The organism is Amycolatopsis sp. NPDC057786 (assembly GCF_042797905.1).
GTDB lineage: Bacteria > Actinomycetota > Actinomycetes > Mycobacteriales > Pseudonocardiaceae > Amycolatopsis.
In genome coordinates this window covers 1-56,676 of the sequence record NZ_JBHVKW010000019.1, presented here as the reverse complement: position 1 = coordinate 56,676, position 56,676 = coordinate 1, and the positions used below count along the sequence as shown (strand labels likewise).

Here is a 56,676-nt window from a genome sequence, read left to right as displayed (position 1 = left end):
GGCCCAGCGCCGTCCTGGCCCACGAAAGCCGGGCGGCGCGCTGGCCTGCTTCGCGGGCGGCGCCGTGGCCGACAGCCTGTTCGAGCTCACCGACGAAGAGATCGTCACCCGGTTCACCGCGGATCTCCTCTCGCTCTATCCCGAACTCGAAGGGAAACTCGACGAGGGGATCGTCCGCCGCCACCCCAGGGTCGTGCCTTTCTGGGCGCCGGGCGGGCGTGCGTCGCTGCCGACCTTGCGACGGCACCTCGGCCCCGTGCACCTGGCGGGTGACTATCAGCTCGACATGCCTTCACTCGCCGACGCGGCCTCGTCGGGTGAGCGGGCCGCGAAGGAGGTTTTGGCGAGCCTGTCACCGCGACCTGCAGGACCGCCCTAGTCCTCACCCGCCATCCGGTAGGCGCCGTCCTCCAGGCGCCGGATCAGCCGGTCGGTCCATTCGACGCGGTGCCCGGCGGTGTGCAGCCACAGCCCGACGACCTCGCCGACCGGCCCCCAGCCGTCGAGGTCGGCATCGGGCGGCAGGTGCGCGGTGATACTCGCCTGCCACTGCCGCATCGCTTCGGCGCGTCGCCGGAGCAGGCCGATGGCCTCGGCACGGGTCAGGTCCTCGATGAGGCCCACCGCGGCGGCGAGCATGTCCAGCCGAGGATCGCGGCTGGCGAGTGCCTTGCGGAGCAAGGTGAAGTAGCTCTGTTCGCCCTTCGCGGTGATCTCGTATTCCATTCGCGGCGGACCGCCCGCCTCGCTGGGGACGGTCTCGTGGAGAACGAGCAGGTCCTGTCCGGTCATGGCCTTGAGCGCGTGATACACCGATCCCGAAGTCGCCGTCGCCCATTCGTGCGCGCCCCACGACTCCAGGTCGGAACGAACCTGATAGCCATGGGCGCGGCCACGCCGCCGGACCGCGCCCAAGACCAACAGGCGAACCGTCGACACGGGTTCAGCCCGGCGTGTTCGTGCTGAGCCACCACAACGTCCCGAACGGGTCGACGAAGCCGCCCATCCGGCTGCCGTCGTCCTGCGCGGTGATCGGCATGGCCGGCTTCGCGCCCGCCTCGACCGCCCGCGCGAAGACGTCTTCGGGGTCCGGCACGGTGGCCCACAGCTGGACGTGCACCGGGTCCGTCGGCGACTCCAGGCAGCGCATCCCGCCGGCGCCGGAGTCGGCGAAGAACACCACGCCGGTTCCGATCCGCGCTTCGGCGTGCACCATCCGCTCCGGATCCTCCGGTAGCGGGATCACGTTCGACACCTCGGCCTTGAACGCGCCTTCCAGGAACCGCCTGTAGGCCTTCGCGCTGTCCACCATCACATAGGGCGTAACCGACATCAGGAACTCCCCACTAGCCAAATTTAGCTACTTTAAGGAGGCTAACGCAGGTAGTCAAATTTGGCTAGCCGCCCCTGAGGCGACCGGCCGGATTCGCGGGGCGATTAGGCTGTACGGAAGAAGTAAGAGCCGAGGAGTACATGAATCCGCTGAACGAGGGCATCCGGTCGCGGTGAATCCGACCACGGCGGCCGCGGGCACCGACCCCTTCGTCCATCCCGCGTTGTTCTATCGCGGGCAGGACGACTACCTGGCGGGCACGCTTCCCTTCATCCGGCAAGGCCTGGACGACGGTGAACCGGTCGCGGTGTCCGTGCCGGGCCCCAACCTGGAACTGCTGCGTACGGCGCTGGGCCCGGACGCCGGGCGGGTACGGCTGCTGGACATGACCGAGGAAGGCCGCAACCCCGGCCGGATCATCCCCGGCGTCCTCCGGGCGTTCGCCGACGATCACCCTGCTGGACGCGTCCGCATCATCGGCGAACCCATCTGGGCAGGACGATCCGAACTCGAATATCCGGCATGCGCCCAACACGAGGCACTGATCAATCTGGCCTTCACCGGCCGTGAGGTCACCATCCTCTGCCCCTACGACGTCACCCGCCTCGACACCCGCGCGCTGACCGACGCCGAGGCCACCCATCCGCTCCTGATCGACTCCACCGGCGAGCGCGCCAGCGCCGGCTACGACCCCGACCGCATCATCACCGGCTACAACACGCCGCTACCCGAACCGGCCCCGGCCGAGCCCGCCGCGTACACCACTCTCGACGCCGTCACCGGCGACGCGGTCTCCCTGGCCGAAGCCCGGGCGATGGCCCGCGGTCAGGCACAGCGGGCCGGCCTCTCCGACGATCGGGTGGGAGACGTCGAACTCGTGGTCGCCGAACTCGTCGCCAACAGCGTGGACCACGGCGGCGGTCAAGGACGGCTCAGCATCTGGCCTGAGGACGGGCTACTGGTCTGCGAAGTCCACGACACCGGCCACGTGACCGATCCGCTGGCCGGACGACGGCCCGCCTCCCCCGGACAGCTGCGCGGCCGCGGGCTCCTGCTGATCAACTATCTGTCCGACCTCGTACGCCTCCACACCGGGCCGCAGGGCACCACCGTCCGCGCCTGCTTCGCCACTACACGGCGCTGACCGCCCGCTTCGCCCGCCCCACCCAGACAGCCCGGCCGACGTCGCGAAAGCCACTTTCGCAACGTCGGAGGTTGCGAAAGTGGCTTTCGCAACACGCCACAGTCGCCTGCCCTACCCCAAGCGGCATCCAGGTGTCCGAAGGGCGGACGATTGACTCGTCATACTCAACAAGTTATATATGAACAATGTCCTATCGACGCTCCGGCCGGGCAGCGGTGCTCGGCGCGGGGATCGCCGGTCTCGTGACCGCACGGGTTCTGTCCGAGCATTACGACGAGGTGGTCGTGGTCGAGCGTGACGAGCTCCCGGATCTTCCGGGGCATCGGCGCTTCGTGCCGCAGTCGCATCACGCGCACGGCCTGCTGGGCTCCGGCCGCCGGGTACTGGTCGGGCTGTTCCCCGGCCTGTCGGCGGAGCTGGCCGACGGCGGCGCGCTCACCCCTGGTTCCGGCGATCCCGCGCTGGGAGATCGTTCGCTCTTCCTGGTCCGCGGCGCGACGACCATCCGGATACCGGCCTGGTGGAGCGCGGGTTTCGGGGCGAGCCGGATCCTGCTCGAACACGCGATCCGCGCCCGCGTACGGGCACTGCCGAACGTCACGGTCCTGGACCGGACACCGGCCACCGGGCTGCTGACCGACCGGTCCCGCCGCCGGGTCACCGGTGTCCGGACGCCCGGCGAGGAGCTGGGCGCCGATCTGGTCGTCGACGCGTCGGGCCGGAACTCGCCGCTGCCGCAGTGGCTCGAGCGGATCGGGTACCGGCCACCGCCGCGTTCGGTCGTCCATTCCGACGTGCGCTACGTCAGCGTGGTCACCGAACCCGATCCGTCCTTCGATCCCGAGTGGCTGGCCATCCTCGGCGGCCAGGCCGAATCCGGCTCCTCCGTCGGCGGCGTCGTGCTTCGCGTCGAACACGGCCTCCTGCACATCTCGTTCGGCTCGATCGCCCGGCGCGGACCGGTTCCGGCGGACCTTGCCGAGTTGCGCGGTTTCGCCGACCGGCTGACGGCACCGGTGGTGGCCGAGGCACTTCGCCGCTCGACGCCGGCCGGCCCGATCCGCACCTTCCGTGTCCGCAGCAACACCCGGCGGCACTACGACCGCGCTCGCGAGATGCCCGAAGGCGTGCTCGCGCTCGGCGACGCCGCCAGCGCGGCCAATCCCATCTACGGCCAGGGAATGAGCGTGGCCGCCCTCTCCGCGGCCGCGCTCGGCCGGGTACTCGCCGACGGCGACGACGCGGGGTTCGGGCGCCGGGCGGCACGGGCCATCGCCGCCACGTCCGCCGAGGCGTGGCGCCTCGCGCTCGGCGAGGACCTTCGCTACGGATGCCGCACCGAAGGGGTTCGTGCACCGTGGACGGCCAGGTTCGGTGAGGGCTACCGCAACCGCCTGGAACGAGCGGCGGCGCTGGATCCCGAGGTGGCGTTGGCCTTCAACGACGTACTCAATCTCCACCGGCCGCTGTCGTCGCTCGGTTCCCCGCGGATCGCCCGCCGGGTGCTGCGGCCGTTGCGTGACCGCGATCCCGGCCCCCTGTCCGCGACCGTCGCCGCCGTACTCGGCGCCGCCTGAACCCGTCCGAGCGAGGAGCCCCATGTTCCGGCCACAGTTCGTCGACGTCGACGACGTCCTGCTCCACGTCGAGACCGACGGCCCCGAAGACGGTCCGGCCGCCCTGTTCCTCCACGGCTGGCCCGATCTCTGGTTCACCTTCGAGCCGCAGATGATCGCGCTCGCCGAACAGGGGTACCGGACGCTGGCGCCGGATCAGCGCGGCTACGGCCTTTCGTCCAAACCCGCCACCGTCGCGGACTACGAGATGCCGCGGCTGGTCGACGACATCGTGCTCCTCATCGAGCGGCAGGACGCGGCGCCGGTCCATCTGGTCGGGCACGACTGGGGCGGGGCGGTGGCCTGGGCGGTGGCGATCGACCGGCCCGATCTGGTCCGGTCGCTGACCATCGTCAACTGCCCGCATCCGCAGGTGTTCGCCGAGTCGTTGAGACGTATGCCTTCCCAGCTGCTGCGGAGCTGGTACATGGTGGCGTTCCAGATCCCCGGTCTCGCCGAGGCCGTCCTCGGCGCGCGCGGCGGCGCGGTCCTCGCGGCGATGCTCGGACACGGCGCCCGGCTGAGCGAGGCCGACCTCGACCGGCACCGCGCCGTCTGGCGTCATCCCGGCACGATCCAACGGCCGCTTTTCTGGTACCGCGCGATGTTCCGGACGATGTGGCGCTCGCGGCGCGCCGAATCCGACCCGACGGTACGCGTACCGACCCAGATCATCTGGGGACGCCACGACGGTGCGCTCGGACGGCATCTCGCCGAACCCAGTGCCGCCCTGTGCGAGCGCTCCGAACTGCACTGGCTCGACACGAGACATTGGCCGCACCGCGAACAACCCCGGCACGTCACCGAACTCCTCGCCGCCTGGTTCGCACGGCACGCGGACCGGAGCTGATCGATTGCTATTCTCCGGGTCTCCCGCCGGAAGGAGCCCGATGCTCAGATTCGCCCTGCTGGGTTTCCTGCTCCGGCAGCCGATGACCGGCTACGATCTGGCGACCGCGATCCGCGCCAGCATCCACTTCGTCTGGCCCGCCCAGCTCAGCCAGATCTACCGCACGTTGAGCCAGCTCGAGGACAACGGGCTGGTCGTGTCCGAAGTGGAGCCACAGCAGAGCAGGCCGGACCGCCGCGTGTACACGATCACCGACGCCGGGCGGACGGCGTTCGATTCCTGGCTGAGCGAACTGGTCACCGAACTCGACCCGGTCCGCGTGCCCTTCATGGTCCGCTTCTTCTTCGCCGGTTCCCGTCCGCTGGAAGACACCGTGACCCAGCTCCGCGTGATGCGCGACCTCCACGTCAAGGACCGCGAGCGGCTCGCCGTCGAACTGCCGGACCAGATCGCGGCGGCCTCGGCCCTCACCGGCGGCGGCGAACTCGATCCCCTCGTCTGGGACTCGGTCCGCCGGGCAGGCGAGATGATGGCCCAGACCTGGGTCGACTGGATCGACGAAACCATCGAACGGCTCCAGCGGGCCGCACGCGAAGCCTAGGCGCTGTCCTGCGAGTCCTGCTCGCGGATGGGGCCGGCGGTGGGCTGAAGGCTCCCTTCGCCGCGTCTGACGCGGTGAAAGGAGCCTTCGCCTCCGGCCTCCGGGTCGCGAGTGGCAAGGGCGGTTAGAACCGTCGCTACCCGAGCAGCGTCCCTTGTGGACGGTCAAGAGCACGCCAGGCTCCTTGGCGACCCACTCCACCACTGACTCGATCACGCCACTTTTGACTAATGACTGCCCGTGAGTTCGCCGGAGAGCTTCCCGTGCATGCGCGCGCTGTGCTTGTTCAGCCCGACGATCTCGACGGTCTTGCCACGTGATGCGTACTTGGTGGTGATCGCGTCGAGTGCGGCGACGGTGGAAGCGTCCCAGATATGGGCGTCGGTGAGGTCGACGACGACCTTCTCCGGGTCGTTCGCGTAGTCGAACTGGTAGACCAAGTCGTTGCTGGAGGCGAAGAACAGCTCTCCGGTGACGGCGTAGACGACCTGGGTGCCGTCGGGGTCGACCACGGCGGTCACGTCGACCAGATGCGCGACGCGGCGCGCGAAGATCACCATGGCGGTGATCGAGCCGACGACCACACCGATGGCGAGGTTGTCGGTGGCCACCACGACGGCCACGGTGACCACCATGACGAGGGTCTCGCCCCACGGCATCCGCTTGAGCGTGGCCGGGGCGACGCTGTGCCAGTCGAAGGTCCCGAAAGCCACCAGCACCATCACCGCCACCAGGGCCGCCATCGGGATCTGCGAGACCAGTGGGCCGAAGACGATGCACAGGATCATCAGGAAGGATCCGGCCAGGAACGTCGACAGCCGGGTCCTGGCGCCGGCGGTCTTCACGTTGATCATCGTCTGCCCGATCATCGCGCAGCCGCCCATCCCGCCGAAGAAACCCGTGACGACGTTCGCGACGCCCTGCCCGATGGCCTCGCGGGTCTTGTTGGAATGCGTGTCGGTGATGTCGTCGACCAGCTTCGCCGTCATCAGCGACTCCATCAAGCCCACCAGGGCGAACGCCAGCGCGTAGGGCGCGAGCATGCCGAGCGTGCCCAAGGTGAACGGCACATCGGGAACGCCGGGCGCCGGGAGCGAGGAGGGCAGGACACCCTTGTCCCCCACGGTCGGGACCGCGATCCCCGCGGCGATCGTCAGCGCGGTCAAAGCCACAATGGACACCAACGGCGCGGGAATCACCTTGGTGAGCTTCGGGAACAGCACCATCAGCACGAGCCCGCCCGCGAACAGCGGGTACACCGGCCACGGCACGTCGATCAGTTCGGGCACCTGCGCCAGGAAGATCAGGATCGCCAGTGCGTTGACGAAGCCGACCATGACACTGCGCGGCACGAACCGCATCAGCCTGGCCACGCCCAGCGAGCCGAGCACGATCTGGAACAGGCCGCCCAGGATCACCGTGGCGATCAGGTAGTCCAGCCCGTGCTCACGCGCCAGGGGCGCGACCACGAGCGCGATCGCCCCGGTCGCGGCGGAGATCATCGCCGAACGGCCGCCCACGATCGAGATCACCACCGCCATGGTGAACGACGCGAACAGCCCGACGCTCGGGTCCACGCCCGCGATGATCGAGAAGGAGATCGCCTCCGGGATCAGCGCGAGCGCGACCACCAGACCGGCGAGGATTTCGGTGCGGGCGACCTTGGGCGACGACCACGACGGGCGTGTGCGGCGCAGCCGCGTGGACACCTGGGTCACAAGACTCGACACAGACGGACGACCTGACTTTCTCGGCGCTGAAGAGACGTGGGCGCGAGCTGACCCGGATCAGTCACGGTGCCGCCGGCAACTCTCACCTTACGTTAGAGTATGGATCCGCGATTCGCGAAGGTGCCCGGCCCGATTGAGGGCGGGATCACGTCCGGCGACTACGAACGTGTGCGGCTGGGATCGTGCGAGCGCAGGAGAGCGGCGAATTCCTCGGCGATCACCAGCTTCGCGCGCAGCTCCGCGCACGCCTTTTCAGCGGTCGCCCCGAATTCCGCCAGGCGAGCCGCCGGGTCCTCGATCTCGGGGCTTCCCGGCGTCGGGTCGAGAATGGCCAGCAGATCGCGCATCTCCTCCAACTGGAACCCCAGCGGCTTCATCCGCTTGATCAGTTCCAGCCGGTCCACGTCCGGGTCGGTGTAGAGCCGGAAACCGCCTTGGCTGCGCGCGCTGGGAACCACCAGGCCGACTTCCTCGTAATAACGGATCGTCCGCAACGACAGCCCGGTGCGTTCGGCCACCTCGCCGATCTGCATCCGCTCGCCCACACCGGTTCCTTCCTCAGCGCTCCACACCACCCTCTCACGTACCAGTATTGTCGCCGCACCCGCCGGTTCAGCCGCTCAGGTCCCGGCGGTGATGGCCGAGGACGCCGAGTGCCGCCAACGCCCCGGCGACGAGCAGGAGAAGAACGGTCGCGAACCGGTCGGGTGGTACTTCGGGCACGGCGGCCAGATGGGAGTACGGGGAGAAGTACGTGAGCCACTCGGGCGCGTCAGTACTGCGCAGGATCACGGTGAACAGAAACCCTCCGGCTACGGGGAGCGCCCCCACCGCCGCGACCGCGCGCGGTGCCCAGCCGAGCGCTAGAGCCGCGGCCCCGAGCGAGAGCAAGGCGACCGGCGCGACGTTCGCCGCTCCGGCGAAGGCCGCCGTGATGGACAGCGGAGCACTCACGATGGCCGCACCACACCAGATCATCGATCCCGCGGCGGCCAGCAGGCCCAGCACACCCAGCCCCGTGACCAGGAGTTCGGTGAGCACGATGCGGTGCCGGGAAAGGGGCAGTGCCAGCAGCGGGGTCAGCCGCCGATCGGTCTCGGCCGCGGCGAAGGCGGCGATCCGCGTCGCGGCGTAGAGACCGACAGGGATCGTGAGCAGGCTGAACATCGCCGCCGCGAATCCCTCGGCGGTGCCGAGGCCACCGAATCCCGCGGCCGACGCCAGTTCCGCGAAGCGCGGGTTCTCTCGCAGGAAACGCAGAATCGACCCGATGAGGACTCCGACGAGCAGGAAGTAGGCCCCGATCGCCAGCGACCAGGCCGCGGTGGGGCGCATCGCGCGCCGGACGGCGAAGCCGGTGACCGATCCCAGCAGCCGTATCCTCGGCCGCCGCCTGCCGCTCGAAGGGTTCAGCACTCCCCGGCCGACGTCCCGGCGCGAGCAGGCGAGCGTCGCCGCCGCGCTGAGCAGCACCGGGAACACGGCGAGGACGAGCAACGGAGCGATCCTGTCGTCCGCGTAGGGCGCGGTCAGTGCGGTCAAGCCGAACGGAGTACCCCACGAGGCCCAGGACAGCGCGCCGACCCCGTCGGCGATCATGCGCAGCGCCAGACCGCCGCCGAGCGCCGCGACAGCGAGCCCCGTGGCGGTGGAGCGGGCGGGCACGAGCTGCGCGGCGAGGACGCCCGCCGCGGCGAAGGTCATCGTCACGCCGAAAAGACCCGCGGCGTGGATGAGCGCTCCCTCGGGCCGGGTCCCGGTGACCAGGAGCGCCAAGGCCACCGCCGCGGCGATCGCGGCCGCCGCGGCACCCAGTACGACCAGGACCCGCCTCAGCTGATCGACCGCGCGCAGACGGCCCGCGAGCAGCAGGTCGGCGCGGCCGGCGTCCTCCTCGCCGCGGGTGAGCCGGGTGGCGGTCAGCAACGCCCACACCCCGGCCAGGATCTGGACGGGGGTGCCCGTGCGCCAGACGGTGAACCCGCCCGGATCGTCCAGCGCGACCGGCGGCCCGAACAGGATCCGGATGGCGGGGTTCTCCGCCAGCGCCCGCAGCGCCGCGCCGTTGAGCTCTCCGGCGAAGGTGGCTTGATACTGGCCCGCCACGACGGCCGACATCCCCGCGGCCGCGAGGCCGACGAGCAGTGCCCCTCGCCGGACCCGCCGCGCGAAGTGCCGCGTGACGGCTCCGCCCGCACTCCCTCGTGCCGCGATCTCCCGTTCCGACCTCGGCCTCACCGTTTCCGCCGGTGTCGTGGTCATCGCGCGGTCTCACCGTAGTAGTCGAGGAAGATCTCCTCGAGTGTCGGTTCACGCATCGCGAGCATGGTGACCTCGGCGGCGGCGAGCGCTCGCAACGCCGGGCCCGGTGGCCCGGACAAGGTGAACCGCAGGCGTCCCTCGTCCAGCCGCTCGATGTCCATCACCCCTGGAACGTCCACAAGAGACGGTTCCGGGCCCCGATGGCCGATCTCCACCGAAGTTCGGCGCAGACGCCGCAACTCGGTGATTCCCGAGATCTCCACCAGCCGTCCCGCCCGGAGTATCCCGACCCGGTCACAGACGGCTTCGACCTCGGCGAGCTGGTGGGAGGAAAGGAACACCGTCTGCCCGCGCTCCCGTGCCTCGGCCACGCATCGCCGGAAAACCTGTTCCATCAACGGATCGAGTCCACTGGTCGGCTCGTCCAGCACGAGCAACGGCGCCCGGCTGGCGAACGCGGCGACCAGCGCGACCTTCTGGCGGTTGCCGGTCGAATAGGTCTTGGCGGGCTTTCCGGGATCCAGCTCGAAGCGGCGTACGAGTTCGGCGCGATAGCCCGGATCGACGCCCGGGCCGACCTTGGCCAGCAATGCGAGGATCTCACCGCCGGTCAGGTCCGGCCACAACGCGACGTCACCCGGCACGTAGCCCAGCAGGCGATGTGCCCGCCGGACATCGGCGGCGGGAACGCCGAACACCGTCGCCGTCCCCGCGGCCGGGCGGATCAGGCCGAGCAGCAGCCGGATGGTGGTGGACTTGCCCGCACCGTTCGGGCCGAGGAAGCCGAACACCTCGCCGGGAGACACGGTCAACGAGAGATCGTCTACAGCGAGCGTGTGGCCGAACCGTTTGGTCAAGCCATCGACGCGGACCGCCGGAGGACGTGACGGTGCGACAGAGGACATGGGAGCCTTTCGTGGTCGGCGAATTCCGTTGCCGACCAGACTTCCCGGCGCACCTGCGGGAAATGTACTCCCACCGGTGCGCGGGCACCAGGGGAATCGTCAGGCAGTCGTCAGGTTCACTCCCGCGCGAAACCGGAAGAATGACCGGAGGTCGAAGGCACGCGAGGAGAGCGATGAGCGTAGAGACCCCGAGTGCCAAGGACGTGACTGTCCGGTCGTTCGGCGCCGTCGTCCAGGTGCGCTGATGCGCTACGAACAGCACTGCCCGATCGCGCTGGCGGCCGAGGTGGTCGGCGAACCGTGGACACTGCTGATCATCCGTGAACTGCTGCACGGCAGCACCACGTTCCCCGACATCGCGAGGGGAGTGCCGGGTATGTCCGGCGGATTGCTGACCAGACGGCTCCGGAAGATGGAGACCGCGGGTCTCGTCACCCTGCTGCCACCGGATCGGCCACGCGGCGCGGAGTTGACCGAGGCCGGCCGCGAGCTGTCGGCGGTCATCGAACCCCTTGGCAACTGGGGAGCGCGCTGGTTGCCGCCGCCCCGGCACGGAGACCTCGACCCCGGCCTTCTCCTGCGTGACATCGCCCGCGGGATCGACCTTTCCGCCTTGCCCGCCAACGCGGTGACGGTCCATTTCCGGTTCGCCGAATCGCCAGGGCCGCGCTGGTGGTGGCTCGTGCTCTCCCAAACCGTCGCGGCACCGACCGTCCACGATCCGAGGCTGCCCCAAGCGATGCGGATCGACTGCACCCTCGGCGCGCTGGCCAGGGTCTGGCTCGGTCACACGGACTGGCTGGAAGCGCTGCGGGAGAAGGCCATCGTGATCACCGGGCCTCGTGGATCCGTGCGCGAGGCCATCGCCTGGCTCGGCACGAGCCGCTTCTCCGGCGGACGACCTACCGAGGTCGGCGCACCGGCGCCGTCCTCATAGGCCGATCCGGGACATGCCGTCGCAGGGGCGGGGCCGGGTCCGGCCGGTTCGCCCAGGAATCGAACAGCAGGACGAGCCCGGCGAAGGCCACGCATCCGAGCCCGAGCGGCCACAATCCCTGAGTCGCCATCAGGGCGCCGACCAGCACGGCAGGAACGGCGGCGAGCAGGCAGAACGGATCCAGCCTGCCGAAAACGGGACGCCGCCCGTCGCTCGATCTCATGGCACTTCTCCTCTCCTCCCGGCCTGGGCCTCCAGCAGCTCGGCCGCCCGTAGCTCCGCGACTCGCGCCTTTTCCTCGGCCTCCTCCGCGAGCTTTCGATGGCGGGCTTCCGCGAACGCGTCGCCTCTCCGCCGGACGGCTTCTCCGCGTTCCCGCTGTCCCTCGGCACGTCTGATGGCCGCGTAAGCGCGCTGCACCTCGACCTCGTGCGCATGTGACCCGCGCGCGAACCGTCCGGCCCTGCCCCGGTACTCCACGGCGATCGCGAGCTCGTCGTAGGCCATGTAGTGACAGGACGACATTTCGGCGAGATCCCGTAGCCGCCGAGCCGGCATAGGCTCGCCCTCGGCGACCAGTTCGGCCGCCCGGTCCAGGTACTCCCCCGCGACCCGGCGCAGGCGGGCCGCTTCACTTCGCAGCCGCTTCGCACGCGCCGCCCCGTTGTCGCCGGTGCGCCCGGTGTCCGGCTGTCCGATCGTGGTGGTCGCCGGCTTCACGGCGTCGCCATGGAGCAACTCGGTGAGTGCCCTGCTCCGCAGCCTGACGGTGGGCGGCATCGTGTCTCCTCGTTCATGACCCGGTGTGCGGCGCACACCGAGCCTGTCACGGAGACGCCGGGCCAGACCTGACGAAAACCTTACGATCGGCGCCGGGGCCCGTGGTCAAACCGTGCGCGCCTCCGCGGCACGGCTGTCCGCCTCCCGCGCGGCCGCCTCGTGCCTCCGGGCGGCCGTTTCGTTTCCGGCCGTCCTCGCCGTGCACGCCGCGGCGCGTTCACGATGTGCTTCGGCACGCCGGATCGCGGAGAACGACCTGTCCAGCAGCAACGTCCTTTGTGGAGATTCGCGGGGCAGGGCCTCGGCCCTGACTCGGGCTTCCGTCGCGTTGGCGAGTTCGTGATACGCGAATCCGTGATGTGCGGCCACTTCGCCGAGAAGACGTCGCGTTTTCGCCCGCTGAAAGGAATCCGGCGCCTCTCCCGCTTCGAGTTCCGCGGCCGAAGCACGATGCCCGGCGGCGACGGCCCACAGCCGGTCCGCGTCGTCACGCCGCCGTCGCACTTCCGGGCGGATCTCCTGTGCGGTGACAACCTCGCTCTCCGCCGTGAACACATCGGTCGTCGTCACGTCGTGGTCCCTCCCTCGGGTTCGGCGACTGTGATTCACCCTGACACGACGACGACCCATCGCAACTGACGAGTGCCTTACGATCGAGGTCGGCGTTCAAGCCGGGGTTCCGGCGCGGCCCTGCTATCGTCGGCCGCGGTGTGCCGGGAAGTCTGGTCGGCGGAAGGGAGATGCCGGCTGTGTCCACTCGTGTACTTCTCGTCGAAGACGACGCGATGATCAGTGAGGCCCTGAGCCTGGCGCTCGCCGATGAAGGTTTCGACATCGAGTGCGCGGCGACCGGCGAAGACGGTCTCGAACTCCTCGAACGGATCCAGGTCGACGTCGTCCTGCTCGACCTCATGCTGCCGGGCATCGACGGCCTCACGGTCTGCCGGTCGGTGCGCGGCCGAGGCGCGCTGCCGATCATCGTGATCACCGCCCGCGCCGATACCCAGGACGTCATCGCGGGCCTCGAAGCAGGCGCGGACGACTACGTCACCAAACCACTGGTCGCCGGGGAGCTCGCGGCGCGGATCCGGGCCCTGCTCCGCCGCGCCGCACCGCCTCCCCCGTCCCGGTTCACCTTGGGCGGGCTCGAGATCCGGCCCGACGAGGAGAGTGTGCTGCGGAACGGGTCACCGGTGCACCTGACCCGCACCGAATTCCGTCTGCTGACAGAGCTCACGTCGGCCGAGGGGAAGGTCGTCACCCGCGAGCAGTTGCTGCAACGCGTGTGGGACCACGACTATTTCGGGGACACGAGGCTGCTCGATGTCCACATCAGACGGTTGCGCCGCAAGATCGAACCGGACCCCGACAATCCGACGCTGGTGCTGACCGTGCGCGGACGCGGTTACCAAATCGCCTCCGGCTCATGACCCGCGCGGTCCGCGCCACGGTGCGCCGGCTTTCCCTGCGCTGGCGGGTCGCGGCCGCGTTCGGTCTCGGACTCGCGCTGGTGATGACGGTGCTCGGCATCGCGACCTGGAACCTGACCACCGGCTACATGCTCGACCAGCGCGAGCAGAGCACCGCCCGGCAATCCGAGGTCAACGTCGGCCTGGTCGACAAGGCGCTGGCGGAACACTCGGACAACCTCGACGAACTGCTGACCGGGCTGGCCAGCGGTCCAGACTCGTCGATCCTGCTGTCGCGGCCGGACGGCTGGCTCACCAGCGGACGGCAGATCCGGCCCGAGGCCGTGCCCGCGAGTCTCCTGGAGAGCGCCCGCGACGGCGTCGCGGCAAGACAACGCTTCACCGCCGACGGCATCCCCGTCCTCGCCATCGCGACCCCGGTCGGCAGCGGCGACAGCATCTACGTCGAGCTGTATCCCTTGCTGGAGCTCGATCGCACGTTCCGGTACCTCAGCTTCCTGCTGATCACCGGCACGGTCGTCGCCGCGCTGTTCGGAGTCGCTCTCGGCGCTTGGGCGACCAAAAGGGCCCTTCGCCCGCTCGCCGCGCTCCGGGGGGCCGCTTCCCGCGTCGCACGGGGAGATCTCACGACACGGCTCCCCCACCAGAACGACCCCGACCTCGCCCCGCTGGCCACCAGCTTCAACACCACGACCGAGCAACTGGAACAACGGGTCCGCCGCGACAAACGCTTCGCCGCCGACGTCAGTCACGAGCTCCGCTCACCGCTCACCACGATGATCAACGTCACCGAAGTGATGGTCCGCAGGCAGGACGCCATGCCGGAAACGGCCCGCAAGGCCTTGGGGTTGCTCAGCACGGAACTGCACCGCTTCCAGCGGATGGTCGTCGACCTGCTGGAAATATCCCGGGCCGATCAGGACGACACCGAAGACTCCGTCGAGCTGGTGGATCTCGACGCCCTGGTGCGCAACGTCGTCGACAGCAGGAACGCCGCCGGGGTGCGCATCGACACCGAGCCCGGCACCCCACTCGTCTCCGCCGACCGCCGTCGTATCGACCGGGTCGTCACCAACCTGCTCGACAACGCCGACCGGTACGGCGAAGGCGCCGTCGCCGTGACCGTGCGCAGGAACGGTGATCGGGCGAGGATCGAAGTGGACGACGCCGGCAGCGGTGTCCCGCCCGCGCTGCGCGAACGCATTTTCGAACGCTTCGCGCGCGGTCTGCACGCCGGACGCCGCGACCGCGAAACCGGCAGCGGCCTCGGGCTGGCCATCGTCGCCGACCACGTCCACCGCCACGGCGGCACGGTCTGGGTCGAGGACCGGCCCGGCGGTGGTGCCCGCTTCGTCGTCGAACTCCCGGAAGCCACGACATGAACCTTCGCTCGCTCCTGCTCGGTTCGGCCGTGGTGGCGTGTCTCGGCGGCTGCGGGGTGACCACCCAAGACGAACCCGAGCCGATCGCCACCCTCGTCCCGACCATGACCCCGACCGTCTCCAGCCGATCGGTGGCGCCGACGCCGTGCACTCCTCCGCCGCAAACGTCAGGCACTCGTCAGGTGCACTCCCCTCCACCGCCGACACAATGAAGGCAGTCGTCGTGAGGAGGAGGGACATGACCGTCCACGATCACCGGACCGACGACATCACCGAAGAAGTGCGCGAATGGCTTTCCCGCGAGTTCGCGGCCTCGCTGTCGGCGGCGGCCGTCGACGACATCGTGCGGTCGGCCCATGCGGATCTCGACGGTCAGATCCGGCCCGACGCGATGGGCGAGATGCTGCACCGGCTGGCACGATTCCGCGTGCTCCGGGTGCTGGGCGACCGATGAGCTGCGGCACAGCCCGCTCTCCGGCATGGGATCAACGGCCGAGGCCGCGCAAAGCGGTTTCGATCTCCGTGCCGGTGAGGCGCCGGGGGCTGACGTAGTAGAGCACCGAGCCTGCCGGGAGTTCTCCGTCCCACGACGGATTGACCACCAGATCGTCGCCGGTCCGCGCGGCCAGCACCGTGGCACCGAAAGACCGGCCCAGCGCCATCCGGCATTTCTCGGTGCTCAGCCGCCCCAGCGATTCGGGCAAGGCGACCGAGTACGTCCCCGCTCCGCCCGCCGTCATCAGCTCGGAGTAGACCTCGGTGATTCCGGGGGAGGTCAGCTCTTCCGTGACCATCCGCGGCGTGTGCCACTGCACGCATTTGATCCGCGGATCCACGTAACGGACCAGCTCGGACTTCTCCATGTCCCGCAACGTCACCACGACATGTGCCGACCGGTTGGCGTGGTCCACCGTCACCGCGACGGCCAAGGCCTCGTTGTCGTCGCTCATGTCGACCAGGATGGTGCCCGCTTCCGCGACGGCGGCACGGGCGAGCACGTCGGCCGCCGTCGGGTCGCCACGGACGAAGTCCACCGGCCGCGACGGCATGGGATGCACCTGTACTTCGTCGCTCGCGCACAGGACGAGTCCGGTCACGCCGTCGGCGACAAGCTGGGCGACGATCCGCTCCGTACGGCCAGGCGTATAGCCGATCAGCAGCGTGTGCCCGCTCGCCCGTACGGCTTCCATCCCCTGCATCCGCCGTCCCTTCGCCTGTTCGAGCCTGGAAGCGAGCTTGGTGAACACCGTGGTGAGCGTCGCGATCCCGCCGATGATGACATAGGCACCGACGAAATGCCCCGCGGTGGTCTCCGGCGAGAAGTCGCCGTAGCCGACCGTCGCGGCCGTGACCACGAAGTACCACCAGTAATTCCCCGGCTGGACGAGCGCGCTGCCCGCGGGTTCGGCGAGCACCATCAGCGGCCAGCTGGTCGCGAAGACGAAAATGACCACGACGACAGGAAGCATCCAGCCCTGCTGCAAAACCCAGCGGGCCAGCAGCCGCGCCAAGACGAACGACACCCCCGCCTCCTCACCCGCCGCGACCGCGAGCTCACTCGAACCCGTTCCACCCGATCGCGGATCCCGCTACCAGACCACACCGTTCCCACCGGCGCAACGGACGTTACCCGACCGCTACGGCGGATATCACCGGAAGGCAGTATGTGTCTGAAAAGGACTGTCCACTGGCGACCGGCGGTGGTCGACCGCGCCGCCAACGGCCGAATTGTCACCGACGGGAGTTCGAGGCGTGGTCAGGCCCTCCCTGCCAGGTGGTCATGACCTGGCGCGGTCATGCTCGGCCGGGTTGTCGCCGACTCGACCGGCGCCGCGTCGATCCAGGCAGGCGACAGCGGGTGGATAGACCACGCGAAGCAACGCCCCCGTCATCGCGGTGGTCACCAAGGCCATGACGACCATGAGGGAATAGAGGTCCGCGTCCAGCACGCCGATCTGCACCCCGACGTTCAGCAGGATCAGTTCGGTGAGACCGCGAGTGTTGAGCAGAATGGACAGCACGGCCGAATGACGTCGCCGGACACCGCAGATCCGCGCCCCGACATAGCCGCCGATCCCCTTGCCACCGACGGCGGCGAGCAGGATCAGCCCGAACTCACCCAGCCCGACCAAGTCTACAGTGGACAGATCGACGCCGATCCCCGCGCTGGCGAAGAAGACCGGGATGAGCAAGGTCTCGGTGCCCCGCTCCACCTTTGGCAGGACGCGCTCGCGCAGGAACGCGGCGCCACCCTCAGGCATGGCGACGCCGAACATGAACGCGCCGAAGATCAGGTGCAATCCCATCCAGTCGGTGGCCAGTGAACACGCCGTCGCACCGGCCGCCAGGAACACGAACAGGAGACATCCGGGCAGGATTCCGTCCATGGGGTGCCGTCGCAGCCATCGCTTCGTCAGCGGGCGCACCACCGTGAGAAGTACGACGACCATGGGCACCACCAGCAGGACCCGCGCAGGATCGGTGCCCGCTCCGGCGATCGCCGCCACCACCGCCAGCAGCGACCAGATCAGGACGTCGTCGAGCGCCGCGCAGGCCAGGGCGAGCCCACCGATGGGCGTGTCGAGGAGGTCACGATCGCGGAGGATCCTGGCCAGCACCGGAAACGCGGTGCAGGCGAGCGCGGCCCCCATGAACAGGGTGAACACCAGGCCGCCACCGTCGGCGTGGCGGTCGGCGAGCACCGACGCCAGCAGTACTCCGGCAAGGAACGGCACCACGACGGCGCTGATCGAGATGGTCGACATGATGCGGCCGTGCCCGCGCAACAGCCCGCGATCGACGTGCAGGCCGACGAAGACCATGAACACACAGATGCCCACGTCGGCCAGTACCGTCATCGCCGGGCGCACTTCGAGCGGGAACAGGGCCCTGGTCACCGCTCCGTCGGCCAGAGTGGGACCGAGCAGGATGCCGCCCAAGATCTCCCCGATCACAGGTGGCTGGCCGAGCCGCCGGGCCAGGACGCCGAGCAGCCGCGCCGTCGTCAAGATCGTCACGAGCGCGACCGCCAGCGCCACGAAACCCTCGGCGGTCACCGTTCCCCGCGGGCACCACGAGTGCCGTCCCGTACCTCACGCACGACGCCCCACTGGCCGGTCAACGCGAGAATCCGGTCCACCAGCTCGGCGGGCGTCGACCGGTGTGGAAAAAGGGTGAGCTCTGGGTCGGCGGGCGCCTCGTAAGGAGCGTCGATACCGGTGAATCCGACGATCTCGCGTGCCCGTGCACGGGCATAGAGCCCCTTCGGGTCACGCTGTTCGCACACCCACAGCGGGGTGTCCAGGAAGACTTCGGCGAAGGGCAGCCCATCGTCCTCGTGCAGCCGCCGGGCGCGATCCCGGTCGGCCTGGTATGGGCTGATCAGGGAGACGATGGCGACCAGGCCGGCGTCCGCGAACAGCCGTGCGACCTCGGCGACCCGGCGCACGTTCTCGGCGCGGTCGGCGGCGCCGAACCCGAGGTCCGCGGTGAGGCCGTGCCGCAGGTTGTCTCCGTCGAGGCGATAGGCGGCCCGGCCCTGGGTGACGAGCCGTCGTTCCAGCTCGGCGGCGACGGTGGACTTCCCGGAGGCGGACAGGCCGGTCAGCCACACCGTTCCCCCGGTGCCCGCCCTGTCCTCCCGGCTCACCGTCGAGGGATGCCATCGGATGTCCGACGTGCTGCCGACGCCCTCCTGGATCATCCCGGCGGCGACGGTGTTGCCGGTGCTCTCGTCGACGAGGATGAAGCTGCCCGTGTCGCGATTGCTCCGGTAGGCGTCGAAGTCCAACGGCTTCTGTGTCCGGATGGCGACCCGGCCTATGTCGTTGAGCCCGAGGCCGGTCGCGGTGGTGTCGTGGTCCAGCGTGTCGATGTCCAGCCGGTGGTCCACCTCCCGCACCTCGGCGCGGACCGAGCGGGTCGTATGCAGCAGCCGATAGCGCGACCCTGGGGTCAGCTCGCCGTCGTCGGTCAGCCAGCAGACCAGTGCGTCGAGATCGTGCCCGGTCGCGGGCCGGCCGCGCGGACCGCACAGCAGATCACCGCGGCCGACGTCCAGTTCGTCGGACAGGCGCACGGCGACGGCATGCGGCGGGAAGGCGGTGGCCAGCTCGGTCCCGCCCGGACCGTGAAGGCTCTCGACGGTGGTACTCAAGCCGGAGGACTGGACGACGACCTCGTCACCGGGGCGCAGGACTCCCCCGGCCATGGTCCCGGTGTAGCTGCGACGGCCGTCGGCGTCCCGGATCACGTACTGCACGGGAAGACGCACCTCGGCCAGGTCGCGGTCGGCCGCGATGTGGACTTCCTCCAGGTGCTGGAGCAGCGGCACGCCCTCGTACCACGGCATCTCCGTACCGCGGTGGACGACGTTGTCCCCGCGCAGGGCGGAGACGGGGATGACGGTCAGGTCTGGGATCTCGAGCCGCTCGGCCACGCGCAGAAACTCGTCGCGGACCTCCTCGAAGCGATTCCGGGACCAATCGACGAGGTCCATCTTGTTCACGCACAGCACCAGGTGACCGACACCGAGCAGACCGGCGATCAGCGCGTGCCGCCGGGATTGCGCGAGGACACCGTGCCGCGCGTCGACCAGGGTCAGCGCCAGATCCGCCGTCGAGGTACCGGTCACCATGTTGCGGGTGTACTGCACGTGTCCCGGCGTATCCGCGATGATGAACTTGCGCTTGTCCGTGACGAAGTACCGGTATGCGACGTCGATCGTGATCCCCTGTTCGCGTTCCGCGCGCAGGCCGTCGGTGAGCGCGGCGAGGTCCGGTCCGGTGTCCGTCTCGATCGCGGCGAGCTGGTCCTCCAAGACCGCCTTCGAGTCCAGGAGAAGCCTTCCGATCAAGGTGGACTTCCCGTCGTCGACGCTGCCCGCGGTGGCGATTCTCAACAAGGGAGCCATCAGAAATACCCCTCCCGTTTGCGGTCCTCCATGCCTGCGGCCGATATCCGGTCGTCCGCGCGGGTGGCACCGCGTTCGGTCACGGTGCTGGCCGCCACTTCGGCGACGACTTCCGCGGACGTCGCGGCCACCGACTCGACGCATCCGGTGCAGGTCGCGTCGCCGATGGTGCGGAACCGGACGGACGCCTCGAACGGCTCCTCTCCCGGTAGGGGACGTACGAATTCGTTGTGTGCCATCAGCATCCCGTCACGTTCGAGCACGCTGCGCCGGTGTGCGTAGTACAGGCCGGGCAGGGCGATCCGCTGCTGGTCGATGTACTGCCAGATGTCGAGTTCGGTCCAGTTGGACAACGGGAATACCCGAACGTGCTCCCCCGGACCGTGCTGCCCGTTGTACTGGCGCCACAGTTCCGGACGCTGCGCACGCGGATCCCATTGTCCGTAGCGGTCCCGGACGCTGAACACCCGTTCCTTCGCGCGGGACTTCTCCTCGTCCCTGCGCGCACCCCCGAACACCGCGTCGAAGCGGTGCTCGGTGATCGAGCGAAGCAGCGTGACCGTCTGCAAACGATTCCTGCTCGCTCGCGGCCCGGTCTCCTCCACGGCCCGGCCGGCGTCGATGTCATCCTGCACTCGCGCGACGACAAGGCGCACTCCGAACCGTTCGACCGCACGGTCGCGGAAAGCGAGGACCTCGGCGAAGTTGTGGCCGGTGTCCACGTGCAGTACGGGGAACGGGACCGGCCCCGGCCAGAAGGCGCGTGCGGCGAGGTGCAGCAGCACCACCGAGTCTTTGCCGCCGGAGAACAACAGCACCGGCCGTTCGAGTGTCGCCACCACCTCCCGGAGGATGTGCACGGACTCGGCTTCGAGGTGCTGCAAGTAAGTCAGCTCATGGGTTTCGGACGTCACGGATACCCCTCCGGTGCTCGCTCGATGGCGTCGGTGCCGTCAGGTACGGGGCAGCAGCGCACCACCGTTGACGTGCACGACCTGTCCGGTGATGAAGCCCGCTTCGGGAGCAGCGAGGTGGCAGACCGTCGCGGCGACCTCGCCGGGGCTCGCCCCGCGGTTCATCGGTGACAGCCGCGCACGGCCGTCGTGGAATTCCTGGGACATGCGCTCGCCGTAGAATTCCGTGTCCGTCACGTACCCCGGGGCGACGACGTTGACGGTGACCTGGTCGCGCGCCAGCCGGACGGCGAGCTCGGTCGACCACGGGTACAGCGCGGCCTTCGCCCCGCCGTAGGTGGCCGGACCCCGCTCCGCCGCGACAGACCCCACCGTGACGATCCTGCCGCCGGGCCTGCGCAGCAAAGGAAGCAGCGCCTGGGTGAGCAGGACGGCGGGAAGCACGTTGGCGCGCACGTTCGAGTGCCAGGCTTCGGGCAACGCGTCCAGTTCCTGCACCCGTTGTGGATCGACATTGCCGCCGGCGTTGTTCACCAGGACATCGACGACGCGTCCGCCGATCGCCGCCAGCACCGCGCGCGCTCCCCCTGGCTCGCTCAGGTCTGCCGCCACCGGGACGACGTGCGGGCCCAGCTGCTCCGCGACGGCGGCGAGCCTGTCCGCGCGACGCCCGACGATGACGACCTCGCCGATACCGCGGTGCTCGCCGATCCGCGCGGCGATGGCACGGCCGATCCCGGTAGCGGCGCCGGAGACGACCGCGACGCCGTCCTTCGCCGCGGCCGTCACGAGATGACGGCCCGCGCGCGTTCCACGACCCGCATCGTCAGCTCGGGTGACTCACCGAGGTAACTCGCCGGCTCGAAGAGACGCTCCTGTTCGGCATCGGTGAACCGCTCGGTGATCGCCGGATCCTCGGCCGCGAGCTTCCGGACCGGGATGCCGTCGGTCTGGGCCCGCTGGGTGAGCTTGTAGACGTATTCGTGCGCCTGCTGTTTGCCGATGTGGTCACCGAGGGCGAACATGAGCCGTTCCGACATCACCTGGCCGGTCACCGTCTCCACGTTGGCGCCGAGCCGGTCGGGGTGCACGATCAGCCCGGTGACGACCTCGGTCGCGATTTCCACCGCGGCGAGGCAGTAATGCGACACGTCCGGGACGCACGCCCACTCCAGTCGCAGCGAGCGCGCGTCGCGCTCGTGGTCGCCGACCATCGCGGTCAGCGCGAGCCCCGACTGCGCCGCGGCGAGCCTCGCCAGTACCACGATCTGTTCACATCGCTCCGGATTGCGCTTGTGCGGCATGGTGCTGCTGCCCACCTTGCCGTCGCGCCATGATTCCTCGACTTCACCGAACTCCGGACGGGACAACGTGCGGATCTCGTCGGCGATCCGGGCCAGCGTGCCGGTGATCATCGCGAGCGTGCTGACGAATTCGGTCACGCGGTCGCGGGCGACGTGCCACCCGAGTTCGGGGACGACGAGCCCCAGCCGCTCGGCGAACCGTTCCAGCGTCGCCCGGCCGTGTCCGCCGAAGCTCGCCATCGTCCCGGCACCACCGAACAGTTGCGCGGTCGGGGTGTGCGCGCGGAGGTGGACGAGCCGGTCACGCTGGCGGAGCAGTTCGTCGAGCCAGCCTGCCACCTTGAGCCCGAAGGACATCGGCAGTGCGGGCTGCGCGTGCGTGCGTGCGAGCCCGATCGTCCTGGCGTGCAGTTCGGCCGTATGAGTCAGACTGGCGATGATCCGGTCGAGCGCGGGCGCCAGGGTGTCGAGTACGTCGCGGACTTCCAACGACTGACCGGTGTCCTGGATGTCCTGGGTCGTAGCGCCGTAATGGATGAACTGTCCAGCGGTGTCCCCGCAGGCTGTCTCCAGTGCGCGGAGCAGGCCGATCAGCGAGTGCCCTGATCGTGCGGTCTCGACCCGGACCTGGTCGAGGTCGATGTGGTCGAGGTCGGCGACGGCGGCGATCCGCTCGGCGACGTCCGCCGGAATCACCCCGAGCTCTGCCTGGCTCAACGCCAGCGCCGCCTCGATGTCGAGCCAGCGTTGCTTGCGGCAGACATCGCAGAAGATCCTCCTGCTGGCCGCGGTGGCGTATCGGTCACCGTAGAACTGCGAGTCCGTGATGTGACCGCGTTCGTGACGACAGTCGTCAGACATGGCAAACCTCCGATTCAGCGAGCGGTGGGCACGAAGTCCCGCAGATAAGGACAGCCGCCGTACGGCAGCGCGTCCGGGTCGGCGGTGCCCGGTGAGGCCAGCCGCAACGCGGCTTCGCGGGTACCGACCTTCTCGCGGCGCGATTCCTCGGTCAGGTCCGCGAGGAGATCGCGCATCAGGCGGGCGAGCGCGTCGAGTACCTGCCTCGGAGCCGGACACTCGCGCGGACCGAACAGTGCTTCCATCGACGCGGACCCGCCGATCCCGCCGATGAAGTCCGGGATGACCACCACACCCCGCCGCTCCAGGTTCCGCTCGACGCGTTCGGTGAGCCCGCAGTTCGCGCCGACCGCCACCGCCGGGACGGCGACACGCGCGGCCTGCGCGGGACTCATGGCGTTCGCCGGACCGGCGAGGATGAGCAGGTCGGCGGGAACGGTGAACAACTCGGCGGGGCGGCCGCCGGACGGCAGCGCGGGAACGGGGGTCCCGGCCGGACGGCCGAGCATGGCGGGCACGTCGAGACCGGCGGGCGTGGCGACGGTGCCGTGTTCGTCGCCGATCGCCACCACGCGGGCGCCGTACTCGTACAGGGCACAGGCGGCGCCGCGGGCCAGATTCCCGAAGCCCTGCAACGCCACGGTGAGCGGGCCGGTGCACCGGGCGGCCTTGGCCGCGCCGATACCGGCGTAGGCAAGGGCGTGTCCCGCCCGGCGCGCGGAGACCGGGAGCCCGTCGACAGGCGCTTCGAGCACCGCCATCCGATGGGCGAACTGGTCGGCATCGAGCCGCTGGGCGGTCTTGATCGCGTACTTGATCGACGACAGGCCGACCGCCGCCGCGTGCCGGTTGAGTTCCGCCCAGGCGGTCCCCATGTCCGGTCCCATGCTGTAGCGAGTGGCCAGCTCGTCACGGAGGAACGCGAAGAACCGCCTGAGTATCGCGTCCTTGTCCGGCGAGGACGGGTCGAGGTCGAGCCCGCTTTTGGCTCCCGCGACATTGAGGCCGAGCACTCGCTGTTTGACTGCCATCCGGTCGGCGAGCGTGCTCAGCGTCCGCGCGTCGATACCGGACCGTACCCGGCATCCGCCCGCCGCGAGTCTCCGCACGGCCCCGCGGTACGCGAGGTAACCCTTGGTGCCGTGGACGGGGTCCACGAACTCGATCACGTTCTTCGTCACAGTGCGCTCCCTGTCCGCGGGTGATCCGGTGCGAGTGCGCTCGCGACGTCGGCGGCGGTGAGGATCGCCGCCGGGATTCCGTCTCTCAGCACCACGCACGCGCCGTGTTCGGCGATGAAGGCCGCCGCGGTGTCGAGTTCCTGCCCCCAGCCGACCCGGGGCAGTGAGGTGGCGACGACGTGGTCGGCGACCGGGGCGTCCCATCGGGCGCGCCCTGACGCGATGCGCACCGCGATGTCGTGTTCGGCGACGAACCCCACGATCTCCGGGAGCCGCACCGGCGCGGCGGCGGAACTGACCGCCAGGTAACCGATGCGGGTGTCCCGCAGGCGTTGCCATGCGGACGCGAGGCTCTCCTCCGGAGCGATCACGGGCAGACCGGGGCCGAGGACCGCGGCGGCCACCGGCACTCCCTCGGCGGGGGCGGTGAACCCGTGCACGGCCAGCCAGTCCTCGTCGAAGATCGTGTTCAGATACCCGCGGCCCGAATCGGGGATCAGGACGACGACGACCGCGTCGGGACCCGAACGCTCGGCGACCCGTAAGGCCGCGGCGACGGCCATTCCGCCCGAGCCGCCGGTGAGGATCCCCTCTTCCCTGGCGAGGCGCCGGGTGAGCGCGATGGCCTCCGCGTCGCCGACGGTGACGATCTCGTCCGGGACGGCCGGGTCGAAGGCCGCCGGGAGACTCGGCTGGCCGACGCCTTCCAGGTAGTACGGGCGCAACTCGTCGCCGTTGTACACCGAACCGTCCGGGTCGACGCCGACAACACGGACCGTGCCACCGGACACCTCGTGCAGATAGCGGCCGGTCCCGGAGACCGTGCCGCCGGTCCCGAGCCCGGCCACGAAATGTGTGACCCGCCCCGCCGTCTGCTCCCAGATCTCCGGTCCGGTCACGGTGTAGTGGGCCTCGGGGTTGGCAGGGTTGTTGTACTGATCGACGCAGTAGGCGCCCGGGGTCTCCGCGGCCAGCCGGGCGGCCACGTTCCGGTAGAACCCGGGGTCGGTCATGGACACGGTCGCCGGACAGACCACCACCTCGGCCCCGTAGGCCCGCAGCGCGGCGATCTTGTTGTGCGAGACCTTGTCCGGGCAGGTGAACACGCACCGGTAACCGCGCTGCGCGGCGACCATGGCCAGCCCGATCCCGGTGTTGCCGGACGTGGGCTCGACGATGGTCCCACCGGGACGCAGCAGGCCGTCTCGTTCGGCCGCCGTGATCATGCCGACCGCGATCCGGTCCTTGGCCGAGCCGCCGGGATTGAACTGCTCCAGCTTGGCCAGCACCAGCGCGCCGGAACGGGCGGCGACCGCTCTCAGCCGTACCAGGGGCGTCGATCCGATCAGGTCGAGCATCGAGTCGTGGAATCGCATGGCTGCCTTCTCCGAGGGTTCGGGTTGACGTCGGCTCGGGGAATCGGTCATCGCGGGACGGCCGCCGGGGTGAGGTACTCGCGACTGGTGCGCACCGCGACGAGTGACGGCCCTGGATGTTCGAGCGCCTTGGCCAGGCAGGTGCGTACGTCGGCGGGGGTATCGGCGGAAAGCCCGAGCGCGCCGTGTGCCTTGGCGAGCAACCGGAAGTCGGGGTTGGCCAGGTCCGTGGCGATCTCCCGGTCCGGGTAGCGCCGCCGCTGGTGCAGCCGGATGGTGCCGAGCGACGCGTTGTCCGACACGACGAACACCACCGGGAGAAGACGTTCGCAGATGGTGGCGAGCTCTCCGCCGTTCATCCCGAACCCGCCGTCGCCGATGATCACGACGGTGGGCACCGCAGGGTCCCGCGCGGCCACCGCCAGTGCCGCGCCGGGTCCGAAACCCATGGCGCTGGAATCGATGCCCACCAGCCTGCCGTTCCCGGCGAACCGCAGGTATCGGTACGTCCAGCCGGTGAAGGTGCCGGAGTCGACGACGACCGTGACGGCGCCCCCGGTCAGCTCGTCGAGCGCCGCGGCGATGTCCCCGGCCGTGACCACCTCCGGGTCCGACGGCGGGATCCAGCGGGCTCTCTCCTCCTCGATCCGGTGCAGCCGCAGGCACCATTCGTCGCGGCGCGGGCGGGGGACATCGGTGTCGGTCAGCTGCGCGAGGAAGTCCGCCGGATCCATCGCGAACCCGGTGGTGACCTGGTGATATCTGCCGATCCGGGCGGCGTCCGGATGGACATGGACCAGTGGCTGGCCGGGCTCGGGGCCGCGGGGGAACCGCAGCTGCCTCGTCGTCGTCTGACCGAGCCTGGTCCCGATCGCGAGGACGAGGTCGGAGCGGTCGAACTCGGCGAGTTGCCCGGGTCCGGTGGCGTTGTGCAGATGACCGGCGTAGCAGGCATGCCGGTTGTCCAGCAGATGCTGGTTCTTGTTGCTGGTGAGCACCGCGACCTCGTGCCGCTCGGCGAACTCGCGGAGCCGGGTGCGCCCCTGCGGGGTGTCCAATGCGGACCCGGCCAGGAGCAGCGGACGCCGCGCCGAGCCGAGCAACCCGCGTACCGTGTCGAGCTCACGACCGTCGGCCACCACACGGCCGAGCTCGACCCGTGTCGCGGGGCCGTCCGCGCCGTCCCTGTCGAACACGTCCTCCGGTACGAATAACACGACCGGCCCCGGCGTCCCCGATTCCGCTACCCGGAACGCCCGCCGTACGGTCTCCCCGGTCGACGAGGGATCGTGCAGCGTCCACACCGCTTTCGCGCGGTCGCCGAGAGGACGACCGGACTGGAACGTCTCGCGATCGAGATCCGGCAGGGGAACGTCCCCGACGAAGAGTACGAGCGGGGTGGCGTCCTCGGCGGCGGCATGTACCGCGATCGCCGCGTTGGCGGCACCAGGGGCGCGACTGACCAGGCATACCCCGGCACGGCGGGTGAGCTTGGCGTCCGCCAGCGCCGCGAATCCGGCCGAGCCCTCGTGCCGGCAGCCCACCACGTCGACCTCGGCGCAGTCGTACAGCGCGTCCAGCAACGGGAGGTAGCTCTCCCCGGCCACGCAGAAGACACGGTCCACGCCGTGGGCGCGGAGGCTTCGCAGCATGGTGTCGGCGACGGTCGTGACAGCGGGCATCAGACCGTGTCCATGGCGGCAGGCGGCAGGTACTCCGCCGTCACCTTGTCCGGCGGATAGATGATCGCCGACTCGTCGAACCCCTGATCGCGCTTCTGATACTGCAGCAACACCAGTTCCGGACAGCAGTGGTGCCAATGGGCGGGTCCGCGCTCGTAGCGGATCGGGCCACGCCAAGTCGCGAACTCCATCGCCTCCAGCGCGTCGATGAGGTCTTCCCGCTCGGCGGACCGTGCCGCGCGACTCGCGGCCGCGACGATGGTGACGTCGGTGAAATGGGTCAGTGCGGTGTCGGGCGGGAAGTCCCCGTACCGCTCCCGGTATCGTTCGGTGAACCAACGTCCGATGTCGGTCATCCCCGGCCACGACGGGCGGTACTGCATCGCCGGCCACATCGTGCCGACCCCACTGTCCCCTGTGGAGCGCCAGAAGTCGTTGGACCGCAAGGGGTAACTAAAAGGGACCATCAGCGGCGTACCGGGCAGAAGGCCCGCTTCCGCCGCGGCGCCGAAGATCTGGTAATTGGTCCGGATGACACCGCCGTTGATCAGCAGGTCCGGTCCGTAGTCCCGGATTCCACCGAGCAGGGCGGCGAAGTCCGTCTTGCCGTCCTGCTCGAAGTCGAACCGGCAGAACTCCATGTCGTGTTCGGTGCTGCCGTAGCTTTCCAGACTGTTACCCGTGTGCAGCCCGAACGCCGTGTCGGCACACACCATCCCCACCTTGCGGATGCCCAGCTCAGCCGCGAAGTCCAGCATCAGCGGCACCCGGTCCTCCACACTGAAGTAGGACCGGAAGACATTGCGCCGCTTCTGCGCCGTGATCTCGCTGTACCCGTTCTCGACGAAGATCGGCACGTCGTACTTCGTGGCGATGTCGACCACCCATGGCGTGGTCCGCAGGTGCCATTGCCCCATCGCGGCGACCACCTCGTCCACCAGTGCGAGCTTGGCCATCTGACCGGCCGCGGAACGGAACATGCCTTCCGTCCGAGCGGTCGCCTGATCGTCGTAGAGGACCAGTTCGATCTGCCGGTTGTCACGCGCGCCACCGTGCTCGCGCACGTACTCCACACCGAGACAGGCTCCGCGAGTGACCAGTTCCCCGGCCGTCGCGTCTCCCGGCTCGCTCAGTGGTGTGATGATGCCGATCCGCAGCGGATCCGTACCCGCGTCCTTGTTCACGTCACGCACGAGCGCTTGTGCGCGTTCCAGGTGAGTAGGCTCCGACACCCTGTTGCTCCCCTTCTGTCAGGCTTCCTTCGGGACGGCGAATTCCTCGATGTAGCCAGAGAATCGTCCGGCCAAGGCACCGGCCGACAATCCGAACCGTTCCGCACGGTAGGAGTGCCCGCCGGTGGTGCGGTTCGCGGCCAGATAGCGGTCCATGCGCGCACGCACGTCCTTGGTGAGCGGAAGATCCGCGGCCGCGCAGATATGGGCGACGACCTTCATCGGATCGCCGATCAGATCCGCGTAGCGCACATCCAGCAGCGGCTGCCGGAACGGCCCGTCCTCCCGGCGGAGACCGTCCAGGACGGAGGCGACCCGGTTCAACCAGTAGTCCCCGATCTCATGGTCGTCCACGTCCGCGGAGCTGGCCCCGCGCACGACGGACGTCAGGCTGCAGACACTCGCCACCGCCACCGCCGGGGACCGGTGCAGGCGAATGACCAGCGCGTCCGGGTACACCTTGGCGAGGTCGTCCAGATACCACAGGTGGGACGGCCCTTTCAGGAGAATCCGGTCGCCGGGCACGCGATCCAGCAGGACAGACAGCTGGGTGCGGTGATACCGGTACACCGGGACCATCGACCGGCCGTCCAGCCATTCCGCGTAGCGGGGAACGTGGTATCTCAGCGCGAAAATCGGATCGTGGAAGGTGTTGGCCGTCAACCGATGACACTCTTCGGGAAACCCGGCACGCAACGGATGGATGCGCTCGAACTCCGGCGCCAGCCGGTAGTACTCCGCGACGTAGGCCTCGCACTGCGCGATCAGGTCCTCCGGCGGATCACGCCGGGCGGGCGCCATCATTTCCCACAGTGCCGGCGCACGAAGCAGCGGGTGTCGCGCGAGCAAGTGCTGCAGGAAGGTGGTTCCCGTACGCAGGAGCCCGGTGATGACGACCGGCCGGATCCGTCTTCGTTCCAGCTCTGGTTTCTCCGCGAGCCGACGAGTCGTCTCGATACGCTCGACGAGCGAGCGCACAAGTGACCTCCTCGCTCTACTGTGTCCCACAGGACTCAGTCGTCCTTCTTCCTCGAGCGAACGCACGAGCCGTTGCAGCGCCGTCGAATGCGGAAGTTCGGCTTCGTCATCACCGGATACACGCCGTGCGGAATTCCCCAGCTCCACCGGATCCAATGATTCCTGCTTGACCGAGACGTCCTGGTTCGACTTCACGCGACCTCCCCGCTCACGGTACGAAGAAATGACGACAGCGCTCACCGGTGCGACTGTGACAATTCAGTCGACTATGCTGTTTCGGCCGACCGATGAGGATTCATCCTGGAACGGCCAGGCACTCGATCCACAATGGAAGGCGTGGACGAAATCACGCCTTCCATTGCCGCGCCATCCGGAACCCCCAGAAGATCCATTGCCTGCGAGTGTAGCAGACAACGGTGCTATTTCGTGAAATTCTGACACCATCACACCTTGAGCCGAACGAACAAGATCAATATGATGATTTCGTAGTCGCGGCATCCGATCACCATTGATTCTATTGCACTCAACCAAGGGCCACCATTCCGGATGACATCATGATCGCAATGAGTCATAATCACATCCTGGACGTATTGGCAAAAAGGTGAACACGGCAAGCGGGAGCCAGCGACAAGCACACTCGGCAATCGGATCTATTTCAGCCGCTCGCAAACGCGATGCCGATGACGGGAGTCCACCTTGACAAGGCACTCGCCACATTAAGAGCAAGCGACAGAAAGATGTCGGAGTCCAAGCCGTTGCCGCAACGGCGAGTACATCACAGCGACAGCTCTGAACTCATCGCCCGCGCAACTCGAGCGCGACCGCGCCGAGCACCAAGGCACCGCCGACGAAAGCACCTATCCACAGCGGTTCATCAAGCACGGTCGCGCCGATCGCGGCGCCGACAAGCGGCGTGATGTAGGCATAGGTACTGACCAGCGGCGCCGGCGCGCTTTCCAGCAGGCGTGTGTAAAGCATGAAACCGACAAGCGAATCGAAAACGAGGAGAAAGACCGCCGCGCAGGCCGACGTCCAGCTGATATCCGCCCAGCGACCCGGATCGAGCTGACCGAGCGCCAGCGCGACCAGCAACAACACCGTTCCACCGGCCAGCAATTGAACCGCGCTCGCGACGACTCGATCGAGCGGACGCTCGACATTGGCCGTCAGAAGACTGCCCGCCGCCCACAGGATCGGTGCGACACAGAACGCCGCCACCGCCAAGGGAGCGCCGCCGATGGCGCTGCCCGGCGCCGTCAGCACGACGATCACGATCCCGCCGAAGCCTGCCACGAGGCGGATCCAGGACGCGATCGTCGACCGGACCCCGGTCAAACCGCTGAGAAGCACCACCCACAGCGGGATCGCCGCGGCGAGGATCGCGCCGAGGCTGGCGGTCACCGCGGTGAGCGCCACGGTGGCGAGCCCCTGCCCGCCCACCAGCAACAGCACGCCGGCGATCGTCAGCGTCCGCACTTGCCGGCGCGTGGGCCGCGGACGCTTGCGTGCCACCCCGGCGAGCACGATCCCGGCCAGCAGGAAGACCAGCGCCGCTCCCCCGACCGGCGGGATCGTGTCGACCATCAGCTTCATCGCCGGAATCGCCGAACCCCAGCACGCGTAGAGCGCGAGCAGCAGAAGCACGGTGCGATCGGAAGGCACTACCGCCCTCCGATCGCCACCCGGACGCCGTGTCGTTCTGCCGGTGATCATCGTGGGATCCTCGCACTCTCTCGATCCACGTCGCTCGCCCGAGCGAGCGACGTCAGGTCATCTCCACCAGCAGGAGGGCATATTTCACGGACGGCTCTTCGTAGGATTCCATGATACGCATTCCCACGGCATCCAGCAGTTCGTCGAGTTCGTCTTCCTTGAACTTGTGCGAAGTGTCGACGGTGACCCGCTCGTCCGCCTTGATCACACCTCGCAGATTCAACTCGGGAAGAGTGAACGTGACGTCCACTTTCGGCCATATCTGCGCTTCCATACGGCAGGCCTCCGTGTTGTAGTTCAGCCTGCTCTGGAAGACGGACGGATCGAAGTCGCCACCGAAAAGCCGGTTCAGGCAGGCCAACCTGTTGGTCAGGAAGTGGTGCCACAGGTCGTGTCCTGGAGGATCGTTGTACGCGGTTTCGAGAGCCGACTGCGACTTGTCGAAATCGACGCCGACCATCAGGACGTCTCCACGGCTGCCTGCCGACCTTATTCCGGTCAGCAGTTCATGCCGCTTCTGTTCACTCATATTGCCGAGCGAACTGCCCATGAACATGAACAGCCGAGATGCTTCAGGCCGCTGCTCCACGACCTTCAAACCACTGTGGTAGTCGCCGGCCACCGGCCAGACCTCAAGGCCGTCGATGGAACCGGCGAGCCGGGCGGACGTCCTCATCAGCATTTCTTCCGAAACGTCGATCGGCACGTACCTCAGCGACTCGGGCGACAGGGAAGACATCCGGCGCAGCAGTAATTCGGATTTCGTGGCGGTACCACAACCCAGTTCGACTATCTCGTCTCGTTTCACGAGACCACAGATCGAGTCGATGTTGCCCGCCAACAACTCCCACTCGGTACGATACGGGTAATAGGTTTCCAGATCACAGATCCGCGCGTACAGGTCGGAACCCCGCTCGTCATACCCGTACACGGTGGGGATCACGCGGGGAGCTTCCGAAAGGCCCACTATAAGCTCTTGAATCTCGCTCGTGGCATCGTCGACGCGCACGTCGATCAGATCGTTCACCGCACCCATTCCGCCATCCAATACGTAGATTTTCAAGAACGGACAAGCTTTGTCGATCTCACCGGAGAGCAGTACGTGCCGGGCGGCATCGGGCACGACCAGCCCCACGTCAGCGGGGCGAGGCCAAGCCCGCGGCGGCGATATGCGCGTTTTCGACCGCTTGCCGTCCCGCCGCCGAGGCGGCTCGCGCCTGTTCGACCCAAAGCCGCATCGTGGCCAGGGCTTGTGCGGGCTCTCCCGCAAAGGGACCGTCGGTCACTTCGAGCGCGTCCGCCTCGGCTCGTCGCTCCAGTTCCCGGACAAGCACTTCGAGCATTCCGTCGATGGCGCCGAGCGTGTGCCCCAGAAGCCCCATTTCCTCGACGAGCATCACCGTGGCGACCCCGTTCGCCGGCAAAGCCGCGGCCCGGCGTGTCGCGGTGCGGGCCACCCTGAGCAGATCCCCGTGGTTGCACTGATCCAGAGACTCGGTGCGAAACGGCATAGTCACGGCTCGACCTGTCGCTTCACGGAGCATGAGCCCTGAAATCGGCAGGTACCCGACCTGTTCACCTCCCCACGACAGTATACTGTCATCGGTGACAACATGCTGTCAACGCGAAGACAGGTGACGTGACGGTGAGCGGAGCAGTGGAGGCGTACCGGCTGCTGATCGCCGACGTGTACGAACTGGCCGGGCTGAGCCGCAGGATCGGCGAGCGTGAGGCCGTCGGCGAAGGAACCACCGTGGCGCGCTGGCACGTCCTGAGCGTGGTGTCGGAGACTCCGTCCGCCGTGCCGGAGATCGCACGCCGGCTCGGACAGGTACGCCAGGGAGTGCAGCGCGTGGTCGACGACCTCGTCGAGTCGGGGCACCTGACTCGGCATCCGAACCCGGATAACCCCCGGTCGCCCAAGGTCGGCGTCACGCCGGCAGGTCACGCCCTGCTCGAGAAGCTCTGGGATGTCAGCGAACGCTCACGTCGACAGGTCACCTCGACCGCCGACCTCGACGAGTACACGCTCCAGGAGACGCGCAGCGTCCTGCGCCGGTTGACGCTTTCCCTGAAAGAACTCGAAAGCCGCCAGAACGATGGGCGGACCACCGGACAGCTGTGAGTCATGCCCATACGTCCCGGATGACAGCGTGTAGGCGACGAACCATTGAAGGCGGGCCAGGCATGCGCCTGGCCCGTTGAGTCGTGTCAATCCTTCAGCGCGAGAGCGATCGAGTCGGCGATCGGCGTGGTGGGCCTGCCGATCAGACGGCCGAGTTCGCCGTCCGTGCCCGCCAGTTCACCCATTTCGATGGCCAACTCCACCTCGGTCAAACTCGCGGCGAGCGGTGCGGGGAGCCCGGCGTTGCCGGTCAGGATCTCGGAGAAAGCCTCGGCCGGGACGGACTTGTAGGCGATTTCGCGGCCGGTCTGCCTGCTCAGCTCGGCCGCGAACTCGGCAAAACCCCATGCGGTGTCGCCACTGAGCTCGTAGGTCTTGTTCTCGTGGCCCTCTCCGATGAGCACGGCGACGGCGGCGGCCGCGTAGTCGGCCCGTGCGGCGGAGGCGACGCGTCCCTCACCGGCGGCCTGGGTGACGGTGAAGGTCTGGAGCACCGGGGCGAGCCGCTCGGTGTAGTTCTCGTTGTACCAGCCGTTACGCAGGAACACGTACGGCAGACCGGATTCGAGGATCGCGGCCTCGGTACCCCGGTGGTCGTCCGCGAGCGCGGCGGTCAGAGCTCCGGGCGCGCTGGTGTACGCGAACAGCGCCACGCCGGCCGCCCTCGCGGCGTCGAGGACGATCTTGTGCTGTTCGACGCGCCCCTTGTCGAACTCGTTGCCGGAAATGAGGAGCACCTTGTCCCCCACCGTGAACAGACCGTCGAAGGTCTCCGGCTCGTTGTAGTCGGCGATCACGATCCGTACCCCGCGGGCCGCGAGATCGGTGGCCTTCCCGTGGCTACGGGCGACGGCGGTGATCCGCTCGGCCGGGACCTTCTCCAGCAAGCCCTCGATGACGAAACGGCCGAGGCTTCCGGTTGCGCCGGTGACGACGATGCTCATGCTCGTACTTCTCCTTCTGGGTGGATGCGCCCAACCTTGAAGCCATGCTCACCATTTGGGAAGTACCCACCTTGGAGTAAGGTACTGGCATGGAGGTAACCGCGATGACGCTGGTGGACCGCGTCCGGCTCGCCGGCGGCGACACGATGTGCCCGCAGCGCCTGGTACTCGAACACGTCACCAGCCGCTGGGGCACACTCGTCCTGATAGCACTGCTGGATCGCCCGTACCGCTTCAACGAACTGCGACGGCAGATCGGCAAAGTCAGCGAAAAGATGCTCGCCCAGACACTCCAAACGCTGGAACGCGACGGACTGGTTCACCGCGACGCCAAACCGGTGATCCCGCCAAGGGTGGACTACTCCCTCACCGAACTCGGCAAGGAAGCCGCGGACCGGGTGAACGGCCTCGCTCACTGGACGGAACAACGGATGTCGGCCGTGCAGAAGGCGCGAGCGGAGTACGACGCCGCAAGACAGGAACTCGGCTGAGCGCGTCGCGGTGATTCGTCGAAGCCGCTCGGGCCTGCCGTCGCTATGGTGCGTGCATGACGGAGTTACCGGCCGGCTCGCTCTGGGATTCTCTGGTCCACGAACTACGGACGCCCGGCGATGAGGGATTCCGGGCGAGTGTCGCCGTGGTGAACGACCCGGCTTTCGCGGACTTGAGCGCCGAAGCGTTGAAAGCGAAGCAAACGACTGGTGCGATCGTTTCCTTCCTCGCGGACGAAATGACCATCAACCGTTCCGGGTGGTGTCCGCCGAGCTGCCGAATGTGGAGAACGACATCAACCTGGGGAACATGGCCTGGGAAGACTTCACGAGGTCGGTGAGCGCCGACGGCGTGTTCCGTGGATTCTGACGCGGTGGTGGCGATCCGGGCTCACGGACTTGACTGGTCGATCCGAGGACAGATCAGGCAGGCGTCCGGTTGATCGCGATCAAATGACTGCTCAGTCCGAGCAGCGTGGGTTCACTTTCGACGGCTCGGATCGCGTGGAGGATCACCTCGCGGTTCGCGGGTCGGTCCCACCGGTCGGCGAGCTCCGGCAGCCAGCCCGCGAGCCCCTCGACACCCACGACGTCGAGCACGTCCAGCCCCGCGTCGAGGCATTCTCGACGCAGTTCGCCGGGATGGTGGAAGTAGCTGGTGGTGAACCAATGGGGGTGCTCACCATCATTGCGATGCTGGCCGGAGGCCAAGTCGGTGTTCACAATCCGCTGGAACTCCGGATCGAAAAGGAAACCGCGGGCCAGGCCATCGAATAACGAGGCGAAGCGTGAGATCGCCGCGACGAAGATCCAGCCGCCTGCGCGAACCGCACGACGGGCTTCGCGCAAAGCCTTGAGACGATCGTCTCGTTCGGTGAGGTGATAGAGAGGGCCCAGCAGGAGCGCGGCGTCAAAACTTCCGTCCGGCACCGGCAGGCTGCGGGCATCCCCCTCGGACGCGGTCATCCCCGGTGTCCCGTCGGCCAGTTGCCGAGCAGCGGCGACATGTTCGGGGACGATGTCGAACAACGCCACCTGGTGGCCGTCCGCGGCGAGCCAGGCGGCGTGCACTCCGGTGGCTCCGCCGATATCGAGCACACGCTGGGGGCCGGCGGGCAGATGCCGGCGAATGATTTCCTGGGTCCGCACGAACTCCAGACGGCCGGAGGCCCCGGTGAGTCGCGCTCCCTCGTCGGTCGACCGATAATGCTCGACGATCTCGTGCGGTAGCTGCGTCACCGCACGAATACTACGGTCGCCCACCGATCGATGCACCGCAATTTCAGGCAGGTGCGGACCGATGATGGCATGCGGCGGATTACCGGCGTGCGGCCCAGACGGCGCGTTCGGTGCGCACCATCAAATCATCGCGTCGCAAGATGCCGTCCGTGTCGAGTAGCCGGTCGAGCGCCGCGAGATCCTCTGGGGAAAGCGTTTCGGCGACGACGCCGCGGACGCGCCGCAGGACTCCGAGCGCGTAACGGCCGATCGCGTCACTGCGGGAGCCTTCGACGTTCACCGTGATGGTGCGCTCGCCCTCGACCGTGAATCCGGCGGCGGTCAGCATCGGGCCCCAGTCGGCGCCGCGGTGGGGCATGTGCCCTGAGTGGAGGCGGTCGACCGCGGCGTGGACGCGCTCCTCCAGGCCTGGCGCGTCCTCGGGAGCGTCTTCGGGCAGGAACCGGGGTTGGCCCGCCAGTTCGACGACAGCGAACAGGCCGTCGGGGGCGAGCGCGTCATGGACGGCTCGCAGCGCGCGGCCGGGGTTGGCCATGTGGTGCATGGAGGCCGAAGCCCACACCAGGTCCGGTGTGCCGAGCTCGGGCCAGGTGGCGTCGTCGAGATCCGCCTGCACGGTGCGCACGCGCTCTTCGATGCCCCGTGCGCACGCCTTCGTGAGGACACGCTGGAGGTACTCGACGGAAGCGTCGACGGCGGTGACGTGCGCGTCGGGGAAGCGATCGATGAGGGCGAAGGTGCCCGCGCCCGTGCCGCAGCCCAGATCCACGATCTGCCGCGGCGGCGTCTTCAGCGGCAGCCACGCGGTGATGGCGGCCGTGTGCTCGGCGAGCACCTCGGCATCCAGGTCGAGGATCTCCGCCAGCCCCTCGGCGTCGTTCTGGTGATGGCCTGCGTGATGGACTCGGTTCATGACCTCACGGTAGTGCGACTATGCGCCTGCGGCACTGTTTATCCCGGTTTACGCAAGACGAAGGCCTCTGGAGCTGCCCGAGGCGCAAGACATCGTCATCCGTGGTCGCCGCCCGAGCCGTTCTCCTGCTGATGACCGCGGCGCGCGTCGCGGTCGTAGATGCCCAGGACGTCGCAGGGACCGCCCTCGGCGCCGATCGCGTGCGGCATCATCGTGGGGAACTCGGCGGCCTGGTTGGTCTCGACGCGGATCCGGCGGTGGCCGAGCATGAGAACCGCGGTGCCGGACAGGACGACGAGCCATTCGCGTCCCGGATGCGCGCGCATGCGCGCCGGATTGTCGGGCGGCGGCTCGGTCATGCGGTGGCGCACCACGGTCATACCGGGGTCGGCCTTGATGGTCCAGCGCATCCGGCCGTGGGGACCGTCGATCGACGGACTGGTGACCACGTCGTCGGTCGCGGTCTCCACGAGCTGGTCCAGCGTGGTGTCCAGGGCGCGGGCGAGCGTCACCAGCTGGTCCAGCGCGAGCCGCCGCTGCCCGTTCTCGATACGGCTCAGTGACGACTGACTGAGGTGTGCGCGAGCGGCCAATTCCTCCAGGGACCAGCCCTGCGCTACTCGCAGAGCGCGGATGCGTTTGCGCACGAGGCTGTCCAGATCGCCATCTTCTTGCGTCATGAGCAAGATTGTATGCCCTGGCCGCAAGGGGCGGTTAGCTTCGGTTTCGACTCGACCTGCCGTCCGAAGGGAATCCATGAGTACGAACCAGCTCGCCCCCGCCGCACAAGCCGACGGCGGGGCGGCACCGGACGCGCGCCGGCTCCGCGCGATCCTGATCGCCGTCTCGATCGCGCTGATGGCGGTCATCGCCTCGGTGTCCGGACTGAACGTCGCGCAAACCCACCTTGCCGTGGAGTTCGGCGCCTCGCAGAACACGATCCTCTGGATCATCAACAGCTACACGCTCGCGCTCGCCGCGCTGCTGCTTCCGCTCGGCGCCGTCAGCGACCGGCTCGGCCGCAAGCCCATGCTGATCACCGGACTCGGCGTCTTCGGCGCGGCCACCGTGATCGCGGGCCTTGCTCCGTCGGCGGAGGTCATGCTCGCCGCGCGGGTGACCAGCGGCGTCGGCGCCGCGATGATCATGCCCATCACACTGGCCGTCATCACCTCCACCTTCCCCGACGACCAGCGGGGCAAGGCGATCGGTGTCTGGACCGGTGTCGCCGGAGGTGGCGGAATCCTGGGCATGTTCCTGTCCGCGCTTCTGGTCGACATCGCCGACTGGCGCTGGCTGTTCGTCCTGCCCGCCGTCCTGACGGTCGCGGCACTGGCCACGACACTGACCTCGGTCCCCAACTCCCGCGAGATCTCGGCTCATCGCTTCGACACCGTCGGCGCGCTCGTCTCCGCCGTCGCCGTGGCCGGTCTCATCTTCGTGCTGCAGGAAGGTCCGGAACGTGGCTGGGCCTCCCCCGCGACCTTGATCAGCCTCGCCGTGGGGGTCGTCGCCGCGATCGGCTTCGTGGCCTGGGAACTGCACCGCCGCGACGCTTCACTCCTGGACGTGCGCCTGTTCCGTGAGCGCGGCCTGGCAGGCGGCTCGATCACGCTCCTGGTGGTGTTCGGTGTCCAAGCGGGGATCGCCGTGGTGCTGTTCCCGTTCTTCCAGGCGGTACTCGGCTGGTCGGGCCTGCTGTCCACGGCGGCACTGATGCCGATGGCCGTCGCGATGATGATGACCTCCGGGCTGGCTCCCAAGCTCGTCGCGCGGACCGGCACCCGTACGACCATGGCCGCGGGGATCGCGCTGGCGGGCGCCGGACTGGTGTCGATGGCCCTGCTCGTCTCCGTCGACGGTGGCTACTCGACGATCCTGCCCGGCATGATCGCCATGGGTATCGGCATGGGCCTTTCGATGGCGCCGTCCACCGAGGCCATCACCGCATCCCTGCCTCGCGCGAAGCAGGGCGTCGCCTCCGCCCTGAACGACGTCACCCGCGAGTTCGGCACCGCCCTCGGCGTCGCCATGCTCGGAGCGCTGGTGGCCAACGGCTACCGCGGCGCGATCGACGGCCGGTTGGCGGGCATTCCCCAGGGACCCGCGGACAGCGCCCGTGAGGGCGTCGCCAACGCCGTCGCGGCGGCGGAGCAAGCCGGTCCGCACGCGCAGGACCTGATCCACGCCGCCCAGATGTCCTTTGTGGACGGATGGCAGCAGGCCATGTGGGCGGGCGCCGCCGTGATGGGCGTGCTGTTCGTCTACGTCGCAATCCGCGGCCCGCGGAGACTGTCATGAAATCCTAATACCGTGTCGGGCACGCTGTCCGCAGACAGCACAAGCACGCCACGGGGGGACATCCGATGCTCTTCCAGCTCCTCGGACCGATCGAGGTCACCGTACCCGGACAGCCGCCACTCGCGATCAAACCGGGTAAGCCGACCACCGTGCTGACCGCGCTGCTGCTCGACCGCGGCAAGTGGGTCAGCGTGGACCGGCTGATCGACGCGGCCTGGCACGGCCGGGCCGCGCCGGCGTCGGCCGCGGGCAACCTGAAGTCCTACATCTGCGGGTTGCGCCGCGCGCTGGCGCCGGCGGCGGACAGGACACGTATCGAGAGCAGGCCCGGCGCGTACCGGATCGTCGTCGACCGCGAGGACACCGACATCGACCACGTCGGCCGCACCTTCGCCGAGGGCCGCGAGGCACTCCGCGAAGGAGATCACGAGCGGGCGGCCAAGCTGCTCACCGATGCGCTGGACTTGTGGCGCGGCACGCCGTTCGAGGGACTGCGGACCCCGGACGCCCTCGCCGAGGTCGCCCGGCTGGACCGTCTGCGCACGCGGATCCGCGAAGACCTGGCCGAAGCCGACCACGCGCTCGGCAGGCACCTCGACGCGGTCTCGCTCCTGCACGGTCTGATCGACGAAGATCCGCTTCGCGAGCACGCTTGGGCGAGGCTGGTGATGGTGCTGAACGAAATCGGCCAGCGCAGCGAGGCGCTTGCCGCGTTCCGCCGCGCCCGCGCGATCATCGTGCGGGAACTCGGGGTCGAACCGGGCGCCGCCCTCACCACCGCGCACCAGACCGCGTTGCGGGGCTATGCCACCGGATGTCGTCAGGCCGCCTGACATCGGCTCGTGAGCGGCGATTCGGGTCCGATCCCGAATCGCCGCTCTCGAGTTCGCCGCTATTTGACCGTGACCGTGGCGCTCGACCAGGACGAACCGTCCGGGCTGGACGTGGTGACCGTGCGGGTCTGGCCCGGCTTCAGGCCCTTGCTGTCCACCGAGACGTGCCCGGTACCCGTTCCCTTTCCGGGCGCGGGCTTGGTCTGCTTCCCCTTCTCCTTGCTGTGCTTGTGCTTCTCGGACTTGAGCTTCTTCAGCTCCTTCTTCGCCTTGTCCAGTTCGCTCTTGGCCTTCTTGACCTCGTCCCCCGCCTTGTCGACGAGCTTCTTGGCCGTGTCCAGCGAGCCGGTGGCCTTGGCGACCGACTCGACGATCTTCTTCTTCGAACTTTCCGGCACGACGGGAGCTGGCTTCTCGACCACGATCACCCTCGGCCGGGGCTGGACGCGGCTTTCCTTGCTGACGGCCGCCTTGACCACCGGGTGCCGCGTCTTCTGGCGTTCCACCTTCTTCACCGTCACCGCGGCGGGCTTGATCTTGGCCACCTTCTTGACCGGCACCGGTTTCGCGGCCGGAGCCGCGGGGACCGCGGCGGGCGGCGCGACCTGCTGGACGAGCGGGTTGACGGGGGCGGCAGGCTGCTGCGGGGCGACGGCCGGTTTCGGCGCGGCGGCCGCCGCGGGGGCGGGGGTGGCCGACGCGGTCGCTTCGTCCGTCCCGTCGAAGGCGCCGAAGGTCCACGCGCCGACGGCGGCGGTCGTCAGGCCCGCGACGCCGAGCACGCCTACACGTTTGATGTCCATGGGATACCTCGATTTCCTGTTGCCCACCGTGACGTTCACGGCCGGGGTTCGTCTTCGTGACGGCGTTCGTAGAACTCTTCCGCCAGTGAGCGGCCCATCAGGCCGCCGAAGATCCCGGCGGCCACCCCGACGGCGATGCCGACGGGCGTCGCGATGACCAGCCCGGTGGTCACCCCGAAGACCAGTGAAGCGGTCCCGCCGCCGAATCCGGTGACGGCGCTCTTGCTGAGCGGCTTTTCTTCGTGCTCCAGGTAGTAGTCGTACTCGACCTGTTCGTCGTCTTCCGTGTCCGGAATGGACGGTCGCTGGTTCAGCCACGCTTCTTCCGGGATCACCAGATACCGGGGTTGCGGGACGACGGGGTCACGCGGGACGGAGAACTTCCGGAAGGCCGCCCACAGGGACAATGCCGGTCGTTCGGCGAGGGTCGTGGCCATGGCGCTCAGTCCCGATCGCCGGTCATGATCTTGATCGGCTTGTCGTGATCCTTCAGCTTCTTGACGCTCTCCCGGAGCTTCTTCAGATCGCCTTTGGCCTTTTTCAGGTCGTCCTTGGCCTTGTCCAGCACCTTGCTCGCGCGCTCCACCGCTTCGTTCGCGGTGTCGACGGCCTTGGCCTTGTCCTTCAGTTGCTCGCGGATCGTGCGCGGAGCCGTCTCGGCGACCGCCGCGCGAACGACGAACTTCTTCTCCGGGAGAACACTCGACAGTTTCGGCGCGGCCGCCTTCAGCACGCGCGGTTTGACGACCGCCGCCTTCTTCACCACCGGCACCGGGCTGGCCACCTTCTTGACCGTCTGCGCGGTCTTCACCGTCCGCTGCACCGGAACGGCCTGTTTGACGACCGGCGCCACGGGTGCCTTGGCAGGCACGACAGGGTTCACCGCCGGCGGCGGGGCCACCTTTCGCGGCGCGACCGGTTCGGTCCGCGGCTCGGGTTTCGGCTGGGGCGCCACCTGTTTCGGCGGGGCCGGAGCAGGCGCCGTCGCCTGGACCTGCTGCGGTTTGGCCGCCTGCGCGGTGTCCTGTACCGGTTTTTCGTCGGGCCGGTCGTCGACCATCGCGTTCGCGGTGGTGGCGCCGATGGCCGCGGTGGCGAGACCGGCGACGCCGTAGACGGCCGCCCGCCGGAGATTGTTCTTCTGCTTCATACGTCCCACCTCGCTGTTCCGTGGCGTCGCTGCTGAGAAGCAGCGTGGCGCGCGACGGTTCAATGCCGGTACATCGGCGGTTCATCCGCACTCCCGTGATCGCGCTCTCCGGACTACTCTGCGGTCATGCGACCGGAGGACGGGGAAGCGCTCGGAAGCGGATCGGCAGGTGCCGTCTTCGCCGTGCCGACGGACGAAGGCGACTTCGCGTTCAAGGTTTTCCCCGGCAGGCTGTACCAGCGCACCCGCCTCGGCCTGGAACGCGAACTGGAGCGGCTTTCCGCGCTGGACGGCCAGGTTCTGGTACCCGACACCATCGAGGAACTGCCCGACGGGCGGTGCGCGCTCCGCAGCGAACTCTGCGTCCGATCACTGCTCGATCTGGTCGAGAGCGCCGGCCCGCTGTCGGTCGCGGACACGCTCGTCCTCGGCTCCGCGATCGCGTCGACGCTCGCGAGGGCGCACGAAGCCGGGATCTTCCATGGCAGGGTCACCCCCGCCAACGTGCTGTTCCGCGCGTCGGGTGAACCCGTGATCAACGACTTCGAACGCACCCTGCGCCCGGTGTTCGTCCGCGATCCGGACCACGGGAGCGACTTCCTCGACCCGGAAGGACCCCACGGCGAGAGCGCGGACCTCTATGGGATCGGTGCCGTGCTCCATTTCGCGCTGACCGGACTGCCGCCCGGGCCGGACCGGCCGGAACTGCACCGCGTGGACGCGCCGATCGACCTCCTCGCCCTCACCGAGAACCTCCTCGCCGAAGACCCCGGTTCCCGTCCGGCCGGCGCGGCCGTGGTCGAGGAGATCCTCGCCACACTGGTCCCCGAACAGTCCACTGTGGACGAGGAAGTGCCCGTCTTGGTGTCACAGGGGATCCAGGGATTCCCGCTCGTGACCATCGCGCCGGAACCGGCGTCGACACCCGCGCCCCGCAAGAGGTCCGCCTGGCCCGCGCTCACCATCGGCGCGGCCACCGTGCTCGCGGCCGCTGCCTGGTTCCTCCTCTCCGGTTCGACGGAACCACCGCCGCGGGCCCTGGCACAACCGAGCCCGGCGATGACGAGCACAAGCCCGAAACCGGCGCCGCGGGTGGAGCTGGACGCACCGATCGACCACGGCTCGATGGTCGAGCTGAACTGGCGGGCACCGGAGGGGTTCGACTCGGCCGTCGTCGTCGCGGACGGCACCGGTGAAGCCAAGACCACGATCGTCCGGCGGCAGCGGACGATGAAGGTCCCCGTCGACCCTGGCCGGAAGTACTGTTTCCTGATCCAGATCACCGACGGCGGCGGGGTACAGGAGAGCGAACCTCGTTCGATCCGCGGCGCGGTCTGCCGGGGCTATTGAGGGGTAGGTCAACCGTGTCGGGTCGGCGGTGGGTGAAGGCTCCCTTCGTCGCGTCTGATGCGGTGATGGGAGCCTTCGTCCCGGCCACTCGCCCGTGCGGACCACCTCGCCGCCGGCGTCCGTGTCGCGGAAGCCACTTTCGCGGCGCCTGATGTCCCGAAAGTGGCTTTCGCGACGCGTTCGACAGGCGGAAGGTCCGTGAAGGTCTCGACGGCCCTGTTGTACCGTGGACGGGTCCGCGGTGGAGAGGGGATCCGGCCGTCGTATGAGCAGCGTTTCCGCCACCGTCGTGCCCGGCCCCGGCGATACGGTGCTCAAGGTGTACCCGGGTTCGCTGGACCGGGAGACCCGGGCGGCGCTGGTACGGGAACAGGCCGCGCTCTCCGGTATCGCGTCGATCCTCCCGGTCGAGGAAATCGGCAAGCTCGCCGACGGCCGGACGGCGCTGCGAATGCCCCGCTGTGCCCGGTCCTTCGCCACCTTGGCCGAACCCCTGCCGGTCCGGGACGCGCTGATCATCGGCGAAACGGTCGCGCGGGCGCTGTCCGCCGCGCACCGGGCGGGCGTGGTGCACGGTTCGGTGTCGCCGGGGAACGTCTTGATCCGGCGCACCGGCGAACCCGTCGTCGCCGACTTCGGCGTGGCGCTCAGGCGGCGGTTCCCCCGTGACCCGCTGCACGGCCTCGAGTTCGCCGCCCCGGAGACCGTGCGCGACCAGACCATGGACGAGCGGGCCGACCGTTACGGTCTCGGCGCCGTCCTGTACCTCGCGCTGACCGGCGAACCTCCACACAGGACGGTCGTCGGCGAGCAACCCGGCGCCCGCATCCACCGCGTGCTCAACGAGCCCGTCGCGCCTCTCACCCGGCCGGACGTCCCGGACGAGCTCGTGACGCTCATCGGCGAACTGCTGGCCAAAGATCCGGAGAGCCGTCCGGAAGACCCGGAAGCCCGGCTGAAGCATCTGCACCGGACACTCACCGCGACTCAAGCCGGTATCCCGCTCGACCTGCCCGCGGAACCGATCCTCGTTCTGGAGCCGTCCCGCCCGGAGCAGCCACCGCCGGAAACCGCGGCGTCGAAGCGGAAGTACGTCGTCGCGGCCGCGGTCCTGGCCGGGATCTGCGGGGCCGTCGCCGTACCGTCGCTCCTGTCCGGCAGCCGGGAGGCCCCGCCCGCGCCGTCGGCCACGGCCGCTCCCCCGTCGAGCGGGGTCGGGATCCACCTGGCCCCGCCCGTCGACCACGGAACCTACGTCGACCTGTCGTGGACGTCGAACGCGGAACTGGACTTCGCGATCATCCTTGCCGAGGAAGGGCGGGCGGAGCCGCAGGTGCTCCTGACACAGCGGTCCAAGCAGCGCCGGGTCGACGTCCGGCCAGGTCTGCGGTACTGCTTCCAGATCCAGGGCAGCAGCCCGCAGGGCACCTACGAGAGCGAGTTCCAGCCGCTTCGCGGCGCCGTCTGCAAGCCGTGAGGCGAGGTGCTGTGTCGCGGTCGGCCGTTGGCGTCCGTACTGCCGCGCGGACGCTCCGTCGAGGGGTTGCGAAAGCCACTTTCGCAACCCTCAACGTTGCGAAAGTGGCTTTCGCAACGTGGCCTCTTTCTCTCCCCCCGCGGTTTCGCGTGACTGGACGGACGACACGCGTGATGGAATGGACGACTCGTGTGACTGGGCGGACGACTCGCGACGGAGACCGGCCGTGCGTGTGTCGTCCGCCGGATCACGCGTGTCGTCCGTCCAGTCACGCGTGTCGTCCGTCCAGTCACGCGAGTCGTCCTCCCGATCACGTCTTTACGGCCGCTCAAGCCGCGCGTGGCGGGAACAGGACGCGGACGTTGACCGCCGCCCGCAGCCTCGCCACCCAGGACCGGCGCCGGAGTCCTTTTCGGACGGTCTTCACCGCGGCCCACGCCTCATGGGCGACATCCGGAGCCGTCCCGGACCACAGCGCGGCGTCGACGGATCTCGCCAGCGAATGCAGTCCGTCCACTGTGGACTGATCACCGAAGACACCAGCGGTGGCGGCCAGATCCCGCACGGTCATCCCGGCGGTCACCCGGAGACCGTGCGCCCGCAGCCGGTCCCTGGCTTCGGCCCAGGCACCGATCACCGCCGCCCGGCCTTCCTTGCGACGTCGCCGCCAAGCGCGGAACGCGGTCACCCCGGGAACGCCCGCGCCCCAGAGCACCAGCAGGATCAGGAGCCCGGCGGCGGCGACGATCGCCGCTGTCCGCCAGTCCCCCGCGCCCGACGCGGTGTCCTCTTCGGACTCTCCGGGCGGAAGCGGTGGATTCTCCAGTTTCTGCACCGGCGGCAGCTGGGTCCGCACCTCCGCCACGGCGGCGGCGATCCCCTTCGCGGCCGCGGATCCGCTCTGCTCGGCGGCGCCGGACGGGTCGAGGGGGACCCAGCCCACCTTGGCCACCGCGACCTCCGGCCACGCGATGATGTCGGCGTTGCGGACCACGTGCGTGCCGTCGGCTTCGGCCCGTTCCGGCGCGCGGAAGCCGACGACGAGCCGGGCCGGGATTCCCTTCAGCCGGGCCAGCACCACGTACGCGGCGGCGAACTGCTCGCTCGTGCCCCGTTTGTCACCCTCGATCAGGAACCGGCGCAGCTGCGGCCAGCCGTGTCCGGTCGGCAGGTCGTCGCCCGTGGCGAGCCGGTAGTTTCCGGCGAGGTACCGCTCCAGCGCGACAGCGGTCTGGAACGACGGCCGCAGGTCGGGCGGCAGCGCGCGGTCGGCGAGATCGCCGATCTCCTCGGGCACCGTGCCGAGACCGCCGAGACCGCCCGGAAGCGCGGGATCCATCCCGGCCCCGATCAGATCGTCCGGGCCGACCTGGGGCTCCCACCAGCCGAGGGTGTAGCGGGAGCGCGGCGGCAGCTGGGTGGCGACAAGGGTTCCGCGTGTCTCGTCGACAAGCGCGTCGACGCCGGCGACCGACGCGGGCGACGTCTGGCCGGGGAGCCACGGTCCGGACGGGGCCGTCATCTCGATCGTGGCCTGGCGCCTGGCCACCGGGACCTCTTCTCCCGTACGGGGCGGGATTTCCGCGCCCAGGCGGCGGAAACCTCCACCGGGCAGCCAGTTCGAGCCGTCGAACTCGTCCAGGACGGCCAGCGGCCAGCGCCGGGACGCCGGGGTGTCCCCGGTGTAGCGGAACACCTGCGGCGACGGATTCTTGGTCCGGTACGCGATCTCGGACAGCGGGCTCGTGACGGACTCTTCGGCGAGCGGGACGGATTCGTTGTCCTTCAAGGAGTACGCGGGGCGGGCGAGCGGATCGGCCACGGTCAGCACCAGCGCGCCGACGACGCCGAGCACCACGGCGGGCGCGACCAGTTTCAGCAGCCGGGGCAACGCGGTCCCTCTGCCGTCGACCAGCAACAGTCCGGCGATGACCGCGTAGCCGATCCCCGTGGCCACCGCGGCGACGCCGGTCACCGCGACGTAGGCCTGGCTCAGCACCAGGACGAGCAGTCCCGGCACCAACGCGAGCAGCGGCCGTCGCAGCCGGTGCAGTAGTTCGATCCCCAGTACGGCGGCGACCAGCACGGCCAGCGGCACGAACGAGACCAGTTCCGGATCGGGCCGGGCGGGCCAGGTCGTCCGCAGGGTCAGCTGCCAGCCGTCGACGGCCCCGTCGGCGAGTACCGCGAACGTCTCCCCCGTCGGGATCCCGGCCGCGGTCGTTCCCGGCAGCACCGTCTCGATCACCGCGAGGAGGCCGGCCACCACCGCGATCACCGGCCGCCACGGCACCGTTTTCGGGAACCGTCTGCCGAGTTCGGTGACGCCGTAGGTCACCAGTACCACCGCGCCGATCGACGGGAGCAGCGCGGCGACGCCGAAGACCGGCGCGAACAGCAGTCCTCCGATCGCCGCCGCCGCGAGCACGGCGACGTCCGCGATCCGCGAGGTCACGACACCAGCTCGTTCCACCGGTTCACCGCCTCGGCCGCGTCCGCCGCACTGACCCTCCGGGCGCGGGGAACGCCCTCGACACCGTGCACGCCGAGCCCGTCCATCCCGAGCCCGTGCGTGCCCACCCCGAGCACGTACACCGACGAGAAATGCGGCCGGACGACCGCGAGCCCGCGCAGCTCCGGGCCTGCCCTGCCGGTCACGACGACCAGGCAGCCACCACGGACCCCCTTGCGCGACAACGAAACCGGAATCATCGGCCGGTCCGCGGCGGGGTCCTGGCCGACCTCGCACAGCACGTCCAACAGCCGCCTCGCCGCCTGCGCGCCGCCGAAGGTCGTCAGATCCTCGCCGGTCGAGGTGAGCAGACGGCAGCGGTGCCCGGCCATCGCCGCCGCGTTCACCAGTGACGCCGCCAGTTCGGCGGCCTCCTCGAATTCGTTCTCCGACAACACTTTCGCCCGGGTGTCGAGCAGCAGCGTGAACCGGGGATGGTCGGGATCGACGTAGTCCCTGACCATCAGCTGCCCGGTCCTGGCCGTGGCCTTCCAGTGCAGGTGACGGACCTCGTCCCCGACCACGTACTCGCGCACGTCCCGCAGGTCCGCCGAACCGTGCAGCGAATCGTCGGTCGTCGGCCCGTCGTGGTGGTGGCGGGGATGCCCGGTCGCGAGCGCGCGCACGGGATGCAGTTTCGGGTAGACCCACAGCGTCGCGGTGTCACCGGCGGGCAGCGGGCGCCGGACGAGGCCGAGCGGGTCGGCACGCTCCAGGATCAGCGGACCGACTGTGAACCGCCCGCGCCGCCTTGTCGGCAGTTCGTAGTGGTACGTCGCTTCGCCGCCCGGTGGCAACGGGCGGACCGTGACAGCCAGTTCGGCGCCGTGTTCCCCGTGCTCCCGCGCCGTGAACCCGGCCTGCCGCCGCGTTCCGGGGTTCCCGACCAGCAGCCGGGCCATCGCCGGGCGCCCGCGTTCGACGCGGTCCGGGAACACGTCGCGCCGCACCGCGACCCGCGGGCGCCGCACCGCCAGCGCCACCCCGGCGAGCAACGCGCCCATCGCGGCGCCCGCGAGCACGCGCAGCAGTGGGTACCCGGCCAGTTCACCCGCGCCGTACAGCAGCACGGCGGCGACCAGCAGTCCGGTACCGCGTCCCGTGAGCCGCATCCGGCTCAGACCGCGTTTATCGCGGGCGCCGGCGTCGCCGCCAGTGCCTCGTCGACGACGTCGGCCGCGGACCGCTGGTTGAGCTCGGCGTCGGAAGTGAGCACCAGACGATGGGCCAGCACCGGTTTCGCGATGGCCTTGATGTCGTCCGGGGTCACGTAATTGCGGCCATCGGTGGCCGCGATCCCTTGCGCCGCACGGACGAGGGCGATGCTCCCGCGCGGGCTCGCGCCGTAACGGACCGCCGCGTGTTCCCGGGTCGCCGCGGCCAGCCGTACCGCGTACGAACAGATCGCGGGGTCCAAGTAGGCGTCCCGCACCTGGTCGATGGCACGGCGCAGGGTCGCCAGGTCGACGACCGGGCCCAGCTCATCCGGGCTGACCCGCGCGCAGTCGCTCATGAGCACCCGCACCTCGGAGTCGTGATCGGGGTAGCCGACGGAGATCCGCATCATGAACCGGTCGAGCTGCGCCTCGGGCAGCCGATAGGTGCCCTCCATCTCGATCGGGTTCTGCGTGGCGACCACCAGGAACGGATGCGGAACGTCGTGCGGCACCGAATCGACCGTCGCCCGGCGCTCCGACATCACCTCGAGCAACGCGGACTGGGTCTTCGGCGTACCGCGGTTGATCTCGTCCGCGAGGACGATGTTCGCGAAGATCCCGCCGGGGTGGAACTCGAACTTCTCGTTGTTCTGGTGGTAGACCATCACTCCGGTCACGTCACCGGGCAGCAGGTCCGGGGTGAACTGGATCCGGTTCCAGCTTCCGCCGATGCTCCGGGCGAGACACCGGGCCAGTGTCGTCTTCCCCAGGCCGGGAACGTCTTCGATCAGCAGATGGCCTTCGGACAGCAAAGCCGCGATCGCGAGCCGGACGACTTCCGGTTTGCCGCGCAGCACGCGCTGCACGTTCTCGGCGACCGCCTGGTAGACCGCGGTCGCGGACGGCTGGTTCATCGTGCCCCCTGTTTCGTGCCCGTCATTTCCAGGTGATCGTCTTCGCGATCGGGTCGTAGGAGTTGGGATACAGCGTCACGGTGACCCGGTCACCCTTGGCGCCGGGATAGCGGACGAGATCCGTGCCGGTGTTGTGCTGGCCGGTGAGCTTGATCGAGAACTCCTCGCTCCAGCCGGGGCCGGAGACGACGACGCGGAGCGTGGCGTTCCAGTTCGAGCTCTCGGTGATCGTCCTGGCGACCAGCCGCACCATCCCGTTCCGCTGGGTCACCTCGATGTCCGGCCGTCCCTTGGGAATCGTCGGGTCGTCCCCCGCCGGGCCGTTGCCCGCGGCGCTCATCGCCTCGACGTAGAACCGCAGTTCGGTGCCCACCAACAGGAAATCGGCCACGTACTGCCGCGCCGACGCCGCCACGGTCGCCTCGCCGCAGTCCGGTGGGTCGTGCGGTTGATTCGGGCCTTCGCTGTCCGGGCACCAGTAGATCCGGTAGCCGGTGATCGGCGAGCCGTTCGCCGTCGCGGGTGTCCAGGTGATGAGCGCGCCGCCGTTGCCCTGCGGTTGCGCGGCGACGTTCCCGGGGGCGCTCGGCGGCTTGGGGACCGCCGGGGTCACCGGGGCGGAACTGGCGCCGGGACCCGTTCCCGCGCGGTTGATCGCGGCCACGGTGAAGACGTACGAGGCACCGTTGGTCAGCCCGGTGATCGACGCTGTCCGTGCGCCACCGCCGACCGTCCGCTCGCCGCCGGACCACGTCACCCGGTAGCCAGTCACGGCGGCGCCGTTCGCGGCCGCGGCGTTCCATCGCACGGTCGCGGAGGCGTTGCCCGGCGTGGCCGTCACCGACCGCGGCGCACCCGGCGGGCTCGCCGCGACGGGCGGTGGTTTCTTGGTCGGCTGCGGCGCCACGGGCCGGTCCGGCTTCCCGGTCGGCGCGGGCGGCGGCTGGGGCTGCGTGACGGGTCCCCGCGTGTCCGGCGGGTTCTGGGGCGGCGGAGCCACCGGTTTCGGGTCCTGCGCGGGATCGGGGGCGCCGGTCACCGGGACCTCGTTCACCGCGCCGTCGTGCTCCACCACCAGCACGTGGGCACCGTCGACCCCGTCGACGTAGACCCTGGAGTCCTGGCCGCGCACCGGGGGCTTGCCGCCCTCGCCGGGGATCGGTTTCTTGTCCCGCTCCCGGCCGTCACGGTCGAAGGTCCGCACCGTCTTTCTGGTGCGGTCGACCACCGCGACGGCGGTCCGCGAGGCGGCGACGCCCGCGTAATCACCCGGCGGAAGCCCGACGGTCACCGGAGGGGTCTTCTGCGGCGCGGCGTCCACCAGATGCAGTCGCGCCCCCTGCGGATCGAGGATCGCCACCCTGCCCTCGACGTCGTTCGACGCCGCGACCGCGGTCTCCGGAACCTCGACGCCGAGCTTCACCGGATCGCCGAGGCCGGTGACGGCGACCGTCCGCGCGGTGTCGTCGGTGGTGTCCACGAACATCGCGGTGTCGCCGACGACGGTGAGAGAACCCTTGTGTCCCTGGGGAACCACGAACGGGCAGGACAGCCGCTCCGAACCGGGAGCCAGTTCGCACAGCAGCCCGGTGTCGAGGCGGTGCAGCCAAAGCCGTCCGTCCGGGGTCGCGACCGGAGTCCCGAGCGGTCCCCCGGCCTTGACGGTGACGGCGCGGTCGCCGAAGCGGCTCACCGTCCCGGCTTCGCGATAGACGGCGTATGGCCCGCCTCGGACCTCGAGGGTCACCGGACGTTCGGGAGCGGGCGCGGGATGGCTGCCTTCGACCGACAAGGTCGATTTACCGAATTCGACGGTCTTCTTCCCCGGGCTGAGGATGTACCCCTGCGTCGGGCCCTGCACGACCTGGCTGTCCGCGCCGGCGCCCGGGACGCTCACTTCGGCGTCCGCCCGTTTGCCCGCCCCGTCGATGTGGAACGCCTTGCCGAGCACGGAGTTGTAGATCCAGTGCCCCGTCGCCACCACGTCCAGCCCTGGCAGCGGTTTCGACGCACCGCCCACGGCGATGCCGACCACCGCGACACAGCACGCGACGATCAACGCGATCGGAGCCCTTGCCCGCCAGCGCGCCCCGGCGGTCCCCTTACCTGCACGGATCACATCCGGCAGCGTAACGCGTTCGTTCGGTGTCATGACCTGCTCACCGGTCCCCCATGGGCAGGGCGAGCTCGAAGATCGCCCCGCCCTCGTCACGGTTGTAGATACGCAGCGTGCCGCCGTGGATGTCGGCGACCCATTTGACGACGGCGAGACCGATCCCGGTCGATCCGCCACCACTGACGAAGCGTTCGAACAGTTCCGCCGCCCCGTCCGGATCGACACCGGGACCGCGGTCGGCGATGATCACCCTGCCGTCGAGCACGGTGACCTGGATGTCGGCCTCCTCGCCGGGCGCGCGGCCGTGGTTCACCGCGTTCCCGATCAGGTTCGCGACCGCGCGCCGCAGCAGCGTCGCGTCGCCCTCGACGCGGGTCGGCACGGAGGTGACCGAGATCCGGGCACCGTCGGCGGGCATGTCCTCGACGACCATCTCGACCAGTTGATCGAGCATCAACGGCTCCATGGCCGGTTTCTCGACCCCGGCGGTCATCCGGGCACGGCTCGGCCAGAGGTCGATGATGTCGCCCATCATCGAGGCGAGCCGGATGGTCCTCGGCAACATCTCGGCCTGCGCGGCCGGGTTCCGCGACGCCGTCTCGGCGAGCGCGCGCAGGCCGGCCACCGGTGTCTTGAGGTCGTGCACGACGCCGTCGAGGAGCTGGGAAACGCCGTCCAGCAACGACTTCTGCTGTTCCAGTGCCGCGGTCGCCGGACGCATGGCGCGTCCCGCGATGAAGTATCCGGCGGCGCCGAGCCCGAGCACGAGGAGCACACAGCCGCCGATCACCAGCAGCGTCCACTCGTCGTGCTTCTCGGCGACGGCTTCGGCATCGGCCACCACGACGACGGCGCCCACGATCTGCTTCGAGGTGTCCTTGAGCGGATCGGCCGCGACGTAGACGGACCTGCCGTCGGCCGTCCGCTCGTAGCCGGTCTTCGAGCGGTCCGTGCCGGTGGCCTCGGTCGCGAGCCGGTTCAGCAGTCCGTCGTCGACCGGGAAGCACTCACGTTTGCTGCGGTAGGGCTCGAACCGCGGGGCGGTGCCGGGGAGGACGGCGAACTGCGGGCACTGCTCGCTCACGGTGTCGGTGCCGATGTAGGCGGTGACGATCGCGCCGCCGTCCGCCGCGATCAGCCTGACCACCGTCGCGGCGACCTGGCGGACGTCGCTGTCGAGCCGCTGCCTGCCCTGGTCGGCGTCTGCCTCGATCAGCAACCACGCCAGCACCACCAGGCCGACCGCGTTCATCGCGGTGAACAGCAGCGTCAGCAGACCGCGGAGCCGTCGCAGCCGCCCTGTCGAAGTCTCCGTGTCGGTCACGAGAGCCGGAACCCGACTCCGCGCACCGTCTCCACCGGATCGGGCTCGCCCAGTTTGCGGCGCAGCCGTTTGACGACGGCGTCGACGACATTGGCCGTGGGTTCGTTCTCGAGATCCCAGCAGTGTTCGACGAGATCCGCTCGGGACACCGCCATCCCTGGGCGGGTCGCGAGATATTCGAGGATCGCGAATTCGCGGTTGCTCAGGGAGAGCAGCACGCCGCCTCGGCGGACCTCGCAGCGCGCGAAATCGACTTCGAGGTCGGCGTGGCGCAGCACCGGCGGCCTGCTGTCCCGGCGGCGGCACAGATTCATCACCCGCGCCAGCAGTTCCGCCATCACGAACGGTTTGACCAGGTAATCGTCCCCGCCGTGTTCGAATCCCTCGATCCGGGCGCTGCTCGAATCCAGCGCGGTCAGGAACAGCACCGGCACCGCCCAGCCCAGCCGCCTGCGTTCGTCGACGAACCCGATGGCGTCCCCGTCGGGCAGCATCCGGTCGAAGACCGCGCAGTCGTGCGCCGCACCGGCCACTTCGAGCGCCGCGGCCGCCAGCGAACCGACGGCGTCCACGGTGAACGAGGCGGCGCGCAACTCGGCGGACACCGCCATCCGGATGTCCTCGTCGTCCTCGACGACCAGCACCCTCGCGTTCATCGGCATCAGATCCTCGCACCAAGGAGTGAGGTCAGGGGGTCACCGTGGGACATTAGCGTCCTGCGCACCGCGGAACGGGCGATCACCCGAATACGGCCGTCCGGCGACTCGGCTACCTTGGCCGAGTGCGGATCCTGGTCATCGAAGACGACGAAGCACTCCGGTCGTCTGTGCACTCGTCCCTGCGCTCCGCCGGATTCGCCGTCGACGCCGTCGGCGATCTCCGGCCCGCGGACGAAGCCCTGTTCGTCAACGCTTACGACTGTGTGGTGTTCGACCGGATGCTCCCCAGCGGGGACGCGCTGGACTACGTCGAGCGGAAACGCGGCACCGGCTGGACGACCCCGGTGCTGTTCCTGACCGCGCTGGGCGATCCCGATCAGCGCGTCGCCGGTTTGCGGCGGGGCGGTGACGACTACCTCGAAAAACCCTTCGCCATCGCGGAAATGGTGGCGCGAGTGCGCAGCCTCTGCCGCCGCGGCCGGGTCCCGCTGCCGTCGGTGCTGCGGGCCGCGGACCTCGAACTGGACACCGGGCGGCACGAGGTCCGGCGCGGCGGGGTCCTGCTGGGCCTGACCCGCACGGAGTTCGCCGTGCTGCGCTGCCTGCTGGAGAACGCGGGCCGGACGGTTTCCCGTGACGAGCTCATCAGGGCCGGCTGGGACGAGGTGGCCGATCCGACGACCAACGTTCTCGACGTCCTGCTGACGAATCTCCGGCGGAAGCTGCTGAAGCCACCGCTGATCACCACGGTGCCCAGAGCCGGCTACCGCATCGGCTGACCTCGCCGTCCGGACGTCATCGCTGAGCAACTCGCCACCTGTCTCCCGCACCTGGGCCGACACCGCCGTCGGTGAACCGTCCCGATGATGGCGGGCACCGGTTCATCGCCGGTTCATTCACGGTGCCTGCCCCGGCCGGGATCGTATGCTGAGGCATGAGCAGATTCGCGGAAGTCATCGTCCTGGCGCGCGATGCCGAGGAAGTGATGGAACCGCTGACGCGCCCGGATCCCGACCGCGAGTGGTACCAGTGCTTCACCCGTGTCGACGACTCCGTGTTCGAGGGCACGAGCACCGGGTCGAGCGAGTGCTACACCTGGGTCATCCAGTTCTTCCGGCTCAACTGGCGAGGACTGCTGGCACATCTGGAATCCCTGCCCTGGCCCGATCCGTACTCCGTCCAGGTCCTCGTCCATGACGAAGATGACGACTGCTTCGGTCTCTGGATGCTCAAGGACGGCAAGCTCACGGAGGTCGTCCTCCCCCGCACCTCCCGCATCGAGAACCCCGGAAACAGCGTCACCGGAGTACTTTTCAGGACTGATCGGGGCCCAGGCCGGATTCCGGGCCAAGGTCGGGAACCTTCCAACGGCCATACATCGATTTCGTGAGCTCCACGATCTCGGGTAGGGCTTCCGCGAGATCACGGATCCAGCCTGTGAACGACTTCCCGCTGTCCGCTATCGGCCGGTATCCACAGAAGATGGAGAACGCCGGATCGGCCTCGACCAGGTCATCCGCCGTGAAATAGTAGAACATATACCCCTGATGGGTTTGGAAAACGAAGGCATCCTCGAAAGGCGCGAAGTCCGCGTCGTAGTCGACGACGATCTCCCGGGCGATCTCTTTCGCCTCGAGAAGCCACCCGTAATCCCACTCGGCGTCCTGACTCAGCCAGTACGGGTTCTTTCCGCCGAACTTCAAGAACTCGACGTAACGCGCGGGCAGGGTGGCCACACCTTGGGCCGACATCAGCGACTCGACCTCTTCATCGGAGCAGCCGCGCACCGTGTTTTCGTCCACGTATCCCCGCGCCATCAGCGGCTCGACGATTTCTGTCAAGTAGGACATCGAGCGGGGCTCCCGTCAGACATCGGCCAGGCATGCGGCTCCCGACTCTAACGGCGGCGAGTGTCACGACCCGCTACCGGCGACCTCCGCCGTGCGGACGGTGAGCGGAGTGCCCTGCATACACGTTGTCGGCGCTCCGGGCCGGAGCGAGCCCCGCACGACGGCCTCCACACCCGGCTTAAGGTCGGGCACCGGACGCACCAGGAGATATTCGCGGTCAGGTGCGGCGAGTACCAGGCACCCGGGTTCCACGCCGTTTCGCACGGTGCCTCGTACGGTCACTTCCGCCCCCGACGGCGCCGGCGCCGTGGGTGTCACCGACACTCCGCCGGGCGGCACGGGCGAGGGCCTGTCGGAAGGCGCACATCCGGTGGCCACGGCCAAGACCACGGCTGCCACACCGATACGCATTTTTTCCTCCTCTGGACGAAAAGCGCACAGCCGGTGGCCAGGTGGTGGTCCCTGGCCGGGGCTGTGGACGTGACGCGTACCCGGCCAGGACGAACGGGAAACACGGCCGTCACCCGGATCGGCGGTTTGTCTCCCGCGTCGCCGGGTAGCCGACCAGTTCGGAGAAGCGACGCGGAGGTGAACGAACATGACGACCCGGACCACCACACGCGAAACCGCGCAAGGCCCCGCACGGACACCGGAGGGGGCCGTCGCGTCCACCGGTTCTTCCGAGGTCTCGCTCGGGCTTGTCCTGCTGGCAGGCGTGTACCTGATCCTGTCACCCTGGGTGATCGAGTTCACCGGTACCTTCGGCATGGCCGCGACCACCATGATCAGCGGGATCGTGCTGGCACTCTTCGCCGCCGGATGCGCCCGCTCCGCGGGCTTGCGCACCCTGGCCTGGGTGATTCCGGTCCTCGGCCTCTGGGTCATCGCCTCGCCATGGGTGATTTCACGGGGGCGTGGCCTGGTGCCGCTCGACTATCCGGGTATGCCGGAACTGAACACGGCGACCTGGCTGAGCAACGTGATCGCCGGGGTGATCGTGCTGGTCGCCGGGATCGCGCTGGCACTGTCGGCACGGCGGCGCCCGGCCCACCGGTGACGGGCGGCGCAAGCGATGCGCGACAGGGACATCGGCGACGTGCTCGTCCTCGACGGAGAACCCGGCGCCGCCGAGTCGGCCCGCTCACACCGTCAGCACGCCTGCACACAGATCCGGCAGCTCGCGCAGGCCGCCGCGCCCATCGCCGTCACCACGAACGGTTCCTCAAGGAGGCCTTCACGAACTGGACGGCGGGCCGCAGCGGGCTTCAGGGAGCGTTCGCGATGTCGCGCAAACCACATTGGGGACACCACACGTCGCGAAAGTGGCGTTGGCGACAGGCCCCGCCGGCCGGGCGCGAGCCCCCGCCGCCGGCCGCGGTGGGCAAGCCCCAGTAG

At 69.0% G+C, this 56,676-nt stretch carries 54 protein-coding genes and 1 pseudogene (1 of these 55 only partly in view); 18 read left to right on the top strand and 37 right to left on the bottom strand.

Translation table 11 applies throughout. From position 1 onward, the window contains the following. On the top strand, positions 1-379 hold the end of the coding sequence (locus tag ACFVM3_RS13995; RefSeq protein ID WP_378438632.1) for a flavin monoamine oxidase family protein. 980 nt of this gene lie to the left of the window's left edge; 379 of the gene's 1,359 nt are visible here — the last part of the coding sequence; the start codon falls outside the window, past its left edge; its stop codon occupies positions 377-379. Here ACFVM3_RS13995 and ACFVM3_RS13990 read toward each other — a convergent pair. Next, complete coding sequence (locus tag ACFVM3_RS13990) at positions 376-939, bottom strand: PadR family transcriptional regulator (protein ID WP_378438630.1); 564 nt, start codon at positions 937-939, stop codon at positions 376-378. The genes ACFVM3_RS13995 and ACFVM3_RS13990 overlap by 4 nt on opposite strands. A 4-nt stretch (positions 940-943) precedes the next feature. Beyond that, positions 944-1,333 (bottom strand): VOC family protein, encoded by a 390-nt coding sequence (locus ACFVM3_RS13985; protein WP_378438628.1) that lies wholly within the window; start codon positions 1,331-1,333, stop codon positions 944-946. Positions 1,334-1,505: 172 nt separating this feature from the next. Between ACFVM3_RS13985 and ACFVM3_RS13980 the strand changes: the two genes are divergently transcribed. The 4 genes from ACFVM3_RS13980 (at position 1,506) to ACFVM3_RS13965 (ending at position 5,544) form a co-directional block, all read left to right on the top strand. Then, entirely contained in the window at positions 1,506-2,477 is a 972-nt protein-coding gene (locus ACFVM3_RS13980) for an anti-sigma factor RsbA family regulatory protein (RefSeq protein WP_378438626.1), read from the top strand. A gap of 185 nt (positions 2,478-2,662) precedes the next feature. Further along, a complete protein-coding gene (locus ACFVM3_RS13975; protein WP_378438624.1) occupies positions 2,663-4,054 on the top strand; it encodes an NAD(P)/FAD-dependent oxidoreductase in 1,392 nt (463 codons plus the stop codon). Positions 4,055-4,076: 22 nt separating this feature from the next. After that, positions 4,077-4,943, top strand: coding sequence for an alpha/beta fold hydrolase (locus ACFVM3_RS13970; RefSeq protein WP_378438622.1), 867 nt, complete (start codon positions 4,077-4,079; stop codon positions 4,941-4,943). 40 nt (positions 4,944-4,983) lie between these two features. Next, positions 4,984-5,544, top strand: coding sequence for a PadR family transcriptional regulator (locus tag ACFVM3_RS13965; RefSeq protein ID WP_378438620.1), 561 nt, complete (start codon positions 4,984-4,986; stop codon positions 5,542-5,544). Positions 5,545-5,771: 227 nt separating this feature from the next. On the opposite strand, the gene ACFVM3_RS13960 is transcribed toward ACFVM3_RS13965, so the two are convergent. The 4 genes from ACFVM3_RS13960 to ACFVM3_RS13945 form a co-directional block, all read right to left on the bottom strand. After that, entirely contained in the window at positions 5,772-7,253 is a 1,482-nt protein-coding gene (locus ACFVM3_RS13960) for a SulP family inorganic anion transporter (protein WP_378438618.1), read from the bottom strand. Between the two features lie 179 nt (positions 7,254-7,432). After that, complete coding sequence (locus ACFVM3_RS13955) at positions 7,433-7,819, bottom strand: MerR family transcriptional regulator (protein ID WP_378438616.1); 387 nt, start codon at positions 7,817-7,819, stop codon at positions 7,433-7,435. A 67-nt stretch (positions 7,820-7,886) separates the two neighbouring features. After that, positions 7,887-9,536 carry a polyketide antibiotic transporter gene (locus ACFVM3_RS13950; protein WP_378438614.1) on the bottom strand — a complete coding sequence of 550 codons (1,650 nt, stop codon included), beginning with the start codon at positions 9,534-9,536 and terminating at the stop codon, positions 7,887-7,889. Further along, the gene (locus ACFVM3_RS13945; RefSeq protein WP_378438612.1) at positions 9,533-10,441 is read right to left on the bottom strand and encodes an ATP-binding cassette domain-containing protein; all 909 of its coding nucleotides are present in this window, start codon (positions 10,439-10,441) and stop codon (positions 9,533-9,535) included. Before ACFVM3_RS13945 ends, ACFVM3_RS13950 begins: the two co-directional genes overlap by 4 nt. A gap of 244 nt (positions 10,442-10,685) precedes the next feature. Between ACFVM3_RS13945 and ACFVM3_RS13940 the strand changes: the two genes are divergently transcribed. After that, positions 10,686-11,378: a winged helix-turn-helix transcriptional regulator gene (locus ACFVM3_RS13940; protein ID WP_378438611.1), complete on the top strand. Its 693-nt coding sequence runs from the start codon at positions 10,686-10,688 to the stop codon at positions 11,376-11,378. On the opposite strand, the gene ACFVM3_RS13935 is transcribed toward ACFVM3_RS13940, so the two are convergent. The 3 genes from ACFVM3_RS13935 to ACFVM3_RS13925 all read right to left on the bottom strand — a co-directional run bounded on the left by ACFVM3_RS13935 (position 11,344) and on the right by ACFVM3_RS13925 (position 12,728). Beyond that, entirely contained in the window at positions 11,344-11,601 is a 258-nt protein-coding gene (locus tag ACFVM3_RS13935) for a hypothetical protein (protein WP_378438609.1), read from the bottom strand. The genes ACFVM3_RS13940 and ACFVM3_RS13935 overlap by 35 nt on opposite strands. Continuing rightward, a complete protein-coding gene (locus ACFVM3_RS13930) occupies positions 11,598-12,158 on the bottom strand; it encodes a hypothetical protein (RefSeq protein WP_378438607.1) in 561 nt (186 codons plus the stop codon). The genes ACFVM3_RS13935 and ACFVM3_RS13930 overlap by 4 nt, the downstream gene beginning before the upstream one ends. A gap of 105 nt (positions 12,159-12,263) precedes the next feature. Further along, positions 12,264-12,728 (bottom strand): hypothetical protein, encoded by a 465-nt coding sequence (locus ACFVM3_RS13925; protein WP_378438605.1) that lies wholly within the window; start codon positions 12,726-12,728, stop codon positions 12,264-12,266. Positions 12,729-12,898: 170 nt separating this feature from the next. On the opposite strand from ACFVM3_RS13925, the gene ACFVM3_RS13920 reads away from it, so the two are divergent. From ACFVM3_RS13920 to ACFVM3_RS13910, 3 genes are all read left to right on the top strand, one after another. Next, positions 12,899-13,588 carry a winged helix-turn-helix domain-containing protein gene (locus ACFVM3_RS13920; protein ID WP_378438603.1) on the top strand — a complete coding sequence of 230 codons (690 nt, stop codon included), beginning with the start codon at positions 12,899-12,901 and terminating at the stop codon, positions 13,586-13,588. Continuing rightward, positions 13,585-14,970 carry a sensor histidine kinase gene (locus ACFVM3_RS13915; RefSeq protein WP_378438601.1) on the top strand — a complete coding sequence of 462 codons (1,386 nt, stop codon included), beginning with the start codon at positions 13,585-13,587 and terminating at the stop codon, positions 14,968-14,970. Before ACFVM3_RS13920 ends, ACFVM3_RS13915 begins: the two co-directional genes overlap by 4 nt. A gap of 238 nt (positions 14,971-15,208) precedes the next feature. Further along, positions 15,209-15,424 (top strand): hypothetical protein, encoded by a 216-nt coding sequence (locus tag ACFVM3_RS13910; protein WP_378438599.1) that lies wholly within the window; start codon positions 15,209-15,211, stop codon positions 15,422-15,424. 31 nt (positions 15,425-15,455) lie between these two features. Here ACFVM3_RS13910 and ACFVM3_RS13905 read toward each other — a convergent pair whose 3' ends face one another. The 14 genes from ACFVM3_RS13905 to ACFVM3_RS13840 all read right to left on the bottom strand — a co-directional run bounded on the left by ACFVM3_RS13905 (position 15,456) and on the right by ACFVM3_RS13840 (position 32,640). Further along, the gene (locus tag ACFVM3_RS13905) at positions 15,456-16,493 is read right to left on the bottom strand and encodes an ion channel (protein ID WP_378438598.1); all 1,038 of its coding nucleotides are present in this window, start codon (positions 16,491-16,493) and stop codon (positions 15,456-15,458) included. A 255-nt stretch (positions 16,494-16,748) separates the two neighbouring features. Continuing rightward, the gene (locus ACFVM3_RS13900; RefSeq protein ID WP_378438596.1) at positions 16,749-18,026 is read right to left on the bottom strand and encodes a cation:proton antiporter; all 1,278 of its coding nucleotides are present in this window, start codon (positions 18,024-18,026) and stop codon (positions 16,749-16,751) included. Then, positions 18,023-19,882: an adenylyl-sulfate kinase gene (gene cysC, locus ACFVM3_RS13895; protein WP_378438594.1), complete on the bottom strand. Its 1,860-nt coding sequence runs from the start codon at positions 19,880-19,882 to the stop codon at positions 18,023-18,025. The genes ACFVM3_RS13900 and cysC overlap by 4 nt, the downstream gene beginning before the upstream one ends. Then, positions 19,882-20,796, bottom strand: coding sequence for a sulfate adenylyltransferase subunit CysD (cysD, locus tag ACFVM3_RS13890; RefSeq protein WP_378438592.1), 915 nt, complete (start codon positions 20,794-20,796; stop codon positions 19,882-19,884). The genes cysC and cysD overlap by 1 nt, the downstream gene beginning before the upstream one ends. A 39-nt stretch (positions 20,797-20,835) precedes the next feature. Further along, on the bottom strand, positions 20,836-21,585 hold the full coding sequence (locus ACFVM3_RS13885; RefSeq protein ID WP_378438590.1) for an SDR family NAD(P)-dependent oxidoreductase: 750 nt from the start codon (positions 21,583-21,585) through the stop codon (positions 20,836-20,838). Beyond that, the gene (locus tag ACFVM3_RS13880) at positions 21,582-22,961 is read right to left on the bottom strand and encodes an adenylosuccinate lyase family protein (protein WP_378438588.1); all 1,380 of its coding nucleotides are present in this window, start codon (positions 22,959-22,961) and stop codon (positions 21,582-21,584) included. Before ACFVM3_RS13880 ends, ACFVM3_RS13885 begins: the two co-directional genes overlap by 4 nt. A 14-nt stretch (positions 22,962-22,975) precedes the next feature. After that, positions 22,976-24,142, bottom strand: a complete 1,167-nt coding sequence (locus tag ACFVM3_RS13875; RefSeq protein WP_378438586.1) for a Glu/Leu/Phe/Val dehydrogenase dimerization domain-containing protein — start codon at positions 24,140-24,142, stop codon at positions 22,976-22,978. Next, a complete protein-coding gene (locus tag ACFVM3_RS13870) occupies positions 24,139-25,518 on the bottom strand; it encodes a pyridoxal-phosphate dependent enzyme (RefSeq protein WP_378438584.1) in 1,380 nt (459 codons plus the stop codon). Before ACFVM3_RS13870 ends, ACFVM3_RS13875 begins: the two co-directional genes overlap by 4 nt. A gap of 47 nt (positions 25,519-25,565) precedes the next feature. Then, complete coding sequence (locus ACFVM3_RS13865; RefSeq protein WP_378438582.1) at positions 25,566-27,200, bottom strand: thiamine pyrophosphate-dependent enzyme; 1,635 nt, start codon at positions 27,198-27,200, stop codon at positions 25,566-25,568. After that, entirely contained in the window at positions 27,200-28,432 is a 1,233-nt protein-coding gene (locus tag ACFVM3_RS13860) for an ABC transporter substrate-binding protein (protein WP_378438580.1), read from the bottom strand. Before ACFVM3_RS13860 ends, ACFVM3_RS13865 begins: the two co-directional genes overlap by 1 nt. 18 nt (positions 28,433-28,450) lie before the next feature. Further along, a complete protein-coding gene (locus tag ACFVM3_RS13855) occupies positions 28,451-29,410 on the bottom strand; it encodes a sulfotransferase family protein (protein ID WP_378438579.1) in 960 nt (319 codons plus the stop codon). 795 nt (positions 29,411-30,205) lie between these two features. Then, on the bottom strand, positions 30,206-31,054 hold the full coding sequence (locus ACFVM3_RS13850) for an EamA family transporter (protein ID WP_378438577.1): 849 nt from the start codon (positions 31,052-31,054) through the stop codon (positions 30,206-30,208). A 121-nt stretch (positions 31,055-31,175) separates the two neighbouring features. Further along, a complete protein-coding gene (locus ACFVM3_RS13845; RefSeq protein WP_378438575.1) occupies positions 31,176-32,246 on the bottom strand; it encodes an L-histidine N(alpha)-methyltransferase in 1,071 nt (356 codons plus the stop codon). A gap of 13 nt (positions 32,247-32,259) precedes the next feature. After that, on the bottom strand, positions 32,260-32,640 hold the full coding sequence (locus tag ACFVM3_RS13840; RefSeq protein ID WP_378438573.1) for a hypothetical protein: 381 nt from the start codon (positions 32,638-32,640) through the stop codon (positions 32,260-32,262). 128 nt (positions 32,641-32,768) lie between these two features. On the opposite strand from ACFVM3_RS13840, the gene ACFVM3_RS13835 reads away from it, so the two are divergent. Beyond that, entirely contained in the window at positions 32,769-33,248 is a 480-nt protein-coding gene (locus tag ACFVM3_RS13835; protein WP_378438571.1) for a MarR family winged helix-turn-helix transcriptional regulator, read from the top strand. Positions 33,249-33,334: 86 nt separating this feature from the next. Here the strand turns inward: ACFVM3_RS13835 and ACFVM3_RS13830 are convergent, their stop codons facing one another. Further along, positions 33,335-34,192 (bottom strand): NAD(P)H-binding protein, encoded by an 858-nt coding sequence (locus tag ACFVM3_RS13830; RefSeq protein ID WP_378438569.1) that lies wholly within the window; start codon positions 34,190-34,192, stop codon positions 33,335-33,337. Between the two features lie 89 nt (positions 34,193-34,281). Here ACFVM3_RS13830 and ACFVM3_RS13825 point away from each other — a divergent pair, with 89 nt between their 5' ends. Together ACFVM3_RS13825 and ACFVM3_RS13820 are read left to right on the top strand one after the other, a co-directional pair. After that, positions 34,282-34,683 (top strand): winged helix-turn-helix transcriptional regulator, encoded by a 402-nt coding sequence (locus ACFVM3_RS13825; RefSeq protein ID WP_378438567.1) that lies wholly within the window; start codon positions 34,282-34,284, stop codon positions 34,681-34,683. Between the two features lie 56 nt (positions 34,684-34,739). Beyond that, positions 34,740-35,053, top strand: a pseudogene (locus tag ACFVM3_RS13820) (DUF6924 domain-containing protein). A gap of 53 nt (positions 35,054-35,106) precedes the next feature. Here the strand turns inward: ACFVM3_RS13820 and ACFVM3_RS13815 are convergent. The 3 genes from ACFVM3_RS13815 to ACFVM3_RS13805 all read right to left on the bottom strand — a co-directional run bounded on the left by ACFVM3_RS13815 (position 35,107) and on the right by ACFVM3_RS13805 (position 37,515). Continuing rightward, entirely contained in the window at positions 35,107-35,922 is an 816-nt protein-coding gene (locus ACFVM3_RS13815; RefSeq protein ID WP_378438565.1) for a class I SAM-dependent methyltransferase, read from the bottom strand. Between the two features lie 79 nt (positions 35,923-36,001). Continuing rightward, entirely contained in the window at positions 36,002-36,835 is an 834-nt protein-coding gene (locus tag ACFVM3_RS13810; RefSeq protein ID WP_378438563.1) for a class I SAM-dependent methyltransferase, read from the bottom strand. A gap of 95 nt (positions 36,836-36,930) precedes the next feature. Next, positions 36,931-37,515, bottom strand: a complete 585-nt coding sequence (locus ACFVM3_RS13805; RefSeq protein ID WP_378438561.1) for a helix-turn-helix domain-containing protein — start codon at positions 37,513-37,515, stop codon at positions 36,931-36,933. A gap of 76 nt (positions 37,516-37,591) precedes the next feature. Here ACFVM3_RS13805 and ACFVM3_RS13800 point away from each other — a divergent pair, with 76 nt between their 5' ends. After that, entirely contained in the window at positions 37,592-39,136 is a 1,545-nt protein-coding gene (locus ACFVM3_RS13800; RefSeq protein WP_378438559.1) for an MFS transporter, read from the top strand. A gap of 65 nt (positions 39,137-39,201) precedes the next feature. Beyond that, positions 39,202-39,969: a BTAD domain-containing putative transcriptional regulator gene (locus ACFVM3_RS13795; RefSeq protein WP_378438557.1), complete on the top strand. Its 768-nt coding sequence runs from the start codon at positions 39,202-39,204 to the stop codon at positions 39,967-39,969. Positions 39,970-40,028: 59 nt separating this feature from the next. On the opposite strand, the gene ACFVM3_RS13790 is transcribed toward ACFVM3_RS13795, so the two are convergent. Genes ACFVM3_RS13790 through ACFVM3_RS13780 form a run of 3 tightly spaced genes read right to left on the bottom strand, consistent with a single transcriptional unit; the run spans position 40,029 to position 41,922 of the window. Next, the gene (locus ACFVM3_RS13790) at positions 40,029-40,772 is read right to left on the bottom strand and encodes a hypothetical protein (RefSeq protein WP_378438555.1); all 744 of its coding nucleotides are present in this window, start codon (positions 40,770-40,772) and stop codon (positions 40,029-40,031) included. A 35-nt stretch (positions 40,773-40,807) separates the two neighbouring features. Then, the gene (locus ACFVM3_RS13785) at positions 40,808-41,209 is read right to left on the bottom strand and encodes a hypothetical protein (protein WP_378438553.1); all 402 of its coding nucleotides are present in this window, start codon (positions 41,207-41,209) and stop codon (positions 40,808-40,810) included. Positions 41,210-41,214: 5 nt separating this feature from the next. Beyond that, positions 41,215-41,922 carry a hypothetical protein gene (locus ACFVM3_RS13780; RefSeq protein ID WP_378438552.1) on the bottom strand — a complete coding sequence of 236 codons (708 nt, stop codon included), beginning with the start codon at positions 41,920-41,922 and terminating at the stop codon, positions 41,215-41,217. 126 nt (positions 41,923-42,048) lie between these two features. On the opposite strand from ACFVM3_RS13780, the gene ACFVM3_RS13775 reads away from it, so the two are divergent. Both ACFVM3_RS13775 and ACFVM3_RS13770 read left to right on the top strand, forming a co-directional pair. Next, entirely contained in the window at positions 42,049-43,272 is a 1,224-nt protein-coding gene (locus ACFVM3_RS13775; protein ID WP_378438551.1) for a protein kinase, read from the top strand. Between the two features lie 265 nt (positions 43,273-43,537). Further along, positions 43,538-44,749 (top strand): protein kinase, encoded by a 1,212-nt coding sequence (locus tag ACFVM3_RS13770; RefSeq protein WP_378438549.1) that lies wholly within the window; start codon positions 43,538-43,540, stop codon positions 44,747-44,749. A gap of 328 nt (positions 44,750-45,077) precedes the next feature. Here the strand turns inward: ACFVM3_RS13770 and ACFVM3_RS13765 are convergent, their stop codons facing one another. The 6 genes from ACFVM3_RS13765 to ACFVM3_RS13740 are packed head-to-tail and all read right to left on the bottom strand — an operon-like array spanning position 45,078 to position 53,434. Continuing rightward, on the bottom strand, positions 45,078-47,222 hold the full coding sequence (locus ACFVM3_RS13765; protein WP_378438547.1) for a transglutaminaseTgpA domain-containing protein: 2,145 nt from the start codon (positions 47,220-47,222) through the stop codon (positions 45,078-45,080). Then, positions 47,201-48,373: a DUF58 domain-containing protein gene (locus tag ACFVM3_RS13760; protein ID WP_378438545.1), complete on the bottom strand. Its 1,173-nt coding sequence runs from the start codon at positions 48,371-48,373 to the stop codon at positions 47,201-47,203. The genes ACFVM3_RS13765 and ACFVM3_RS13760 overlap by 22 nt, the downstream gene beginning before the upstream one ends. Before the next feature lie 5 nt (positions 48,374-48,378). Next, complete coding sequence (locus tag ACFVM3_RS13755; RefSeq protein ID WP_378438543.1) at positions 48,379-49,332, bottom strand: AAA family ATPase; 954 nt, start codon at positions 49,330-49,332, stop codon at positions 48,379-48,381. A gap of 22 nt (positions 49,333-49,354) precedes the next feature. After that, entirely contained in the window at positions 49,355-51,451 is a 2,097-nt protein-coding gene (locus tag ACFVM3_RS13750; RefSeq protein ID WP_378438541.1) for a fibronectin type III domain-containing protein, read from the bottom strand. Between the two features lie 40 nt (positions 51,452-51,491). Beyond that, positions 51,492-52,772, bottom strand: a complete 1,281-nt coding sequence (locus ACFVM3_RS13745) for a sensor histidine kinase (protein ID WP_378438539.1) — start codon at positions 52,770-52,772, stop codon at positions 51,492-51,494. Then, positions 52,769-53,434, bottom strand: coding sequence for a response regulator transcription factor (locus ACFVM3_RS13740; RefSeq protein WP_378438537.1), 666 nt, complete (start codon positions 53,432-53,434; stop codon positions 52,769-52,771). The genes ACFVM3_RS13745 and ACFVM3_RS13740 overlap by 4 nt, the downstream gene beginning before the upstream one ends. A gap of 119 nt (positions 53,435-53,553) precedes the next feature. Between ACFVM3_RS13740 and ACFVM3_RS13735 the strand changes: the two genes are divergently transcribed. After that, the gene (locus ACFVM3_RS13735; RefSeq protein WP_378438535.1) at positions 53,554-54,210 is read left to right on the top strand and encodes a response regulator transcription factor; all 657 of its coding nucleotides are present in this window, start codon (positions 53,554-53,556) and stop codon (positions 54,208-54,210) included. A gap of 534 nt (positions 54,211-54,744) precedes the next feature. Here the strand turns inward: ACFVM3_RS13735 and ACFVM3_RS13730 are convergent. Then, positions 54,745-55,281, bottom strand: a complete 537-nt coding sequence (locus tag ACFVM3_RS13730) for a hypothetical protein (protein WP_378438533.1) — start codon at positions 55,279-55,281, stop codon at positions 54,745-54,747. A gap of 598 nt (positions 55,282-55,879) precedes the next feature. On the opposite strand from ACFVM3_RS13730, the gene ACFVM3_RS13725 reads away from it, so the two are divergent. Beyond that, positions 55,880-56,338: an SPW repeat protein gene (locus ACFVM3_RS13725; protein WP_378438531.1), complete on the top strand. Its 459-nt coding sequence runs from the start codon at positions 55,880-55,882 to the stop codon at positions 56,336-56,338. The last annotated feature ends 338 nt before the right edge of the window (positions 56,339-56,676 follow it).

What these genes read in the sequence shown, in the direction of transcription:
- ACFVM3_RS13985 (WP_378438628.1), bottom strand. Translation starts at nt 1,333, where the DNA reads ATGTCGGTTACGCCCTATGTGATGGTGGACAGCGCGAAGGCCTACAGG.
- ACFVM3_RS13975 (WP_378438624.1), top strand. Translation starts at nt 2,663, where the DNA reads ATGTCCTATCGACGCTCCGGCCGGGCAGCGGTGCTCGGCGCGGGGATC.
- ACFVM3_RS13970 (WP_378438622.1), top strand. Translation starts at nt 4,077, where the DNA reads ATGTTCCGGCCACAGTTCGTCGACGTCGACGACGTCCTGCTCCACGTC.
- ACFVM3_RS13965 (WP_378438620.1), top strand. Translation starts at nt 4,984, where the DNA reads ATGCTCAGATTCGCCCTGCTGGGTTTCCTGCTCCGGCAGCCGATGACC.
- ACFVM3_RS13950 (WP_378438614.1), bottom strand. Translation starts at nt 9,536, where the DNA reads ATGACCACGACACCGGCGGAAACGGTGAGGCCGAGGTCGGAACGGGAG.
- ACFVM3_RS13945 (WP_378438612.1), bottom strand. Translation starts at nt 10,441, where the DNA reads ATGTCCTCTGTCGCACCGTCACGTCCTCCGGCGGTCCGCGTCGATGGC.
- ACFVM3_RS13940 (WP_378438611.1), top strand. Translation starts at nt 10,686, where the DNA reads ATGCGCTACGAACAGCACTGCCCGATCGCGCTGGCGGCCGAGGTGGTC.
- ACFVM3_RS13935 (WP_378438609.1), bottom strand. Translation starts at nt 11,601, where the DNA reads ATGAGATCGAGCGACGGGCGGCGTCCCGTTTTCGGCAGGCTGGATCCG.
- ACFVM3_RS13930 (WP_378438607.1), bottom strand. Translation starts at nt 12,158, where the DNA reads ATGCCGCCCACCGTCAGGCTGCGGAGCAGGGCACTCACCGAGTTGCTC.
- ACFVM3_RS13920 (WP_378438603.1), top strand. Translation starts at nt 12,899, where the DNA reads ATGCCGGCTGTGTCCACTCGTGTACTTCTCGTCGAAGACGACGCGATG.
- ACFVM3_RS13915 (WP_378438601.1), top strand. Translation starts at nt 13,585, where the DNA reads ATGACCCGCGCGGTCCGCGCCACGGTGCGCCGGCTTTCCCTGCGCTGG.
- ACFVM3_RS13910 (WP_378438599.1), top strand. Translation starts at nt 15,209, where the DNA reads ATGACCGTCCACGATCACCGGACCGACGACATCACCGAAGAAGTGCGC.
- cysC (WP_378438594.1), bottom strand. Translation starts at nt 19,882, where the DNA reads ATGGCTCCCTTGTTGAGAATCGCCACCGCGGGCAGCGTCGACGACGGG.
- ACFVM3_RS13880 (WP_378438588.1), bottom strand. Translation starts at nt 22,961, where the DNA reads ATGTCTGACGACTGTCGTCACGAACGCGGTCACATCACGGACTCGCAG.
- ACFVM3_RS13870 (WP_378438584.1), bottom strand. Translation starts at nt 25,518, where the DNA reads ATGCGATTCCACGACTCGATGCTCGACCTGATCGGATCGACGCCCCTG.
- ACFVM3_RS13865 (WP_378438582.1), bottom strand. Translation starts at nt 27,200, where the DNA reads ATGCCCGCTGTCACGACCGTCGCCGACACCATGCTGCGAAGCCTCCGC.
- ACFVM3_RS13830 (WP_378438569.1), bottom strand. Translation starts at nt 34,192, where the DNA reads ATGAGCATCGTCGTCACCGGCGCAACCGGAAGCCTCGGCCGTTTCGTC.
- ACFVM3_RS13825 (WP_378438567.1), top strand. Translation starts at nt 34,282, where the DNA reads ATGGAGGTAACCGCGATGACGCTGGTGGACCGCGTCCGGCTCGCCGGC.
- ACFVM3_RS13810 (WP_378438563.1), bottom strand. Translation starts at nt 36,835, where the DNA reads ATGAACCGAGTCCATCACGCAGGCCATCACCAGAACGACGCCGAGGGG.
- ACFVM3_RS13805 (WP_378438561.1), bottom strand. Translation starts at nt 37,515, where the DNA reads ATGACGCAAGAAGATGGCGATCTGGACAGCCTCGTGCGCAAACGCATC.
- ACFVM3_RS13800 (WP_378438559.1), top strand. Translation starts at nt 37,592, where the DNA reads ATGAGTACGAACCAGCTCGCCCCCGCCGCACAAGCCGACGGCGGGGCG.
- ACFVM3_RS13795 (WP_378438557.1), top strand. Translation starts at nt 39,202, where the DNA reads ATGCTCTTCCAGCTCCTCGGACCGATCGAGGTCACCGTACCCGGACAG.
- ACFVM3_RS13790 (WP_378438555.1), bottom strand. Translation starts at nt 40,772, where the DNA reads ATGGACATCAAACGTGTAGGCGTGCTCGGCGTCGCGGGCCTGACGACC.
- ACFVM3_RS13785 (WP_378438553.1), bottom strand. Translation starts at nt 41,209, where the DNA reads ATGGCCACGACCCTCGCCGAACGACCGGCATTGTCCCTGTGGGCGGCC.
- ACFVM3_RS13780 (WP_378438552.1), bottom strand. Translation starts at nt 41,922, where the DNA reads ATGAAGCAGAAGAACAATCTCCGGCGGGCGGCCGTCTACGGCGTCGCC.
- ACFVM3_RS13775 (WP_378438551.1), top strand. Translation starts at nt 42,049, where the DNA reads ATGCGACCGGAGGACGGGGAAGCGCTCGGAAGCGGATCGGCAGGTGCC.
- ACFVM3_RS13770 (WP_378438549.1), top strand. Translation starts at nt 43,538, where the DNA reads ATGAGCAGCGTTTCCGCCACCGTCGTGCCCGGCCCCGGCGATACGGTG.
- ACFVM3_RS13760 (WP_378438545.1), bottom strand. Translation starts at nt 48,373, where the DNA reads ATGCGGCTCACGGGACGCGGTACCGGACTGCTGGTCGCCGCCGTGCTG.
- ACFVM3_RS13755 (WP_378438543.1), bottom strand. Translation starts at nt 49,332, where the DNA reads ATGAACCAGCCGTCCGCGACCGCGGTCTACCAGGCGGTCGCCGAGAAC.
- ACFVM3_RS13740 (WP_378438537.1), bottom strand. Translation starts at nt 53,434, where the DNA reads ATGCCGATGAACGCGAGGGTGCTGGTCGTCGAGGACGACGAGGACATC.
- ACFVM3_RS13730 (WP_378438533.1), bottom strand. Translation starts at nt 55,281, where the DNA reads ATGTCCTACTTGACAGAAATCGTCGAGCCGCTGATGGCGCGGGGATAC.
- ACFVM3_RS13725 (WP_378438531.1), top strand. Translation starts at nt 55,880, where the DNA reads ATGACGACCCGGACCACCACACGCGAAACCGCGCAAGGCCCCGCACGG.